This window comes from Alteraurantiacibacter palmitatis, from assembly GCF_037154115.1.
In the GTDB taxonomy this organism is placed as follows: domain Bacteria; phylum Pseudomonadota; class Alphaproteobacteria; order Sphingomonadales; family Sphingomonadaceae; genus Alteraurantiacibacter; species Alteraurantiacibacter palmitatis.
Genome location: NZ_JBANRO010000013.1, coordinates 1 through 54,349, shown reverse-complemented (window position 1 = coordinate 54,349; position 54,349 = coordinate 1). Strand labels below are relative to the sequence as shown.

General features: G+C 63.8%; 63 protein-coding genes. 47 read left to right on the top strand and 16 right to left on the bottom strand.

Features of this window, described 5'->3' with window-relative positions:
• The first annotated feature begins 40 nt into the window (after positions 1–40).
• From WFP44_RS14665 to WFP44_RS14640, 6 genes are all read left to right on the top strand, one after another.
• Complete coding sequence (locus WFP44_RS14665; RefSeq protein WP_336927371.1) at positions 41–595, top strand: TspO/MBR family protein; 555 nt, start codon at positions 41–43, stop codon at positions 593–595.
• 38 nt (positions 596–633) lie between these two features.
• Positions 634–882 carry an accessory factor UbiK family protein gene (locus WFP44_RS14660; protein WP_336927370.1) on the top strand — a complete coding sequence of 83 codons (249 nt, stop codon included), beginning with the start codon at positions 634–636 and terminating at the stop codon, positions 880–882.
• A gap of 48 nt (positions 883–930) precedes the next feature.
• Positions 931–1,533 carry a DNA repair protein RecO gene (gene recO, locus WFP44_RS14655; RefSeq protein WP_336927369.1) on the top strand — a complete coding sequence of 201 codons (603 nt, stop codon included), beginning with the start codon at positions 931–933 and terminating at the stop codon, positions 1,531–1,533.
• Entirely contained in the window at positions 1,530–2,588 is a 1,059-nt protein-coding gene (gene leuB, locus WFP44_RS14650; RefSeq protein WP_336927368.1) for a 3-isopropylmalate dehydrogenase, read from the top strand. Before recO ends, leuB begins: the two co-directional genes overlap by 4 nt.
• A 15-nt stretch (positions 2,589–2,603) precedes the next feature.
• Positions 2,604–3,725 (top strand): glycosyltransferase family 2 protein, encoded by a 1,122-nt coding sequence (locus tag WFP44_RS14645; RefSeq protein ID WP_336927367.1) that lies wholly within the window; start codon positions 2,604–2,606, stop codon positions 3,723–3,725.
• Positions 3,726–3,810: 85 nt separating this feature from the next.
• Complete coding sequence (locus tag WFP44_RS14640) at positions 3,811–3,993, top strand: PLD nuclease N-terminal domain-containing protein (RefSeq protein ID WP_336927366.1); 183 nt, start codon at positions 3,811–3,813, stop codon at positions 3,991–3,993.
• Here WFP44_RS14640 and WFP44_RS14635 read toward each other — a convergent pair.
• A complete protein-coding gene (locus WFP44_RS14635; RefSeq protein ID WP_336927365.1) occupies positions 3,990–5,264 on the bottom strand; it encodes a phospholipid carrier-dependent glycosyltransferase in 1,275 nt (424 codons plus the stop codon). The genes WFP44_RS14640 and WFP44_RS14635 overlap by 4 nt on opposite strands.
• Before the next feature lie 80 nt (positions 5,265–5,344).
• On the opposite strand from WFP44_RS14635, the gene WFP44_RS14630 reads away from it, so the two are divergent.
• The 3 genes from WFP44_RS14630 (at position 5,345) to apaG (ending at position 8,509) form a co-directional block, all read left to right on the top strand.
• A complete protein-coding gene (locus WFP44_RS14630) occupies positions 5,345–6,556 on the top strand; it encodes a trans-sulfuration enzyme family protein (RefSeq protein ID WP_336927364.1) in 1,212 nt (403 codons plus the stop codon).
• A 130-nt stretch (positions 6,557–6,686) separates the two neighbouring features.
• Positions 6,687–8,006 carry a sensor histidine kinase gene (locus WFP44_RS14625; RefSeq protein WP_336927363.1) on the top strand — a complete coding sequence of 440 codons (1,320 nt, stop codon included), beginning with the start codon at positions 6,687–6,689 and terminating at the stop codon, positions 8,004–8,006.
• Between the two features lie 89 nt (positions 8,007–8,095).
• Positions 8,096–8,509: a Co2+/Mg2+ efflux protein ApaG gene (apaG, locus tag WFP44_RS14620; RefSeq protein ID WP_336927362.1), complete on the top strand. Its 414-nt coding sequence runs from the start codon at positions 8,096–8,098 to the stop codon at positions 8,507–8,509.
• A 28-nt stretch (positions 8,510–8,537) separates the two neighbouring features.
• On the opposite strand, the gene WFP44_RS14615 is transcribed toward apaG, so the two are convergent.
• Positions 8,538–11,153, bottom strand: a complete 2,616-nt coding sequence (locus WFP44_RS14615; RefSeq protein ID WP_336927361.1) for a M14 metallopeptidase family protein — start codon at positions 11,151–11,153, stop codon at positions 8,538–8,540.
• A 123-nt stretch (positions 11,154–11,276) separates the two neighbouring features.
• Here WFP44_RS14615 and WFP44_RS14610 point away from each other — a divergent pair, with 123 nt between their 5' ends.
• From WFP44_RS14610 to WFP44_RS14600, 3 genes are all read left to right on the top strand, one after another.
• Positions 11,277–12,068, top strand: coding sequence for a LysR family transcriptional regulator (locus tag WFP44_RS14610; protein WP_336927360.1), 792 nt, complete (start codon positions 11,277–11,279; stop codon positions 12,066–12,068).
• Entirely contained in the window at positions 12,065–12,583 is a 519-nt protein-coding gene (locus tag WFP44_RS14605; RefSeq protein ID WP_336927359.1) for a GNAT family N-acetyltransferase, read from the top strand. Before WFP44_RS14610 ends, WFP44_RS14605 begins: the two co-directional genes overlap by 4 nt.
• 120 nt (positions 12,584–12,703) lie before the next feature.
• A complete protein-coding gene (locus WFP44_RS14600) occupies positions 12,704–13,984 on the top strand; it encodes a PPC domain-containing protein (protein ID WP_336927358.1) in 1,281 nt (426 codons plus the stop codon).
• A gap of 44 nt (positions 13,985–14,028) precedes the next feature.
• On the opposite strand, the gene WFP44_RS14595 is transcribed toward WFP44_RS14600, so the two are convergent.
• The 3 genes from WFP44_RS14595 to WFP44_RS14585 all read right to left on the bottom strand — a co-directional run bounded on the left by WFP44_RS14595 (position 14,029) and on the right by WFP44_RS14585 (position 16,760).
• Positions 14,029–14,796 carry a DUF2189 domain-containing protein gene (locus WFP44_RS14595; RefSeq protein ID WP_336927357.1) on the bottom strand — a complete coding sequence of 256 codons (768 nt, stop codon included), beginning with the start codon at positions 14,794–14,796 and terminating at the stop codon, positions 14,029–14,031.
• Between the two features lie 76 nt (positions 14,797–14,872).
• On the bottom strand, positions 14,873–15,385 hold the full coding sequence (locus tag WFP44_RS14590) for an META domain-containing protein (RefSeq protein WP_336927356.1): 513 nt from the start codon (positions 15,383–15,385) through the stop codon (positions 14,873–14,875).
• Between the two features lie 136 nt (positions 15,386–15,521).
• Positions 15,522–16,760 carry a hypothetical protein gene (locus WFP44_RS14585; RefSeq protein WP_336927355.1) on the bottom strand — a complete coding sequence of 413 codons (1,239 nt, stop codon included), beginning with the start codon at positions 16,758–16,760 and terminating at the stop codon, positions 15,522–15,524.
• Positions 16,761–17,395: 635 nt separating this feature from the next.
• On the opposite strand from WFP44_RS14585, the gene WFP44_RS14580 reads away from it, so the two are divergent.
• Complete coding sequence (locus WFP44_RS14580; protein ID WP_336927354.1) at positions 17,396–17,914, top strand: winged helix DNA-binding protein; 519 nt, start codon at positions 17,396–17,398, stop codon at positions 17,912–17,914.
• On the opposite strand, the gene WFP44_RS14575 is transcribed toward WFP44_RS14580, so the two are convergent.
• Positions 17,911–18,120, bottom strand: coding sequence for a hypothetical protein (locus WFP44_RS14575; RefSeq protein ID WP_336927353.1), 210 nt, complete (start codon positions 18,118–18,120; stop codon positions 17,911–17,913). The genes WFP44_RS14580 and WFP44_RS14575 overlap by 4 nt on opposite strands.
• Before the next feature lie 427 nt (positions 18,121–18,547).
• On the opposite strand from WFP44_RS14575, the gene rpsL reads away from it, so the two are divergent.
• From rpsL to WFP44_RS14405, 34 genes are all read left to right on the top strand, one after another.
• Positions 18,548–18,919, top strand: coding sequence for a 30S ribosomal protein S12 (rpsL, locus tag WFP44_RS14570; protein WP_336927351.1), 372 nt, complete (start codon positions 18,548–18,550; stop codon positions 18,917–18,919).
• Positions 18,920–19,081: 162 nt separating this feature from the next.
• A complete protein-coding gene (rpsG, locus tag WFP44_RS14565; protein WP_336927350.1) occupies positions 19,082–19,552 on the top strand; it encodes a 30S ribosomal protein S7 in 471 nt (156 codons plus the stop codon).
• A 146-nt stretch (positions 19,553–19,698) separates the two neighbouring features.
• Positions 19,699–21,771: an elongation factor G gene (gene fusA, locus WFP44_RS14560; RefSeq protein WP_336927348.1), complete on the top strand. Its 2,073-nt coding sequence runs from the start codon at positions 19,699–19,701 to the stop codon at positions 21,769–21,771.
• A 105-nt stretch (positions 21,772–21,876) separates the two neighbouring features.
• On the top strand, positions 21,877–23,067 hold the full coding sequence (tuf, locus tag WFP44_RS14555) for an elongation factor Tu (RefSeq protein ID WP_336927347.1): 1,191 nt from the start codon (positions 21,877–21,879) through the stop codon (positions 23,065–23,067).
• Between the two features lie 147 nt (positions 23,068–23,214).
• A complete protein-coding gene (rpsJ, locus tag WFP44_RS14550; RefSeq protein WP_017665146.1) occupies positions 23,215–23,526 on the top strand; it encodes a 30S ribosomal protein S10 in 312 nt (103 codons plus the stop codon).
• Positions 23,527–23,784: 258 nt separating this feature from the next.
• Positions 23,785–24,588, top strand: a complete 804-nt coding sequence (gene rplC / locus WFP44_RS14545; protein WP_336927346.1) for a 50S ribosomal protein L3 — start codon at positions 23,785–23,787, stop codon at positions 24,586–24,588.
• Between the two features lie 3 nt (positions 24,589–24,591).
• A complete protein-coding gene (rplD, locus tag WFP44_RS14540) occupies positions 24,592–25,230 on the top strand; it encodes a 50S ribosomal protein L4 (protein ID WP_336927345.1) in 639 nt (212 codons plus the stop codon).
• The gene (locus WFP44_RS14535; protein WP_336927344.1) at positions 25,230–25,541 is read left to right on the top strand and encodes a 50S ribosomal protein L23; all 312 of its coding nucleotides are present in this window, start codon (positions 25,230–25,232) and stop codon (positions 25,539–25,541) included. The genes rplD and WFP44_RS14535 overlap by 1 nt, the downstream gene beginning before the upstream one ends.
• Before the next feature lie 4 nt (positions 25,542–25,545).
• Positions 25,546–26,382, top strand: a complete 837-nt coding sequence (gene rplB, locus WFP44_RS14530; protein WP_336920566.1) for a 50S ribosomal protein L2 — start codon at positions 25,546–25,548, stop codon at positions 26,380–26,382.
• A 6-nt stretch (positions 26,383–26,388) separates the two neighbouring features.
• Positions 26,389–26,664: a 30S ribosomal protein S19 gene (rpsS, locus tag WFP44_RS14525; protein ID WP_336927342.1), complete on the top strand. Its 276-nt coding sequence runs from the start codon at positions 26,389–26,391 to the stop codon at positions 26,662–26,664.
• Positions 26,664–27,044, top strand: coding sequence for a 50S ribosomal protein L22 (gene rplV / locus WFP44_RS14520; RefSeq protein WP_336927341.1), 381 nt, complete (start codon positions 26,664–26,666; stop codon positions 27,042–27,044). The genes rpsS and rplV overlap by 1 nt, the downstream gene beginning before the upstream one ends.
• A gap of 3 nt (positions 27,045–27,047) precedes the next feature.
• Positions 27,048–27,743, top strand: coding sequence for a 30S ribosomal protein S3 (gene rpsC / locus WFP44_RS14515; protein ID WP_336920563.1), 696 nt, complete (start codon positions 27,048–27,050; stop codon positions 27,741–27,743).
• A gap of 15 nt (positions 27,744–27,758) precedes the next feature.
• A complete protein-coding gene (rplP, locus tag WFP44_RS14510; protein ID WP_336920562.1) occupies positions 27,759–28,193 on the top strand; it encodes a 50S ribosomal protein L16 in 435 nt (144 codons plus the stop codon).
• Positions 28,190–28,408, top strand: a complete 219-nt coding sequence (rpmC, locus tag WFP44_RS14505; RefSeq protein ID WP_377922641.1) for a 50S ribosomal protein L29 — start codon at positions 28,190–28,192, stop codon at positions 28,406–28,408. Before rplP ends, rpmC begins: the two co-directional genes overlap by 4 nt.
• A 10-nt stretch (positions 28,409–28,418) precedes the next feature.
• Positions 28,419–28,709, top strand: a complete 291-nt coding sequence (gene rpsQ / locus WFP44_RS14500; protein WP_336927340.1) for a 30S ribosomal protein S17 — start codon at positions 28,419–28,421, stop codon at positions 28,707–28,709.
• A gap of 97 nt (positions 28,710–28,806) precedes the next feature.
• Positions 28,807–29,175 (top strand): 50S ribosomal protein L14, encoded by a 369-nt coding sequence (rplN, locus tag WFP44_RS14495; protein WP_120324291.1) that lies wholly within the window; start codon positions 28,807–28,809, stop codon positions 29,173–29,175.
• Entirely contained in the window at positions 29,175–29,495 is a 321-nt protein-coding gene (gene rplX, locus WFP44_RS14490) for a 50S ribosomal protein L24 (RefSeq protein WP_336927338.1), read from the top strand. The genes rplN and rplX overlap by 1 nt, the downstream gene beginning before the upstream one ends.
• Complete coding sequence (gene rplE, locus WFP44_RS14485) at positions 29,488–30,069, top strand: 50S ribosomal protein L5 (RefSeq protein WP_336920559.1); 582 nt, start codon at positions 29,488–29,490, stop codon at positions 30,067–30,069. Before rplX ends, rplE begins: the two co-directional genes overlap by 8 nt.
• 55 nt (positions 30,070–30,124) lie before the next feature.
• Positions 30,125–30,430 (top strand): 30S ribosomal protein S14, encoded by a 306-nt coding sequence (rpsN, locus tag WFP44_RS14480; protein ID WP_336927336.1) that lies wholly within the window; start codon positions 30,125–30,127, stop codon positions 30,428–30,430.
• An 11-nt stretch (positions 30,431–30,441) separates the two neighbouring features.
• Positions 30,442–30,837 (top strand): 30S ribosomal protein S8, encoded by a 396-nt coding sequence (gene rpsH, locus WFP44_RS14475; RefSeq protein ID WP_336927335.1) that lies wholly within the window; start codon positions 30,442–30,444, stop codon positions 30,835–30,837.
• On the top strand, positions 30,837–31,370 hold the full coding sequence (gene rplF, locus WFP44_RS14470) for a 50S ribosomal protein L6 (RefSeq protein WP_336927334.1): 534 nt from the start codon (positions 30,837–30,839) through the stop codon (positions 31,368–31,370). Before rpsH ends, rplF begins: the two co-directional genes overlap by 1 nt.
• Position 31,371: 1 nt before the next feature.
• Positions 31,372–31,716, top strand: coding sequence for a 50S ribosomal protein L18 (gene rplR, locus WFP44_RS14465; protein ID WP_336927333.1), 345 nt, complete (start codon positions 31,372–31,374; stop codon positions 31,714–31,716).
• A 2-nt stretch (positions 31,717–31,718) separates the two neighbouring features.
• The gene (gene rpsE, locus WFP44_RS14460; protein WP_336927332.1) at positions 31,719–32,438 is read left to right on the top strand and encodes a 30S ribosomal protein S5; all 720 of its coding nucleotides are present in this window, start codon (positions 31,719–31,721) and stop codon (positions 32,436–32,438) included.
• Between the two features lie 6 nt (positions 32,439–32,444).
• On the top strand, positions 32,445–32,621 hold the full coding sequence (rpmD, locus tag WFP44_RS14455; RefSeq protein ID WP_336927331.1) for a 50S ribosomal protein L30: 177 nt from the start codon (positions 32,445–32,447) through the stop codon (positions 32,619–32,621).
• A 111-nt stretch (positions 32,622–32,732) separates the two neighbouring features.
• Positions 32,733–33,254 (top strand): 50S ribosomal protein L15, encoded by a 522-nt coding sequence (gene rplO, locus WFP44_RS14450; RefSeq protein ID WP_336927330.1) that lies wholly within the window; start codon positions 32,733–32,735, stop codon positions 33,252–33,254.
• Positions 33,255–33,372: 118 nt separating this feature from the next.
• Positions 33,373–34,737, top strand: coding sequence for a preprotein translocase subunit SecY (gene secY / locus WFP44_RS14445; RefSeq protein WP_336927329.1), 1,365 nt, complete (start codon positions 33,373–33,375; stop codon positions 34,735–34,737).
• 62 nt (positions 34,738–34,799) lie between these two features.
• Positions 34,800–35,456 carry an adenylate kinase gene (locus WFP44_RS14440; RefSeq protein WP_336927328.1) on the top strand — a complete coding sequence of 219 codons (657 nt, stop codon included), beginning with the start codon at positions 34,800–34,802 and terminating at the stop codon, positions 35,454–35,456.
• Positions 35,457–35,800: 344 nt separating this feature from the next.
• Positions 35,801–36,169 carry a 30S ribosomal protein S13 gene (gene rpsM / locus WFP44_RS14435; RefSeq protein ID WP_336920549.1) on the top strand — a complete coding sequence of 123 codons (369 nt, stop codon included), beginning with the start codon at positions 35,801–35,803 and terminating at the stop codon, positions 36,167–36,169.
• A gap of 60 nt (positions 36,170–36,229) precedes the next feature.
• Positions 36,230–36,619, top strand: a complete 390-nt coding sequence (gene rpsK / locus WFP44_RS14430; RefSeq protein ID WP_047003266.1) for a 30S ribosomal protein S11 — start codon at positions 36,230–36,232, stop codon at positions 36,617–36,619.
• Between the two features lie 122 nt (positions 36,620–36,741).
• Positions 36,742–37,797: a DNA-directed RNA polymerase subunit alpha gene (locus WFP44_RS14425; RefSeq protein ID WP_336927327.1), complete on the top strand. Its 1,056-nt coding sequence runs from the start codon at positions 36,742–36,744 to the stop codon at positions 37,795–37,797.
• A gap of 217 nt (positions 37,798–38,014) precedes the next feature.
• Complete coding sequence (gene rplQ, locus WFP44_RS14420; RefSeq protein ID WP_336927326.1) at positions 38,015–38,434, top strand: 50S ribosomal protein L17; 420 nt, start codon at positions 38,015–38,017, stop codon at positions 38,432–38,434.
• A 77-nt stretch (positions 38,435–38,511) separates the two neighbouring features.
• Positions 38,512–40,665 (top strand): prolyl oligopeptidase family serine peptidase, encoded by a 2,154-nt coding sequence (locus tag WFP44_RS14415; protein WP_377922647.1) that lies wholly within the window; start codon positions 38,512–38,514, stop codon positions 40,663–40,665.
• Positions 40,666–40,794: 129 nt separating this feature from the next.
• Positions 40,795–41,379, top strand: coding sequence for a hypothetical protein (locus WFP44_RS14410; RefSeq protein WP_336927322.1), 585 nt, complete (start codon positions 40,795–40,797; stop codon positions 41,377–41,379).
• 114 nt (positions 41,380–41,493) lie between these two features.
• Entirely contained in the window at positions 41,494–42,240 is a 747-nt protein-coding gene (locus tag WFP44_RS14405) for a hypothetical protein (protein ID WP_336927321.1), read from the top strand.
• Positions 42,241–42,243: 3 nt separating this feature from the next.
• Here WFP44_RS14405 and WFP44_RS14400 read toward each other — a convergent pair whose 3' ends face one another.
• The 10 genes from WFP44_RS14400 to WFP44_RS14355 all read right to left on the bottom strand — a co-directional run bounded on the left by WFP44_RS14400 (position 42,244) and on the right by WFP44_RS14355 (position 54,182).
• Positions 42,244–42,867, bottom strand: a complete 624-nt coding sequence (locus WFP44_RS14400; protein WP_336927320.1) for a trimeric intracellular cation channel family protein — start codon at positions 42,865–42,867, stop codon at positions 42,244–42,246.
• Entirely contained in the window at positions 42,867–43,295 is a 429-nt protein-coding gene (locus WFP44_RS14395; RefSeq protein WP_336927319.1) for a VOC family protein, read from the bottom strand. Before WFP44_RS14395 ends, WFP44_RS14400 begins: the two co-directional genes overlap by 1 nt.
• Entirely contained in the window at positions 43,292–44,116 is an 825-nt protein-coding gene (locus tag WFP44_RS14390) for a hypothetical protein (RefSeq protein WP_336927318.1), read from the bottom strand. The genes WFP44_RS14395 and WFP44_RS14390 overlap by 4 nt, the downstream gene beginning before the upstream one ends.
• Positions 44,113–45,510, bottom strand: a complete 1,398-nt coding sequence (lpdA, locus tag WFP44_RS14385) for a dihydrolipoyl dehydrogenase (protein ID WP_336927317.1) — start codon at positions 45,508–45,510, stop codon at positions 44,113–44,115. The genes WFP44_RS14390 and lpdA overlap by 4 nt, the downstream gene beginning before the upstream one ends.
• Before the next feature lie 112 nt (positions 45,511–45,622).
• A complete protein-coding gene (odhB, locus tag WFP44_RS14380; RefSeq protein ID WP_336927315.1) occupies positions 45,623–46,840 on the bottom strand; it encodes a 2-oxoglutarate dehydrogenase complex dihydrolipoyllysine-residue succinyltransferase in 1,218 nt (405 codons plus the stop codon).
• A 33-nt stretch (positions 46,841–46,873) separates the two neighbouring features.
• Positions 46,874–49,690 carry a 2-oxoglutarate dehydrogenase E1 component gene (locus WFP44_RS14375; RefSeq protein WP_336927314.1) on the bottom strand — a complete coding sequence of 939 codons (2,817 nt, stop codon included), beginning with the start codon at positions 49,688–49,690 and terminating at the stop codon, positions 46,874–46,876.
• Positions 49,691–49,741: 51 nt separating this feature from the next.
• Positions 49,742–50,029, bottom strand: coding sequence for a GIY-YIG nuclease family protein (locus WFP44_RS14370; protein ID WP_336927313.1), 288 nt, complete (start codon positions 50,027–50,029; stop codon positions 49,742–49,744).
• A gap of 49 nt (positions 50,030–50,078) precedes the next feature.
• On the bottom strand, positions 50,079–50,969 hold the full coding sequence (gene sucD, locus WFP44_RS14365; RefSeq protein ID WP_336927312.1) for a succinate--CoA ligase subunit alpha: 891 nt from the start codon (positions 50,967–50,969) through the stop codon (positions 50,079–50,081).
• 97 nt (positions 50,970–51,066) lie between these two features.
• Positions 51,067–52,029: a malate dehydrogenase gene (gene mdh / locus WFP44_RS14360; protein WP_336927311.1), complete on the bottom strand. Its 963-nt coding sequence runs from the start codon at positions 52,027–52,029 to the stop codon at positions 51,067–51,069.
• A gap of 233 nt (positions 52,030–52,262) precedes the next feature.
• Positions 52,263–54,182: a putative bifunctional diguanylate cyclase/phosphodiesterase gene (locus WFP44_RS14355; protein WP_336927310.1), complete on the bottom strand. Its 1,920-nt coding sequence runs from the start codon at positions 54,180–54,182 to the stop codon at positions 52,263–52,265.
• Positions 54,183–54,349 lie beyond the last annotated feature (167 nt).

Genomic DNA, 54,349 nt, shown 5'->3' with positions numbered 1-54,349 from the left:
CGGGGCCAGCCAGCCGGCTTGGCCTTGCAAAGGAGCGAAGATGAACCGCCTTGCCACCCCCGGCCAATTGCGCGCCAGCCTGCTGCGCTGGTCACTGTTCCTGGTGCCCACCGTGCTGTTGCTGGGATTTATGTCGGGCCAGTTCGCCGGCAGCGGGCCGGGCAATCCGTGGTTCGACGCGCTGGAAAAGCCCGCGATCTATCCGCCACCCGCCGCGTTCGGCATCGTCTGGTCGATCCTGTATGTGATGATGGGCGTGGCGCTGGCCATGGTATGCGCGGCGTGGGGGGCACGCTGGCGGCCCTGGGCTATACTCGCCTTCGTCGTGCAATTGGCGCTGAATCTCGCCTGGTCGCCGGTGTTCTTCGCCATGCATGATATTCCGCTGGCGCTGGCGGTTATCCTGACGCTGCTGGCCGCGCTGGTGCTGACGATCTGGCTGTTCGCCAAGGTGCGCCGTGCCGCTGCATGGCTGCTGGTGCCCTATCTGGCGTGGGTGTGCTTTGCCACGGTGCTGACCTGGCAGTTCCTTGAACTGAACCCCAACGCGGCCGAGATTGAGGTAAACAACGCCGTGCAGCGGATCGAATTGTAGGGGTTGAGAATCCCGCCAATCAGGCCCAGATAAGACCTATGCAAAGCGAAAACCCGATCATCGCCGACTTCGTCAAACTGGCCAATGCCGCCGCCGGAACGCTTGCGGGGATGACCCGTGAAGCCCGCGACAGCGCGCGCGAGCGGATGAAGGAAGCCTTGGGCGGCATGGATTTCGTCAGCCGCGAGGAGTTTGACACGGTCAAGCAGATGGCCGCAAATGCCCGCGAAAAGGTGGAAGCTCTGGAAGCCCGCCTCGCCGCACTGGAAGGCAAGTCCAAGGGCTGACGCAGCCGCGCTTGCCCCTCAGGGCGTTACACGGCACACCCCGCGCCCATGCAATTGCGCGCCCCTGCCATTCTGGTTGCCACCCGTCCGCATGGCGAAACCGCCGTGGTGGCGCGGTTCCTGACGGCCGAACACGGCCTTGTCGCTGCCTATGTCGCGGGCGGACGCGGGCGCAATCTGCGGCCTGTGCTGATCGCGGGCAACGGGGTGGAGGTGCAGATTTCGTCCCGTTCGGACAGCCAGCTGCCCTTTGCCAAGGTGGAATTGCAGGCCAGCCGTGCGCCCTTTCTGGCCGAGCCGCTGGCCGCCGCTGCCATCGGCTGGGTCACGGCGCTGACCGCCACCGCGCTGCCCGAACGCCAGCCATACCCCTCGCTCCACGAGGGCTTGGGCGCGCTGCTCGATGCCATATGCCTTGCCCCGTCCGCGCGCGGCTGGGCGGGGGCGCTGGTGGCGTATGAAACGCTGCTGCTGCGCGAACTGGGCTATGGCGGGCAGGGGCAGAGGCCCGCGGGCGATTTGCCGCAAATCCTTGCCGTCATGGACGCGCTAGCAAAGCCGCTTGACCACTACCTTCTTGCCGACCGGCGCGCAGGCGTTATGGCGGCGCGCGAGAGGTTACGCGAACTTTTGCAACGGATGGTGGAATGAAAATCGCTTGTCTTGCCGGGGACGGTATCGGCCCGGAAATCATGGCAGAGGCCAAGAAGGTGCTCGCCGCGCTGGATATCGCCGGAATTGAAACCGCCGATGCCGATGTGGGCGGCGTTGCCTACCGCAATCACGGCCACCCGCTGCCGCCCGAAACGCTGGAGCTGTGCAAGGCGGCAGACGCCGTGCTGTTCGGCGCGGTAGGCGATCCGGCTTGCGACAATCTGGAGCGGCATTTGCGCCCCGAACAGGCAATTCTGGGCCTGCGCCAGGCGCTGACGCTGTTCGCCAATCTGCGCCCCGCCACCATGTTTGCGGGCCTTGAGGATATGTCGGCCCTGCGCCCCGAAGTCGCGCGCCAGATCGACCTTCTGATCGTGCGCGAGCTCAACGGGGATGTCTATTTCGGGGAAAAGGCGATCCGCACGCTGCCCGATGGGCGGCGGCAGGGTTTTGACCTGATGTCCTATGCCGAGGACGAGGTGCGCCGCATTGCCCATGTCGCCTTCCGCGCGGCGCAGGGCCGGGGCAAGCGCCTGTGCAGCGTCGACAAGGCCAATGTGCTGGAAACGAGCCAGTTGTGGCGCGATGTGGTGATCGAGGTGTCCGCCGAATATCCCGATGTCGAACTCAGCCATATGTATGTCGATAATGCCGCGATGCAGCTGGTGCGCAATCCGGGCCAGTTCGATGTGGTCGTCACCGGCAATCTGTTTGGCGATATCCTGTCCGATCAGGCCAGTATGTGTGTTGGCTCGATCGGCCTGCTCGCCAGCGCATCCTTGGGTGAAACACAGACCGCTTTCGGCACCAAGGGGCTGTACGAGCCGATCCACGGCAGCGCGCCCGATATTGCCGGACAGGGCAAGGCCAATCCGATGGCGATGATCCTCTCGCTTGCCATGCTGCTGCGCCATTCGCTGGGGCTGGACGCGCAAGCCGCACGCGTGGAAGCCGCCGTGGCCAAGGCGCTGGCCGATGGCGTCAAGGGTGCCGATCTGGGCGGCAGCGCCAATTGCGCTGAAATCGGCGACGCGGTGGTCGCGCGGCTGTAACGAAGGGGCGGGGCGGTGAGCAATCTCGGCGCTCAACTTGGCCCGCAGCTCGAACTCGCGGTGGTGCTGCCCACGCTGAACGAGGCGGGCAATATCGCGCCGATGGTCGCAAGGCTGGAGGCCGCGCTTGGCCCCGCGGGCTGGGAAGCGCTGTTCGTCGATGACAACAGCCATGACGGCACGGCGGAAGAAGCGCGCCGCATCGCCCGCACAGATCCGCGCATCCGCGTGATCCAGCGCATCGGGCGGCGCGGGCTTGCCAGCGCGGCGATAGAGGGGATGTGCGCCACTGCCGCGCCCTTTGTCGCGGTGATGGATGCCGATCACCAGCATGACCCGGCGCTGCTGCTGGATATGCTGGAGGCAGTGAAAGGGGGCGAGGCGGACCTTGCCTATGCCAGCCGCTTTGCCGCAGGGGCCAGCGCCGAAGGGTTGGCCGATGCGCGGCGCGAGAAGGGCAGCCGCATCGCCAATGCGCTGGCGCGGCGGCTGACGGGCAGCGATCTGTCGGATGCGATGAGCGGCTTTTTCCTGATGCGCAGCGACCAGCTGAGGCGGCAGGCGGGCGATCTTTCGGGCATTGGTTTCAAGATCATGCTCGATATTCTTGCCACCGCTTCCCCGCCCCTGCGGGTGAAGGAACTGCCCATGCAGTTTGGCCCAAGGCTGGCGGGGGAAAGCAAGCTGGATCATGGCGTGGTGCTGGATTTTCTCGCCGGATTGTATGACCGCTATCTGGGGCGGCTCATCCCGGTGCGTTATGCGCTGTTCGGCACGGTCGGCGGGCTGGGGGTGTTGGTGCATATGGCGGTGCTGGCCGCGCTGTTCCGCACGGGCCTGCTACCCTTTGCGCTGGCAACCGGTGCGGCGACACTTGCCGCGATGACCTTCAATTTCTGGCTCAACAACCTCCTCACCTACCGCGACCGGCGCCTGTCAGGCGCGCGGGCCATGCTGGCGGGCTGGGCGGGGTTCTGCGCCACCTGCGCGGTGGGGGCCTTTGCCAATGTGGCGGTGTCGACCTATCTGCAAGGCCATGGCTGGCGCTGGTGGGCGGCGGCGCTGGTGGGCGTGATCCTCGCCTCGGTGTGGAATTACGCGCTGTCGAGCAAGTTTGTCTGGGGTCGGTTCCGGTAACAATCCGGGAACCAAACCGCGCCCCCGGCCATTCCTGTATCATCGGACGGACACGAGACCGTCTCTTAAAAAACAGGAGCAAATCATGGAAATCCTTGGTCTTATCGGCCTGCTGCTGGCGCTGTATGCCATTTACAACGTGCTGACGAGCGGCGCCTCCACCGGTGCAAAGATCGGCTGGACCATCGGCCTCGTGCTGCTGCCCATTCTGGGCTTCATCGTCTGGGCCATTGCTGGCCCGCGTGGCGGCAAGCGCGTAACTGCCTAACGCCAGCCTTCCAGCCAGGCATAGCGGAGAAAGTCCTGATCGCTCTCCAACGGCGCAGCGGTCAGGATGGGGTAGAACCACACAAACAGGGCGGCTGATCCCCCAACCAGCACGGCGGGGACCAGCCGCTCTCCCCTTTGCCACAAGCGCTCGGTCGCCAAGGCCAGCGCCGCCATGCCGAAACAATGCGGCAGGATATAGTGGTAGTAGAACTGCACCGGCTTTGGCGCGACAATCCACATCCCGAAGCTGACCGCGTAAAGCACCGCCAGCGCGAGGCAATCGCGCCGCCCGTCTTTCAGGCCCGCCGACAGGCACCACAGCAAAGCGGGCAGCATGGCGAGCGAGGACAGCGGATTGCCCAGCAGCACCACCCCGCGCTGCGCCCCGTCCGCGACTTCATACAGATACCAGATTGCGCGGGCATTCGTCGCCCATTGCCACCACTGGCTTTGGTAGGGATGCGGCGCGAGCACCTGCATCTGGAGATCGAGCATCTGCCGGTGCAGCTCGATCAGACCGCTCGGTTCCCCCGGCACATAGGCAAACAGCAGGAACGGCCAATAGCTGAGCGCGTAAACCGCCAGCGGCAGCAGCCCCAGCCATATGCCTGCTTCCCACAAGGTCATGCCGCCGATCGGCCAGCCGCGATTGCTGGTGAGGAAGCGCGCGCGCGCCTGCCATGCCCGCGCGACAAGAAAGGCAAGACCCGGCAGCATGGCAAGGGGGATCGCGTTCCACTTTGCCGCCATTGCCGCGCCCAAAGCCGCGCCGGCAATCGCCAGCCGCCAGCGCGCGGTCTCATGTTCGCGCACCGCGCCCGCGCACATCCACAAGGCCAGCATGACGAAACCCAGCATGACGGCATCGAGCATGGCGATGCGCGCCTGCACCAGCAGCGGGAAGCCGGTGATCAGGAACACCCCGGTCAGCAGGCTGGCCGCGCGGCTTTGGCTCGCAAACCACATGGCGCGGCAGGCGGCAAACAGCGCCAGCACGCCGCAGGCGAAGGGCACGCTGCGCCAGCCGAGCGGAGTGTCTCCGAACAGCAGCATACCCAGCGCGATGGCCTGTTTGCCCAATGGCGGATGCTCCAGATTGAGCGCCTGGCTCATATCCAGCAGCGCGCGCGCGGCGGGAAGGTAATGCACCTCGTCAAAAAACGGCTCTGACGGGATCGTCAGCCGCACGGCGCACAGCACGGCAAACACCGCCGCCAGCAGCAGATGCCAGCGGATCGGATCGGCAGGGCGGGCAGGGGGCAGGCTCATGCGGATGCCAGCGATAAAGCAGCAGCACGGCATTTCGCAACACTTGCAGGCGGTGGGTCACACTCCTAAACGCTTGCCCCATGAAAAGGACTTCCGGAACCGACCGCGCGCTGACTTCCAAATGGCGCCCCGCCACCCGAGCCGTGCGCGCAGGCACCACGCGCAGCGAACATGGCGAAACGAGCGAGGCGCTGTTCCTCACCAGCGGCTATACCTATGACAGCGCCGCCACCGTGGCCGCCCGCTTTGCCGGCGAAGCCACCGGGATGCAGTATTCCCGCTTCCAGAACCCCACCGTCGCCATGCTGGAAGAACGCGTGGCCGCGATGGAAGGGGCCGAGGCGTGCAAGGTGCAGGCGAGCGGTATGGCGGCGATGACATCGGCGCTGCTGTGTATGCTTTCGGCAGGCGATCACGTGGTCGCGGGCCGCGCGGCGTTCGGCTCGTGCCGGTGGATTCTGGCCAATGTGCTCAACCGCTTTGGCATCACGCATACGGTGGTGGACGGGCGCGACAATGCGCAGTGGGAAGCTGCAATCCAGCCAAACACCAAGGTCTTTTTCTTCGAAACGCCGGCGAACCCCACGCTCGATATCGTCGATCTGGCGTTCGTGTGCGGGCTGGCGAAGTCGCGCGGGATCACCACGATTGTCGACAACGCCTTTGCCACCGCCGCGCTGCAACGCCCGATGGAATTCGGCGCGGATGTCGTCGCCTATTCCGCCACCAAGCTGATGGACGGGCAGGGCCGTGTGCTGGCGGGCGCGATCTGCGGCAGCGCGCAGTGGATCAACGAAGTTCTGTCGCCGTTCCAGCGCAACACCGGCCCTGTCCTGTCGCCGTTCAATGCCTGGGTGGTGCTGAAGGGGCTGGAAACGCTGCCCCTGCGCGCCCACAAGCAGAGCGAGAACGCGCTGGCCGTAGGCCGGTTTGTCGAGGAGCGGCTCGGCAAGCCGATCCTGCATCCGGGCCTGCCTTCGTTTCACCAGCACGAACTGGCGGCAAAGCAGATGGATGCCTTTGGCCCGATTTTCAGCTTTGTGGTGGATGGCGGGCGCGAGGCGGCCTTTGCCGTGCTCGACGCGCTGGAACTGGTCGATATCTCCAACAATATCGGCGACAGCAAGAGCCTCGCCTGCCACCCGGCCAGCACCACGCACCACAATATGGGCGCCGAAGGCCGCGCCGAAATGGGCGTGGAGGAAGGCATGATCCGCATCAATATCGGGCTGGAAGATCCGCTCGACGTGATCGAGGATCTGGATCAGGCCTTCGCCAAGGCCGGTTTCTGACAGCCGCCATCTGACAGCCCCCGCTTCGGTTCGTCGCAAATCGGTCGCAATTCATCGTTCGCCTTTGTAACGATTAGGCGCTCCCGCGAAATTTTCGTGCGAGATGTGGATGGATCGCGCCTTGCCAGAAGTGACTGATTTGTACGCGGCGCTTGTCGCATCCTGCGATGATGCCATCGTGGCAAAGGACACCGATGGCATCGTGCTGTCGTGGAATCCGGCGGCGGAACGCCTGTTCGGCTGGTCTGCGGCGGAGATGGCGGGGCAATCGATCCGCCGCCTTCTCCCCGAGGATCGCCAGCACGAAGAGGACGAGATCCTGGCCATGATCCGCAGCGGGGTGAAGGTGGGCCAGCGCCTGACGCGCCGCCGCCACCGGGACGGGCATCTGATCGATGTCTGGGTCAGCGTATCGCCGGTCCATAATGCCGCAGGCGAGATCGTCGGTGCCAGCAAGATCGCGCGCGATGCGGGCAGTTACCTGCGCAACCAGGTCGAATTGCGCGAGGCGAAGGAACGCTTTGAAACGCTGGCGAACAATATCGCCCCGCTGTGCTGGATGGCAAACCCGGACGGCCACCTGTTCTGGTATTCGCAGCGCTGGTACGATTACACCGGCACCACCTTTGCCGAAATGGACGGCTGGGGCTGGGAAAGGGTGCAGCATCCCGACCACCTCCCCCGCGTCAAGCAGCGGTGGATCGAAGCGCTGGCGAGCGGGGACGAATGGGAAGATATCTTCCCCCTGCGCCGGCACGATGGCGCATGGCGCTGGTTCCTCAGCCGGGCCAAACCGATCCGGGATGACCAAGGCCAGATCATTCGCTGGTTCGGCACCAATTCGGACATCACCGAACAGCGCGAACAGGCCGAACAGATCCGCCTGCTGCTGCTGGAGGTCAATCACCGGTCCAAGAATATGCTCACCACGATCCAGGCGCTGCTGCGCCGCAGCGTGGAGGGGGACGAGGAATTCGTGCGCCGGTTCCAGCAGCGGATTCAGTGCATGGCGGTGAACCAGGATATTCTGGTGCGCCGTGAATGGCGCGAAGTGCCCTTGGCCGAACTGGTGCAGTTGCAACTGGCCTTTGCTGCCGATGCGGCGGGCACGGTCGCGGCGGAAGGGCCGGACATTGCGATCAATCCGCGCGCCGCCGAAACCATTGGCATGGCGCTGCACGAACTGGCGACCAATTCGCTGAAATACGGCGCGCTGTCGGCAGAAGGAGGCGAGGTCGATGTGCGCTGGCACGTGGAGGGTGGCACCTTCCTGCTGCGCTGGAGCGAAAGCGGTGGCCCGCCGGTAGAGCCGCCCACGCGCAAAGGTTTTGGCACAAGGCTGATCTGCGAAGTGCCGCAACGCGCGCTCGGCGGATCGGCGGCAATTGCTTATGCTGCGCAAGGCATTGTCTGGGAACTGGCGGTGCCGCTTGCTGCGGTGGCCGGGTAATCGCGTCGGGGCTTCGCGCAAAATCGGCAGCCCCTGACCCAAAGCCCTCTTGCCGCCGGGGCGTTTGCCGTTACCTTGTGCAAATTGTGATGACCCGCGATGCTCTCAACGCGCTGTTTCAGTATGTCGCCACCACGGCGGGCGTAACGGTGCGCGTGTCGGTCAACTTCATGCCCGAACAATCGCGGGTGGAAGCGGGGCGGTGGTTCTGGGTCTACCACATCCGCATGGAAAACCACCGCGAGGATGTGGTCCGCCTGCGCACCCGCCACTGGCGCATCAGCGATGCGCGCGGCATGATCAATGTGGTCGATGGCGAAGGTGTGGTTGGCGAAACCCCGATCCTCGCGCCGGGCGAAAGCTTTGACTATGTGTCAGGCTGCGAACTGACCACCAGCGAAGGCGCGATGCAGGGCCATTACAGCTTCACCGATGAGGCCGGGCAGAGCTTCCTTGTGGCCATCCCGCATTTCCGGCTGGTGATGCCTGACCCGGTGGAGTGAGGGGCGACGATAGCGCTGCGGCCTGACCCTACCGCACCCGCGCCGGGGCGATTACCACGGCATTGGCCAGCAGCAGATCCAGCCCGTCGAGATAGCCGCGTGTGGCCGGATCATAGGCGAAGCCTACCGCCAGACCGCGCCGCGCAGGCTGCGCCACCATGAAAGGTTTGAACGCCATCTGCCGCCGGTTCTCGTCCCACAGATAGCCGCTGGCGAGCAAGGCATCAGCCGCGGCAAAGCGCACCACATTGACGCCATTGGCCCGCGCCATCGGGGCAAAGACCAGATCGCCGCTGGCAAACACCACCGGCGCTGAGCGGTCATATCCGGCGGACAGGAAGCTGTCGGCGTCGATCGCGGTGTTCAGCAGCGCGCCCGGCATCGTATCGGGCCGCCGCGTGCCATCGGCAATAGCCGCGCGGTAATCGGCCTCGGTGGCAATCGCGCTGCCCGCGACTTGCTCTTCCACCTCCTCCGCTTCGGGATCGCCGCCCAGCACCGTCTCGCGCGACAGGGCGAACAGCGTGTTGTCGCCGGTGCTGAATTCGGCCATCGCCTCGCCCACCACCACCACCACGCCGCCGCCATTGGCAAAGGCGGCAATCGCCGCGCGGCCAGCGCTGCCGAGCGCGCGGGCATAGCTGCCATCGGGCACCACCAGCACATTGTAACGGCCCAGCTGCGCGCGGGCCACCGTGCGGGTGCGGATGGGGGCCACCGCCACGCCCAGCCTTTGTTCCAGCGTATAGCGCAAGGCTCCGGCCGAAAGCGGATCGACCCCGTCATCCCACAGCATCGCCACGCGCGGCGCGGTCAGGCGCACAAAGCGCTCGCTGCCGAGATTGGGGCCGCTGTCGACCCAGCCGCTTTCCAGCGCCAGCGCTTCTGCGCCGATCTCGCGGGCAAGGGCAGCCAGTTCGTCGAGGCGTTCGGGATTGTCGGCGCGGGAAAAGACCACGCTGCCGCGCCCGAAATCGCGCCCGCCAATGGCAAAGGCCGTGTCGGTTGCCCGGCCCACAAGGCCGCGCGACAAAGCGAGCGCGACCAGCCGCGCCTGCCCGCTGTCAGTCCACGGCACGACCATGCCAAACGCGCCGGGCTGATCCACGCGGGAGATGAGCGCCTCGTCCGCCGAAACCGCTGCACCCGCCGCCACCGCGCCGCTGCACAGCGCCACATCCACGCCCGACATCAGCCCCACCGACCAGGCGGTTGTGTCATACAGCTCGTGCGCCAGATCGCGGGCCCGGCGCGCTTCCTGCGCGGCTACAAACTCGCCTGGCAGCGCGGTGTTGGTATCGAGCAGGCTGCGGATCAGGCGCGCGGCGGGCTGGCTGCGGCTGATGGTAAGGTATCCCGCCGGATAGCTGCGCCCGCAGGCCGTGGCGGGGCCGTTCACGCGGCCAATGGCAATGCCCTGCGCCACCAGACGGCGGGCGAGGTGTTCGGCGTTCCAGCGCCGCTGCGCAAGGTCGATGACATAGGTGCCGATGCCTGCTTGCCCCGCCGCCGCGCTGCGCCGGTATTCGGCATAATCGCCCAGAAACAGCGCGGCGTTGTCGGCCACGGTCTGCGCGGTGGCGAGGCTGGCGAGGAAGTGGTTGCGCACCCCCTCCTCATACGTCAGCAGCGTGCCGTCCTTGCGTTCCCACAACAGGCCGCGCGCGCTGCCTTGCTCGAATGTCATCGCGATGGCGCCGTTCAGCGTCGGCCAGGTGTCGCCATAGCCGGGGTAGAAGGCATCGAACACTTCGCGGGTGAAATAGGGCTGGCCCGCTCGGTCGAGGCTGGCGGCGATATTGCGGCCCAGCAGCACCTGCTTGTCGCGCTGGCCGCCGGTGATGTGCGGGTTGAACGGATCGGCAGAGGGCGGGAAGAAATAGCTTTCATCGCCCCCCATCTCGTGCGCGTCGACCAGCACGACCGGCTGCCATTGCTGGATGGCGGCCACACGCCCGCGCGTTTCGGGCTGGGTCAGCGCGAACCAGTCGCGGTTGAGGTCGAACAGATAATGGTTGAACCGCCCGCCGGGCCAGGGCTGGTCGGCGGCGGCGGAGTAACGGTCAGCCGAGGGGGCAAGGCCTGCCTGCGAACGGAAGGAATGGACAAAGCGCGCGCGTCCATCCGGGTTCTGGCTGGGGTCGATGATGACCACGCTGCCGCCCATGATCCGGTCAACCTGCGCATCGCCTTCAGCCGCCAGCAGGTGATAGGCCATGGCAAGGGCGGCATCGGTGGAGGAAATCTCGTCCCCGTGCACGCCGTAGGAAAGCCATGTCACCGGCAGGAGGTTGGGGAGGGCTGACGGCGCGGTGCCGCCCGCCAGCCGCGCCAGATCGGCGCGCACCGCCGCGATCCGCGCCATGTTGGGTGCAGAGGTAATGACGGCATAGACCAGCGGGCGCCCCTGCCAGCTGCGCGCATATTCCACCAATCGCACCCGGTCGGGCGCGGCGCGTTCCAGCGCCTGCATATAGGCGAGTGCTTCTTCGGGCGAGGTAATCTGCGCCCCCAGACGGTGCCCCACCACCTGTTCCAGCGTGGGAATATCGGCGCGGAAACGGCCATCGACCATGCTTTGCGCCAGCGCGGAAGAAGGAACGGCAATCAGCAACATGACGAAGGCGGCAAGACGGCGCAGCATGGGCGGGAAAGACTCCGACAAGGATTTGCCAAGTCCTGTGGTTTCATCTGCAAGCGGTCAAGCGATATTGCGCGCACCCGCTTGCCGCCTTCGCGCCGCCCGCTTACATGGCGCAGCACAACCATGAAACGCACCCATCTGCCCTTGAACGCCTTGCGCGTATTCGATGCCGCCGCGCGGCATCTCAGCTTCACCCGCGCGGCGGATGAGCTGGCGGTGACGCCCGCCGCCGTGGGCCAGCAGATTCGCGCGCTGGAAGATGTGCTGGGCGTGGTTCTGTTCCGCCGCACCTCCAAGGGGTTGGAGTTGACGGACGAGGCGGTGGCAGGCCTTGACCCCTTGCGTGACGGGTTCCTGAAGTTTGAAGAAGCGGTGCAGGCGATGCAGGCAGGGCAGGCAAGCAGCGCCTATGCCATTGCCGTGCCGCGCGAATTCTACGCCCAGTGGCTTGCGCCCCGGCTGGCGGCTTTTCGCGCCGCCCATCCCGATGCGCGCTTTCAGCTGATCGCGGACGAGGATGCCGATTTTACCGAGGCCAATCTCGATCTCGCCATCCGCCTTGTCGAAGGGCCGGGGGAACTGGAAGGCGTGCAGCTGGCCGATGGGGCGCAGGCCGTGGTTGCCGCGCCGGGCGCGCCCGATGGCTGGATAAGCTGGCCGGGCTTTCCCGCCCCCGATGGCGCAGATGTGGTGTTGCAGGTAGGCAATGCGGGGCAGGCGCTGTCATCCGCGCTTGCCGGCTTTGGCCGCGCGGCCATGCCGCTGCCGCTGGTGGCCGAAGCGCTGGCGGACGGGCGGCTGGTGGCAGCGGACGCGCCGGTGGAGTGCCGCCGCGCCTATTGGCTGGTCGCCCCGCGCCCGCAATGGCGGCAAAAGAAGGTGCAGGCGCTGGTCGCCCATCTGGCCGGGTCGTGATTCCGCGGATCGAAACGCCGCGCTTCACCCTGCGCGGGGTGGAGGAAGGCGATGTGGATGCGCTGCTGCCCGCTTTCCGCGATTCTGACGTGATGCGCTATTGGAGCCGCGGCCCCTTTGAAAGCCGTGAGGAGTTCGCCGCATGGCTGCTCGACCGGGAGTGGGGCGGGAGGACATGGGTAGCGGTGCCGCGCGCTGGAGGCGATCCGGTGGCGCGGCTCGTGGCATCGGAACAGCGGCCCGGCGTTGCCGAAATCGGCTATCTCGTCCTGCCCGCCCATGCGCGGCGGGGCATTGGCGGCGAATGTGTGGGCGCGCTGGTGACGCATCTGTTCCGGGCCGAAGGCTATCGCCGCGTCTTTGCCGATACCGACCCGCGCAACACGCCTTCCAACCGCCTGCTGCAAAGGCTGGGCTTCACGCGCGAGGCGCATCTGCGCAGCGCGATGGAAACGCATATTGGCTGGTGCGACACCTGGCTGTGGGGCGTGCTGGCCGATGAATGGCCGCATTGAGCCCTTTGAATTGCCGCGCAGCTTCCATTAATCTTTGACGAATTATCCGCTTTGTGGTGCCAATGCTCCGGTATCAAGGGGCGCCATTCTGGCGGCAAAGGGGGTTTCATGATTCGGCATATGACACGCGGGTTCCGGGCGGTTCTGCTGGCCGGGGTTGCGGCCGGGCTGGTTCCGGCGATGTTGCCGGTGGCGGCAACGGCCCAATCGGCCCGCAATCTCGACAATGCGCGCAGCGACGTGCTGATCTTTGACGGCGCGGTGACCAGTGCGCCGGCGGTGTTTCGTTACACCATGCAGCCCAATACCACGCTGCAGGTCGATGTGATCCCCAAGGAAGGTTCGGATCTCGATCCCGTCCTGACCATCACCGATGCGCGCACCGGCGAAGTGCTGGCCGAGGATGACGACAGCGGCGGCAATCTCGCCAGCCGTGCGCGCATTGTCACCGAAGCGCGCCGCCAGGTGGAAATCACCGTCTCGGCCTTCGCCTTCTTTTCGGGTGAGGAAACCAGCGGGCCGTTCGAACTGCAATTGCGTCCTACCGCCTTCGTGCCCGAACCCACCACCGCAGTGGAATTCGGATCGGAAATGCGCGGGCGGCTGACCGGGGGCAATCCGCGCCTCTACACGATCCGCGGCGAGGCGGGGCAATTGCTGGAGGTTGCGCTCACCGCACGGGGCGATGATCTCGACCCGCTGCTGATCCTGTATCGCGGCCATGGCACGATGGGCGAGGAGGTCGCGCGCGACGATGACGGGGGCGAAGGGCTCAATTCGCTGCTGCGCGTTCGGCTGCCCGAAAGCGGCACCTACACCATCGCGGCCTCGGCCTATAACAGCAGCGAAGGCCAGTTTTCCCTGCGTGTCGCTCCCTTGCGCGAACTGGCGGCGGCTACGAGCGAGCAGGTGCTGGGCTTTGGCGAGGCATTGGAAGGCTATATCACGCAGGCCAATTATGGCGATTATGACGGGGAAGACAGCTACGTCACCTTCCGCCTTGGCGCAGAAGCGATTGCCGCAATCCGCGCGGGTGCGGGCGAAGTCACGATCAACATGACCACGCCGGTGATCGAGGACAGCGATTTTCCCAGCGGTATCGACGCCTTCCTTGAACTCGGTTTCGAAACGCCGCTCGGCTATTCCAGTGTGCTGAGCAATGACGACGGTGGCGAAGGGCTGAATGCCCGCATAGCCGTGGATCTTCGCACGCTTGTCGTGGAAGGCGGCGACTGGCTGGAACGGCTGCGCATCCGCGCCAGCAGCATCAGCGGTGGCGGCGGGTTCGCGTTGGCGCTGGTGCAGGGATTGCAGGAGGTGGCCGAGGAAGTGGACTTCTCCACCGAGGAGGAGGTGGGCGCGGATTCCGTCCCGACAATGCCGCCTCCTGCCGCTGAGTAGCGCGGGCAAAGGGTGGGGCAGGTGAGGGCCTGCCCCTGTCGGTTTCAAGCGGCGGCTCGGCGGTAGAGGTGCCAGCTTGCATGGGCGAATAACGGCAACGCCAGCAGCAGGCCCAGCAGGGCGGGCAGCATCGCGGCAAACAGCGCCACGGCGATCAGCGCGGCCCAGCCCAGCATGACCGCGCGGTTGCTGCGCACGGCCGCCACACTGGCGACCATTGCGGTGATGCAATCCATGTCGCGGTCGACCAGCATGGGCAGGCTGATTGCGGTCAGCGCAAAGATCAGCAGGGCAAACCCTGCGCCCACAGCGGTGCCAAAGGCCAGCATCGCCACGCCCGCCGGAGTGGCGAAGAAGGCCATGCTTTCGCTCGTCATCCCCGCTTGCGCCATGAAGATGTAGAAGATGCCGTGGCCGATGATGACCCAGAAGCAGAAGATCACGAAGGCCACCACGCCCACGCCCAGCACCTGCCCATCGCCGCGCCCGCGCACCGCGTTCAGCACGGCGCGCCAATCGGGCGGCAGACCGGCCTCGCGGCGACGGCTTGCCTCATACATCCCCACCGCCGTGAAAGGGGCGATCAGCGGAAATCCGGCGGCGGGCACCAGCCAGACCCATTGGCCCCGCTGAACCAGCACGAACCAGAGCGCCCAGCCTGCCACCACATAAAAGGCGGCAAAGAACAGGCCGAATGCGGGAAAACTGCGGAAGTCGGCCCATCCGGCGGCCAATGCCCGTCCCAGATCGGCAAAGGTCAGATCATTCGCCACGCGCAGTTTCGCGCTTGTGCCATCGGCGGTTGCCGTCATTCCAGCCCCCTCATCCCAAAGGGCGATCCTCCGCCAGCAAAGCTGCAACAGCTTGGGGGCGATGGCAAGAGGGGGGCTATTGCGCGGGTGCAGGGGTCCACCGGTAAATGCCGCCATCGGCCACCAGCGCCAGATACAAATCACCATCGGCAATCACCCAGGATCGCAGATTGGGCAGATCGGCCGCGATGCGCGAATCCATCGCTGCATCTCCGCAATAGGCCCGCGTCATCGCGCCCGGTGCAAAAGTGATGGAACCGCTGCGTCCCACGACCGGGTCGGCCGACCAGCGCGAACTGGCGCGGTTGCAATCCAGTTGCAGGTTGGCCGTGCCATCGGCGTCCAAGGTGAGCGTGTAGCCTTCGCGGTTGGGCGGAACCAGCGTGCCGATATCATCGTCCGACGACTGGAAATTGACCAGCTGCCAGCTTGTGCCGCGCAGATCGACCAGCGGTTCCTGAATTTGCGGGCGCTGGGCGGATGGCGGGGCTGCGTCATTGCCATCAGGGGCGGCAGCGCATCCGGCAAGCGCGGCAGCCAGCAAAGCGGACACAGATGTGCGGGGTGTCAGGGCAAGTGCCAGTTTCATCGGCCATCTCCTCGTCGGGGCAGCGTAGGACATCCCAGAGTATAATCTGCAATCTGCTTCAGGCCGAAACGAAAAAGGCTCCGGCTGCGCTCCGGAGCCTCTTTCCTGTCAGGCCGGATGCCGACCTTTCCGGCGATCAGCCGCCGCGTCCGGCGCCCGGCGCGTTGCGCGGGCCGGTGCCCGGATCCCAGTCAAACGGGCGGGCAAAGCGGCTGCGGTCGTCCTCCTCGGCGGAGATCGCGGCTTCCTCTCCGGCGGCGATGCGCGCCTGCTGCGCACGGCTGGCGTTGATATAGTCGCGCGGCATATAATTGCCTTCGTGGCAGGCATATTCGAAGAACACGTAATCATCGTCACGCGTCCATTCGATGCGGGTGGTCCACGGCGCGGTGTAGATCAGCGGATCGGAATAGGTCAGTTCGTGCACGATGGCGTTGGGGCCGGTCATGGTCAGGCGTTCCACCGTCATCGCCTGCGTGCTCATCGGAACGGTGTTGAAGGCGGGGACATCCAGCGTGCCGGTGAACTGCGTTGCCATGTTGAGCGGCGAAGCGGCGCGGCGGAAGGTATCCTCGGTCACGCTGTCGCCGGAGACGATATTGGTCGTCTCGATCACCAGCGTCTTGCCTTCCCACCAGCCGCGCGAATTGCCCATCCACGCTTCCACGCCTTCGGGCCACTTGGCGGCCTGTGCGGCTTCCTTGCTGTCGTAGATCTTCACCACGCGCGTGCCGAGCATTTCGAGCACGATGGTGATGTAGCCGGGGCTTTGGAATACGCGGATGCCGTTGTTGTAGCGGAACGGATACATCGATGCGGGAAAGCCGCGTGACACGCAGCGGTCCCAGCTGTCGAAATCGCTCACCCAGTTATAGGCCTGGCCCGGCACCCAGCCCGACCGGCCCGCCCGGAACAGGCGCATCCCTTCTTCGGTCAGAGGGGGCAGTTGCCCGTTGGCGGGGGAGACAAGCATCGACGTGCGGTGGCCGAAATCGGTTTCCTCGAACCATTCGGCCAGCCCTTCGGTGCCCGATGTGCCGATGCCGTTCTCGGTGGCGGCGGCAAAGCGGCCGTCATTGCCGCGGGCAGCGTCAAGGCGGCGCTGGAACTCCTCGTCGGTCACCCAGAACCGCATCCCGTACTGCTCGGGGCGCTGGAACAGGATGCGGCCTTCGTTCAGCCGTTCGATCGGCCAGGTGCCGGTGAAGTCGTAATCGCCCCAGGGCAGGCGCGCCGGTTCGTAATCGGTCGGCACCGGGGGCAGAGTGTAGAGATCGGCCGGGCGGCTTTGCGCGGCGGCGGGGGCGGCGGCGAAAGCCAGGCCGCACGAGGCGACGGCGATGGCGACAAGCGAGGTGAGACCTTTGCGGGTCATAATGATCGGGCTCCCTTCCCAATTGACCGTGTCGACCGGCGCCCTGCCATGCGCAGAGGCCCGGTTTTGCGCCTCAGATTAGGCATGAAAACGCGCCGGCGCCAGTGGCGAGATTGATAAAGTCTGTAACACTTTGTCGCGTGCAGACCTGCGCCCTGAACGGCGGGTGGCCCACGCCCGGCAGAGCACGCGCCGGCCCTTACGCACGCGTAGGAAAAATACCATTTTGAGATTGGAGATTCGGAAGGATACAGCATTCTCAGCGATTCAGTGGAGGAAAAATACATCGATCAGGTGCAAATGAGAGCCAGAATCGGCAAGTGCGGGTCGCAAACGGTGCCGGCCTGCCGGCAAACAGGTGTGGCCGCAGCGATAAGGGGTTTCCCCTATTTGCAGCGAAAGGCAGGGTAAGGCATCATCGCCTCGGAAACCGACAACGCCGAAATTAACGGGCGTTATCAATTTTATACCGACTTATTTTTTATGGTAGCGATAACATAAAAAAGAATAATGATCTGATCTTTGCTTAATTTCGCAATATCGGCTTCCTGATCGCCGCCCATCTGCCACATGGCGCAAGGCGGGGGCGGGGAGCAGGTCAAATAGAATTCCCCAACGGGGCAAGCAGGGGACATATGGGCGAGACGACTGCACTGAAGCGCCAGGAGCTCATCAACCTCCTGGCGGAGGACTGGAAGGCCAGCGACATCCGCGAACTAGGCGCCACGCTGCTGCGGCTGGCGGATTCGCTCGATCAGGCGTGGAATGGCTCCAATGTGAAGGCCATTTTCCGCTGGCCGACCGAACTGGCGCGGATCGAGAAGAATGCGCTCAACCTCGCGATGAAGGCGCGCGTCATCTACGAACAGCGCGGCAAGCGCTGGGATCATATTCCCGGCGAACTGCTGGGCGAGCCGGCATGGGATATGCTGCTGGACCTGTTCATGCAGTTTGCGGGCGGGGCGAAAGTGTCCACCACCAGCCTGTGCATGGCCAGCCGCGTGCCCGGCACAACGGCGCTGCGCTATATCAACGCGCTGGAAGAGGCGGGGCTGGTGACGCGCAGCACATCCGAATTCGACAAGCGCGTGACCTTTGTCGAGCTGACCGATCAGGGCGTGCTGGCGGTGGGGCGCTATCTGGAACAGGCCTAGGCCGGATCGCGCCCCTCCACCTGCGCCCATGGCCCCATCTCTGCCTCGCGCTCGCGCATCTGTTCGAGGCGCAGGCACAGTTCGGCCAGCACGCTCTCCTCATCCTCCGCATTGCGCAGGGCCAGATCGGCCAGCACCTCGGCGCGGATGCGTTCATAGAGCGGATGGCCGGGGCGGAAGCAGGTGCTGGCGTGTAACAGCCCCACCCTTGACCCCACCCCATCCCGGCGCTAAGGGCGCATCCATCCGAAGCGGGGCTTGTGCTCCACATCGGGCATAGAGCTGAACATTGCCGGCGTTGGTTCCGGGGCCTTGCGGGGAGACTCGTCGGGGCCTTTTTTGTTTTGCTTTTCCTGCCGTCATGCGGTGATCCGCATGATTTCCCGGCCCTCGCCGGGAAGCCGTGGTGGGAAAGGCAAACAGCGGGGCGGCCGTCAAAGTAACCCGGTGCACGAAGATTTGTGCGGGGGTGGAGCGTTTCAGACTCGTGCGGGGAAGGGCGCCGATGGCGGCTCTCCTGTTTTGCTGGACCCGGCTCCAAGTCCGGGGTGACGCCAGCGGAGGTGGCACGGTCTTACTCTCTCCATTTCTGGCAGATCAGGTGGCACCTTTAATCAAGGTGAAGAGAACCTAATGCCTACGATCAACCAGCTTGTCCGCAAGCCGCGCCAGCCTGTGAAGGCCAAGAGCAAGGTGCCGGCGATGGAAAAGAACCCGCAGAAGCGCGGCGTGTGCACCCGCGTCTACACCACCACGCCGAAGAAGCCGAACTCGGCGCTGCGCAAGGTGGCCAAGATCCGCCTGACCAACCAGCGCGAAGTGATCGCCTATATTCCGGGCGAAGGCCACAATTTGCAGGAGCACTCCGTTGTGCTGATCCGCGGCGGCCGTGTGCGCGACCTTCCCGGTGTGCGTTACCACGTGCTGCGCGGCGTTCTCGACACGCAGGGCGTGAAGGACCGCAAGCAGAGCCGCTCGAAGTACGGCGCCAAGCGTCCGAAGTGACGGCCCCCTCAGGCCGTCATCCCGGCGCAGGCCGGGATCTGGCGCGGTCTGGTTCTGGCCTCATGAGGTTTACGCAACGCTAGAAGTTTCGCTCCCTGCCGCCAACAGGTCCCAGCCTTCGCTGGGACGCAGGCAAGGGGCCGCAAGAAAAGGAATACGAGAATGTCTCGTCGTCGTCGTCCCGAGAAGCGGGAAATCCTGCCCGATCCCCGTTTTGGTGATGTGGTGCTGTCCAAGTTCATGAACAACCTCATGCTGGACGGGAAGAAGGCCGTGGCCGAAAAGATCGTCTATGGCGCGCTGGAAACCGTGGAAGCGCGGGCCAAGACCAATCCGGTGGACGTGTTCCACACCGCGCTCGACAACATCAAGCCGGCCGTGGAAGTGCGCAGCCGCCGTGTGGGTGGTGCCACCTACCAGGTGCCGGTGGAAGTGCGTCCCGAGCGTGCGCAGGCGCTGGCCATTCGCTGGCTGATCAACGCCGCGCGCGGCCGTGCGGAAACCACCATGGCTGCCCGCCTGTCGGGTGAGCTGATGGATGCCGCCAACAACCGCGGTTCGGCCGTGAAGAAGCGCGAAGACACGCACCGCATGGCGGACGCGAACCGCGCTTTCAGCCACTACCGCTGGTAAGGGCTTGCTGCTTGGGGGCCGTTTCCTCGCTCCGCTCATCCTGAGCGTGTCGAAGGGACGGTCTTCAAGCGGTCATATCTTCCATTATATGGGGCGCGCCGGCGTGTGAATTTCCGGCAAGCTTCTGAACCTTTGAGGAAACAGTCATGGCCCGCAGCCATCCGATCGAACGCTACCGCAATTTCGGTATCATGGCGCATATCGACGCCGGCAAGACCACTACGACCGAGCGGATTCTTTACTACACCGGCAAGTCCTACAAGATCGGCGAAGTGCACGATGGCGCGGCGACGATGGACTGGATGGAGCAGGAGCAGGAGCGGGGGATCACGATCACCTCGGCCGCGACGACCTGTTTCTGGCGCGACCACCGCCTGAATATCATCGACACGCCGGGTCACGTGGACTTCACCATCGAAGTCGAGCGCTCTCTGCGCGTGCTCGACGGCGCAGTCGCCGCCTTTGACGGCGTGGCGGGTGTCGAGCCGCAGTCGGAAACAGTATGGCGCCAGGCAGACAAGTATGGCGTGCCAAGAATGTGCTTCATCAATAAATTGGATCGCACGGGCGCTGACTTTTATTACTGCGTTCAGACCATCATTGATCGTCTTGGCGCAGTCCCGGCTGTTCTTTATTTGCCGATTGGTGCGGAAGGCGACTTCAAGGGCTTGGTTGACCTTATCAATCAGCGCGCGATCATCTGGAAGGACGAGAGCCTTGGTGCGGAATTCTTCTACGAGGAAATCCCCGCCGATATGGCAGACAAGGCTGCCGAATATCGCGAAAAGCTGATCGAACTCGCTGTCGAGCAGGACGACGAGGCGATGGAAGCCTATCTGGAAGGGAACGAGCCTTCGGTCGAAAAGCTCATGGCGTTGATCCGCAAGGGCACGCTGGCGCAGGCTTTCGTCCCGGTGCTGTGTGGCTCGGCGTTCAAGAACAAGGGCGTGCAGACCCTGCTCGACGCGGTGGTGGATTTCATGCCCAGCCCGCTCGACATTGAAGACGTGAAGGGCGTGAACCCTGAAACGGACGCGGAAGACAGCCGCGCGACTTCGGACGATGCGCCGTTCTCGGGTCTCGCCTTCAAGATCATGAACGATCCCTTTGTCGGCTCGCTCACCTTTACCCGCATCTATTCGGGCCGGCTGTCGAAGGGCACCGTCCTCAATTCGGTGAAGGACAAGAAGGAAAAGATCGGCCGTATGTTGCTGATGCATTCCAACAACCGCGAAGACATCGATGAAGCCTTTGCCGGCGACATCGTGGCGATTGCGGGCCTGAAGGAAACCACCACCGGCGACACGCTGTGCGCCGAACGCGCGCCGATCATTCTGGAGCGCATGGAGTTTCCGGAGCCGGTTATCGAATTGTCGGTGGAGCCCAAGACCAAGGCTGACCAGGAAAAGATGGGTGTTGCGCTCAACCGCCTGGCTGCCGAAGACCCCAGCTTCCGCGTGTCGACCGATCATGAATCGGGCCAGACGATCATCAAAGGCATGGGTGAACTTCACCTCGAAATCCTGGTTGACCGTATGCGCCGCGAATTCAAGGTGGAGGCCAATGTCGGTGCACCGCAGGTGGCTTACCGCGAATACCTCGCCAAGCCGGTGGAACTGACCTACACGCACAAGAAGCAGTCGGGTGGTTCGGGCCAGTTCGGTGAAGTGAAGGTCAAGCTGACTCCCGGCGAACGCGGTTCGGGCTTCACCTTCATCGATTCGATCAAGGGCGGCAATATTCCGCGTGAATATATCCCCGCGATCGAAAAGGGCATGAAGGAAACCGCCGAAACCGGTTCGCTGATCGGCTTCCCGATCATCGACTTCTCGGTGGAGCTGCTGGACGGCAAGTACCACGATGTCGACTCCTCGGCGCTGGCATTCGAAATTGCCGGCCGTGGTGCGATGCGTGAGGGGGCGCAGAAGGCAGGCATCAAGCTGCTCGAACCGATCATGAAGGTCGAGGTGGTGACGCCGGAAGAATATATGGGCGACGTGATCGGCGATCTGAACAGCCGCCGCGGCATGATCCAGGGCACCGACACGCGCGGCAACGCCCAGGTTGTCGAGGCGCACGTGCCACTGGCGAATATGTTCGGCTATGTGAATGAACTGCGTTCGTTCACCCAGGGCCGCGCGCAGTACACCATGCAGTTCTCGCACTATGACGAGGTCCCGGCGAATGTCGCGGCCGAGGTCAAGGAGAAGCTTGCGTAACCCCCACGCAACGTCTAGGGGCGGGCGCCTGATTCAGCGCCAAGTCGGTGAGACGCCCGCCTGAACACCACGCATTCCAATTTCGAACTTGAGAAGGTTACAAAAATGGCAAAGGCAAAATTCGAGCGGAACAAGCCGCACTGCAACATCGGCACCATCGGTCACGTTGACCACGGCAAGACCACGCTCACCGCTGCGATCACCAAGGTGATGGCTGAAACCTATGGCGGCACCGCCGTTGACTTCGCCAACATCGACAAGGCGCCGGAAGAGCGCGAGCGCGGCATCACCATTTCGACCGCGCACGTGGAATATGAATCGGACAAGCGCCACTATGCGCACGTCGATTGCCCCGGCCACGCCGACTATGTGAAGAACATGATCACCGGTGCCGCCCAGATGGACGGCGCGATCCTGGTGGTGAACGCTGCTGACGGCCCCATGCCGCAGACCCGCGAGCACATCCTGCTGGCCCGTCAGGTCGGTGTGCCGGCACTGGTCGTGTACATGAACAAGGTCGATCAGGTTGACGACGAGGAAATCCTCGAACTGGTCGAACTGGAAGTGCGTGAACTGCTCTCCAGCTACGATTTCGACGGCGACAACATTCCGATCATCAAGGGTTCGGCCCTTGCTGCTCTGGAAGGCCGCGACGACAATATCGGCAAGGATTCGGTCATCGCCCTCATCAAGGCCGTTGACGAATACATTCCGCAGCCCGACCGTCCGATCGACAAGCCCTTCCTGATGCCGATCGAAGACGTGTTCTCGATCTCCGGCCGCGGCACCGTGGTGACCGGCCGTATCGAAACCGGCATCGTGAATGTGGGTGACGAAGTCGAAATCGTCGGCATCAGGGACACCAAGAAGACCACCGTGACCGGCGTGGAAATGTTCCGCAAGCTGCTCGATCGCGGCGAAGCTGGCGACAATATCGGCGCCCTGATCCGCGGTATCGCGCGTGACGAAGTGGAGCGTGGTCAGGTTCTGGCCAAGCCGGGCTCGGTCACTCCGCACACCGAGTTCAGCGCCGAAGTCTACGTGCTGTCGAAGGACGAAGGCGGCCGTCACACGCCGTTCTTCGCCAACTACCGTCCGCAGTTCTACTTCCGCACGACCGACGTGACCGGCGAAGTGATCCTGCCCGAAGGCACCGAAATGGTGATGCCGGGCGACAACGTGACCATCGGCGTCAAGCTGATCGCTCCGATCGCGATGGACGAAGGTCTGCGCTTCGCAATCCGCGAAGGTGGCCGCACCGTCGGTTCGGGGGTTGTCAGCAAGATCACGAAGTAATATAGGCGCGCCACCGGCGGGGGATTCGTCCCTCGCCGGCCGCTTTTTCCGAGGGCCGCCCCTCACCGGAAATCCGGTTAGGTGGGGCGGTTCTTTGTTTTGGGGGTCAGTGATGGCCTCCGTGGCTCTTTCGCATCGGTACAGGACATGGAAGCTCAGAATATTCGCATTCGCCTCAAGGCGTTCGACCATCGCGTTCTCGACCAGGCAACTGGTGAAATCGCAGATACCGCACGTCGCACGGGTGCTCTTATTCGTGGCCCCATTCCACTGCCGACGCGTATCGAGAAGTTCACCGTGAACCGCGGCCCGCACGTCGACAAGAAGTCGCGCGAGCAGTTCGAGGTGCGCACCTACAAGCGGCTGCTCGACATCGTGCAGCCCAACGCCCAGACTGTCGACGCACTGATGAAGCTCGACCTGGCTGCTGGCGTGAATGTCGAGATCAAGTTGGCCTGAGCCGCTGATTTCCGGTCTTCGGTGCGGACCTTAAACGCGCCGGAAGTTTCAGGGGCTTCTGATGGCCCCGCATTGCTGCAAGGCAATGCAAGACATCGGGATACCGCCGGATCTGATCCGGGCTGCGTCCCCCGTCTCGCTTCCGAACCCGATCCACGGGGAAGGGGGCATCTCAGCCCGGACGGGGCGATGCATGACAATTCGGGCTGACCAAGCACGCGGGATGGTCCCGTGTGCCTCTGTTGAGGAGTATGGATCATGCGCACTGGCGTGATCGCGAAGAAAGTCGGGATGACCCGCCTGTTCCAGGAGGATGGCCGGCACGTGCCCGTCACCGTTCTGGCGCTGGAAGGCTGCCAGGTTACCGCTCACCGTACCGCCGATCGTGACGGTTATTACTCGGTGCAAGTCGGTGCTGGTGAAGCCAAGCAGAAGAATGTCAACAAGCCGCAGCGCGAAGCTTTCGCCAAGGCGGAAGTGGGCCTGAAGCAGAAAGTTGCCGAGTTCCGCGTGGCGGACGAAAGCGGCCTGCTGCCCGTGGGTGCCACCATTTCGGCCGAGCATTTCATTGCCGGCCAGATGGTTGATGTCACCGGCCACACGCAGGGCAAGGGCTTTGCCGGCGCCATGAAGCGCTGGGGCTTCGGTGGTCTGCGCGCCTCGCACGGCGTGTCGGTCAGCCACCGTTCGCACGGTTCGACCGGTAACCGCCAGGATCCGGGCAAGGTCTTCAAGAACAAGAAGATGGCCGGCCATATGGGCGATCGCCAGCGCACCCAGCAGAACCTGGAAGTTGTGCGTACCGATGCCGACCGCGGTCTGATCTTCGTGAAGGGCTCGGTGCCCGGTTCGAAGAATGGCTGGCTGCTGGTTCGTGATGCCGTGAAGGTTCCGGCCCCGGAAGGTCTGCCTTTCCCCGGTGCGATCCTCGACAAGAGCGCCGCCAAGCCCGCGCAGGACGAGCCCAAGCTGGCCGATCAGGTCGAAGGCGAAGCCGTCGCTGAAGAAACCACCCCCGTCGAAGCGGCCGCTGTCGCTGACGACGCGAACAAGGAGGGCTGATCCGTGAAGGTGAAGGTCCAAAACATTGACGGCAAGGCGTCGGGCGACATCGAACTGAGCGATGCCGTTTTCGGTGTCGAGCCGCGGGCAGACATCCTGCACCGCGTCGTCACCTGGCAGCTCGAAAACCGCCGTGGCATTGCCCGTGCAACGCGCGAGCGTTCGGACGTGGCCCGTTCGGGCATCAAGTTCGGTCGCCAGAAGGGTGGCGGCCGGGCCCGTCACGGTGACCGTGCCGCCCCGATCTTCATTGGCGGTGGCAAGGCTCACGGCGCACGTCGCCGCGAGTTCGGCCAGTCGCTGAACAAGAAGGTGCGTGCTCTTGGTCTGAAGATGGCCCTGTCGAGCAAGGCCAAGTCGGGTCTGGTGGTCGTGGACAGCCTGGAGCTGACCGATGCCAAGACGAAGGCGATTGCGGCGACGTTCGGCAAGAACGGCTGGGCCGGCAAGGTGCTGGTGATCGACGGCGACGCCGTTGACGCCGGTTTCGCGCTGGCAGCGCGCAACCTGCCGGGCGTGAATGTCCTGCCGGCGGTGGGCGCAAACGTCTACGACATCCTGAAGCATGACACGCTGGTCCTTACCAAGGCGGCTGTCGAGAAGCTGGAGGCGCGTTTCGCCCTCCCGGGAGGGGCTAAGTGATGGCTAAGAAGAGCGCAATTGACGCGCGTCACTATGACGTGATCGTTGCTCCGCATATCACCGAGAAGGCGACGCTTCTCTCGGAGAACAATGCGGTCGTGTTCAAGGTGGCAACCACTGCGTCCAAGCCGCAGATCAAGGAAGCCGTGGAAGCCCTGTATGACGTCAAGGTCACGGGCGTGAACACGATTGTCCAGAAGGGCAAGAGCAAGCGCTGGAAGGGCAAGCCCTACAAGCGTTCGGACATCAAGAAGGCGGTTGTCACGCTGGCTGAAGGCCAGATGATCGACATCACCGAAGGCGTGAGCTGATCCGATGGCACTGAAGAACTATAACCCGACCAGCCCGGCGCGCCGCGCCCTGGTCCTCGTCGACAAGTCGGCGCTGTACAAGGGCAAGCCCGTCAAGGCGCTGACCGAAGGCAAGCGCAAGACCGGTGGCCGCAACAATAAGGGGCATGTCACTTCGCGTGGCATGGCTGGCGGGCACAAGCAGAAGTACCGCTATATCGACTTCAAGCGTCGCAAGTGGGATATGTCTGCCGTGGTTGAGCGGATCGAATACGATCCCAACCGCACCGCGTTCATCGCGCTCATCAAGTATGAGGACGGCGAACTGGCTTACATCCTGGCTCCCAACCGTCTGGCGGTGGGTGACAGCGTGGTGGCTGGCGAAAAGGTCGACACCAAGGTCGGCAATGCGATGCTGCTGGGCCAGATGCCGGTCGGCACCATCTGCCACAATGTGGAGATGAAGCCGGGCAAGGGCGGGCAGATCGCGCGTTCGGCAGGCACCTATGTGCAGCTGGTGGGCCGTGACCGCGGCATGGTGATCGTGCGCCTCAACAGCGGTGAGCAGCGTTACCTGCGTGCCGATTGCATGGGCACGGTTGGCGCGGTGTCGAACCCCGACAACCAGAACCAGAACTTCGGCAAGGCCGGGCGCAAGCGCTGGATGGGCGTGAAGCCGCTGACCCGCGGTGTCGCCAAGAACCCGGTCGACCACCCGCATGGCGGTGGTGAAGGCCGGACTTCGGGCGGCCGCCACCCGGTTACCCCGTGGGGCAAGCCCACCAAGGGCGCCCGCACCCGCAACAACAAGCAGACGGACAAGCTGATTATCCGTTCGCGTCACGCCAAGAAGAAGAGGTAAGCAGCGATGGCACGTTCCGTCTGGAAGGGTCCGTTCGTCGATCTTCACCTGCTGAAGAAGGCGCAGGAAGCCCAGGAAGCCAACAGTTCCAAGCCGATCAAGACCTGGTCGCGCCGTTCCACCGTGCTTCCCGATTTCGTTGGCCTGACGTTCAACGTCTATAACGGCCAGAAGTTCATTCCGGTGTCCGTCAACGAGGACATGGTCGGTCACAAGCTCGGTGAATTCGCGCCCACGCGCAATTTCCCCGGCCACGCTGCCGACAAGAAGGGTAAGCGATAATGGGCAAGCAGAAAGCTCCCCGCCGCGTCGCCGATAACGAGGCGCTGGCCGTTGGCACAACCATTCGGGGTTCGGCGCAGAAGCTGAACCTTGTCGCTGCGCTGATCCGCGGGAAGAAGGCCGAGGATGCGCTGAACATCCTCACCTTTTCCAAGCGGGCGATGGCGCGCGATGCGAAAAAGGTGCTGGCCTCGGCCATTGCCAATGCGGAAAACAACCACAATCTGGATGTGGACGCGCTCGTCGTGGCCGAAGCCAGCGTGGGCAAGTCCGTCACCATGAAGCGCTTTGCGACCCGCGGCCGTGGCAAGTCCACCCGCATCCTGAAGCCGTTCAGCCGTCTGCGCATCGTTGTGCGCGAAATGTCCGAGGAGGCCTGATCGATGGGACAGAAGAGCAATCCGATCGGTCTGCGCCTGCAGATCAACCGCACCTGGGACAGCCGCTGGTATGCCGAAGGCGCGGATTACCGTCAGCTTCTCAAGGAAGACCTGGCGATCCGCAAGTTCGTGTTCGACACGCTGCCGCAGGCCGCGATTTCCAAGGTGGTGATCGAGCGTCCGGCCAAGCTGTGCCGCGTGTCGATCTATGCTGCGCGTCCGGGCGTGATCATCGGCAAGAAGGGCGCCGACATCGAAAAGCTGCGCAAGCAGCTTTCGGCGCTGACCCCCAGCGAAGTGAAGCTGAACATCGTGGAAATCCGCAAGCCGGAAATCGATGCCAAGCTCGTTGCGCAGGGCATTGCCGATCAGCTGGTGCGCCGTGTGGCGTTCCGCCGGGCGATGAAGCGTGCGGTGCAGTCGGCGCTGCGTCTGGGTGCCGAAGGCATCAAGATCGTGTGCGGCGGCCGTCTGGGCGGTGCGGAAATCGCCCGCGTCGAATGGTACCGCGAAGGCCGTGTGCCGCTGCACACGCTGCGCGCCAATGTTGATTACGCTGAGGCCGAGGCGCTGACCGCCTATGGCATCATCGGCATCAAGTGCTGGATCTTCAAGGGCGAGATTTTCGCTCACGATCCGATGGCTCAGGACCGGCTGATGATGGAAGCGCAGACTTCCGGCGTCCGTCCGGCACGCTGAGGGTAGGGTAGAGCAATGCTGCAACCGAAAAAGACCAAGTTCCGCAAGGCCTTCAAGGGCCGGATCAAGGGCGACGCCAAGGGCGGCTCGGCGCTGAATTTCGGCTCCTATGGTCTGAAGGCCATGGAACCGGAGCGCATCACCGCGCGCCAGATCGAGGCGGCTCGCCGCGCGATCACGCGCCACATCCGCCGTCAGGGTCGCCTGTGGATCCGCGTGTTCCCCGATGTGCCGGTGTCCAAGAAGCCTGCCGAAGTCCGTCAGGGCAAGGGCAAGGGTTCGGTGGAATACTGGGCCGCGCGCGTGAAGCCGGGCCGTATCCTGTTCGAACTGGACGGCGTTCCGGGCCCGCTGGCTGCCGAGGCGTTTGAACGCGCCGCGATGAAGCTGCCGATCAAGACCAAGGTTGTTGCCCGTCTGGGTGACACATCGCACCTGGGAGGCGAATGATGGCCAAGAAGAACATCATGGAAGATCTGCGGACCAAGTCCGACGATCAGCTCACCGAAGCTCTCGTCAGCCTCAAGCGTGAGGCGTATAATCTGCGCTTCCAGGCAGCCACCAACCAGCTCGAGCGTCCTGCCCGGGTGAAGGAAGTGCGCCGCGAGATCGCCCGCATCAAGACGCTTCAGGGCCAGCGCGCCGCCGAAGCCGTGAAGGCCTGAGGAGAAACCCATGCCCAAGCGTATCCTTATCGGCACTGTCACTTCCGACAAGACCGACAAGACCGTGACCGTGAAGGTCGAACGCAAGGTGAAGCACCCGCTCTACGGGAAGATCATCCGCCGTTCGAAGAAGTATCACGCGCACGATGAAGACAATGCCTTTACCGTGGGCGATACCGTCCGCATCGAGGAGACCCGGCCCTATTCCAAGACCAAGACCTGGAAGGTTCTTGATCGCGTGGCGGCCAGCAAGGGTGTCGCGGTGGAAGCCGATCTCGATGTCGAGGCGGCCGGCAACTGAGTATTTCGTGCCCCTGCAAGGGGGACAGGCGTTTTAGGAACTCCCGGGCTGGTGAAGGCCAAAGTCCCGGAAAGCCAATGAGAAGGAAGACGGATCAATGATCCAGATGCAATCCAATCTCGACGTCGCGGACAACAGCGGCGCCAAGCGCGTCCAGTGCATCAAGGTGCTGGGTGGCTCGAAGCGTCGTACCGCGTCGGTCGGGGATGTCATCGTCGTCTCCGTGAAGGAGGCGCAGCCGCGCGCCCGCGTGAAGAAGGGTGATGTGCACCGTGCCGTGATCGTGCGCACCCGCAAGGATGTGCGCCGTCCCGATGGCAGCGTGATCCGCTTCGACAGCAATGCCGCGGTGCTCGTGAACAAGAACGAGGAGCCGATCGGCACCCGTATCTTTGGCCCGGTGGTGCGCGAACTGCGCTCCAAGGGGTTCATGAAGATCATCAGCCTTGCTCCGGAGGTGCTGTGATGGCTGCTGCAAAGATCAAGAAGGGCGACCAGGTCGTCGTGCTTTCGGGCAAGGACAAGGGCCGCACCGGCACGGTTGCGCGCGTTCTGCCTTCCGAAGGCAAGGTCGTGGTTGAAGGCGTGAATGTGGCCGCTCGCCACCGCAAGCCGACGCAGTCCAATCCGCAGGGCGGCATTGACCGCGCGCCCGCCCCGATGGCGATTTCCAAGGTCGCCATTGCCGATCCCAAGGACGGCAAGCCCACCCGCGTGCGCTTTGAAGAGCGTGACGGCAAGAAGGTGCGCATCGCCGTCAAGTCCGGGGAGAAGATCGATGGCTGATTACACCCCTCGCATGAAGGCGGCGTATAACGACCGCATCGTCAAGGCGATGACCGAGAAATTCGGTTACAAGAACCACATGGAAGTGCCCCGTCTGGAAAAGATCACGCTCAATATGGGCGTGGGCGAAGCCAGCCAGGACAAGAAGAAGGTTCAGATCGCCGCCGAGGAAATGGAACTGATCGCAGGCCAAAAGCCGGTGATCACCAAGGCCAAGAAGTCCATCGCCCAGTTCAAGCTGCGCGAAGGTATGCCCATTGGCTGCAAGGTGACTCTGCGCCGCGACCGGATGTACGAGTTCCTCGACCGTCTGGTGACCATCGCAATGCCGCGCATCCGCGACTTCCGTGGGCTGAATCCGAAGAGCTTCGATGGCAATGGCAATTACGCCATGGGCCTGAAGGAGCAGATCATCTTCCCCGAGATCAGCTACGACAAGATCGAGAAGGTGCGGGGCATGGATATCATTGTCACCACCACCGCCAAGACCGACGAGGAAGCGCGCGAACTGCTGCGTCTTTTCGGTTTCCCGTTCCCGGCTGAAGAAGCCGAAGAAGAAAAGGCTGCCGCGTAAGCGGCGCCCAGGTCGAGAAATTGATCTCGAGAAGAGAGAAGAGAGCTTAAGTCCAATGGCGAAACTGAGTTCCATCAACAAGAACGAGCGGCGCAAGAAGCTCGTGAAGAAGTATGCGGGCAAATACGCGAAGCTGAAGGCGATTGCCGATGATGAATCGCTCGACGAGAGCGAGCGTCTGATCGCGCGCCTGAAGCTGGCCGAGATTCCGCGCAACGCGAATCCGACCCGCGTGCGCAACCGCTGCGCCACCACCGGCCGCCCCCGCGGCTATTACCGCAAGTTCGGCCTGTGCCGCATCGAGCTGCGCGATCTGGCCAATCACGGCCTGATCCCGGGCGTGACCAAGTCGAGCTGGTGAGGATCTGAACGATGGCTATGACCGATCCCCTGGGTGATATGCTCACCCGCATCCGCAACGGCCAGCAGGCGAAGAAGGATTCTGTCCTTTCCCCCGCTTCCAAGCTGCGCGCGAACGTTCTCGAAGTGCTCCAGCGCGAAGGCTATATCCGCGGTTACACCGAAGATAACACCGGCCCGCACAAGGCGCTGCGCATCGAGCTGAAGTATTTCGAAGGCGAGCCCGCGATCAAGTATGTCGCGCGCGTGTCGAAGCCCGGCCGCCGCGTCTATTCGGGCAGCAAGGATCTTGCTCCCGTGCGCAACGGCCTGGGTATCTCGATCGTCTCCACGCCCCGCGGCGTGCTGTCCGATGCGGAAGCGCGGCAGCAGAATGTCGGCGGCGAAGTGCTGGCGGAGGTGTTCTGATGAGCCGCATCGGCAAGAAGCCGGTTGCCATTACCAGTGGCGTGACCGCGCAGATCGAAAACGGTCAGCTGACCGTCAAGGGGCCCAAGGGCACGTTGACGATGGGACTGTCCGACCATGTGGAATATGCGGTGGATGGTGATGCGATCACCATCAAGCCGGCCAACACCTCGAAGGTTGCTCGCAGCCATTGGGGTATGCAGCGCACGCTGGTCGCGAACCTGGTCGAAGGCGTGTCGAACGGCTTCACCAAGATTCTCGACATCAAGGGTGTGGGCTATCGCGCCTCGGCGCAGGGCAAGACGATCAAGCTGCAGCTTGGCTACAGTCACGATGTCGATCTGGCCGTGCCCGAAGGTCTGGAGGTGAAGACCCCGGACCAGACCACGATCGAGATCACCGGTATCGACAAGCAGAAGGTCGGGCAGTTCGCTGCCGAGATCCGTGAATGGCGCAAGCCTGAGCCCTACAAGGGCAAGGGTGTGGCGTATCGCGGCGAATATATCTTCCGCAAGGAAGGGAAGAAGAAGTAAGATGGCAAAGCTCTCTCTCTTTGAACGCCGCCGCCGCCGTGTCCGCACCGCGCTGCGCGCCCGTGCCGGTGGCAAGCCGCGCCTTTCGGTGCACCGTACCGGCAAGCACATCTACGCGCAGATCATTGACGACAAGGATGGCCGCACCCTGGCCGCCGCCTCTACGCTGGGTGGCAAGTCCTCGGGCGCCAATGTCGATGCTGCCGCGCAGGTGGGCAAGGACATCGCCGCTGCTGCCGTCAAGGCTGGCGTGAAGACTGTCGTGTTCGATCGCGGCGGTTTCCTGTTCCATGGCCGCGTCAAGGCGCTGGCCGATGCCGCCCGTGAAGGCGGGCTGGAGTTCTGATTATGGCTGATGAAATCATCGAAAACACCGAAGTTGCCGCAGCCGAAGCGCCTGCCGAGGGCACCGATCAGCCGCGCCGTGGCCGTGGCCGCGGTGGTGAGCGTGGCGGCAACGACCGTGGCGGTGAGCGCGGTGGCCGTGGGCGCCGTGACCGGGACGACCGTCGCGGTGGCGCGGAAGATGGCGGCGAGGAGCTGATTGAAAAGCTCGTCCACATCAACCGCGTGTCCAAGACGGTGAAGGGCGGCAAGCGCTTCGGTTTTGCTGCGCTGGTCGTGGTGGGCGATGGCAAGGGCCGCGTCGGCTTTGGCCATGGCAAGGCACGCGAAGTGCCCGAAGCCATCAACAAGGCGACTTCGGCTGCCAAGAAGAAGATGATCCGCGTTCCGCTGAAGGAAGGCCGCACGCTGCACCACGATGGCAAGGGCCATTTCGGTGCGGGCAAGGTGAATGTGCGTTCGGCCCCTCCGGGCACGGGCATCATCGCCGGCGGCCCGATGCGCGCGGTGTTCGAAAGCCTGGGCGTTGCCGACGTGGTGACCAAGTCGATCGGCACCAGCAACCCCTATAACATGATCCGCGCCACGTTTGACGCGCTGAGCGAGCAGACTTCGCCGAAGTCGGTTGCGCAGCGCCGGGGCAAGAAGGTTGCCGACCTGCTGGGTCGCGGCGGCGCGAGCGAAGCAGAGGCCGAAGCCGCTGCCGAAGCGATTGCGGAGTAAACGATCATGGCGAAAATCAAGATCAAGCAGATCGGTTCGCCGATCCGTCGCCCGGCCATTCAGCGCCAGATCCTGATCGGTCTGGGCCTGAACAAGATGCACAAGGTGGTGGAACTGGAAGACACCCCCGAAGTGCGCGGCGCGCTGCGCAAGCTGCCGCACATGGTGACGATCGTCGAATAATCGGCGCGCCGCCCGGTTCCGGGTGGCAAGCTGGATTGACATGAGGTGGCCCGGCGCATTACCGGGCCACTTCCGTTTTTAGCGCGAATAAAGCGAAAGCGAGTGCAAGACATGAAACTGAATGACATCCGCGACAATCCCGGTGCCCGCAAGTCCCGCATTCGCGTGGGCCGTGGTATCGGTTCAGGCAAGGGCAAGACCTCAGGGCGCGGCCAGAAGGGCCAGAAGAGCCGTTCGGGCGTGGCCATCAAGGGCTTTGAAGGCGGCCAGATGCCGCTGCATATGCGCCTGCCGAAGCGCGGCTTCAACAATCCGTTCGGCAAGGATTTTGCCGAAGTGAACGTGGGCATGATCCAGAAGCTGGTCGATGCCGGCAAGCTCGATCCCAAGGCCGTGATCGATCACGCCGCACTCAAGGCAGCCGGCGTTGCGCGCGGTGGCAAGGATGGCGTGCGTCTGCTGGGCAAGGGTGAAATCACCGCCAAGCTGACCTTCAAGGTCGATGGCGTGTCGGCCGGCGCCCGCGCGGCGGTGGAAAAGGCCGGTGGTTCGGTTGAACTGCCTGCTGCGCAACCCACTGAGCATGAAAAGAAGACGGCCCGCCGCGAGGCGAACAAGGCCGCCGCCAAGTAAGGATTGTCGGGGGCAAGGACAAAAATGTCCTTTACCGGGTTCGACAAGCGGCCCGGTGCCCCCTACATGACCGTGACTGCCGGGCGACCGGCGTCCATTTCAGGGCGAAACAGAGACAATGGCATCACGCGCCGATAACATCGCCAGCTCGCTGAGCTTCTCCAATTTCGGCAAGGCGACCGAGCTGCGCCAGCGCATCTGGTTCACGATCGGGGCACTGGTCGTGTTCCGTTTCCTCAGCTTTGTGCCGCTGCCCGGCGTCAATCCGCTGATCCTGGAAACGCTGTACGATCAGACGCGTGGCGGCATTCTCGATCTGTTCAATACGTTCTCTGGCGGGTCGCTGGAGCGGATGAGCCTGATCGCGATGGGCGTGATGCCTTATATTACGGCCTCGATCGTCATCCAGTTGGCTGCCTCGCTCCATCCGGCGCTGATGGCGATCAAGAAGGAAGGCGAGGCAGGGCGCAAGAAGCTGAACCAGTATACCCGCTATGGCACGGTGCTGCTGTGCGCGATCCAGGGCTGGTTCCTCGCGTCGGGCCTTGAAGCCTATGCCGCGCAAAGCGGGCTTCATGCCGTGGTCGCGCCGGGCCTCATGTTCAAGATCGGCGCGGTGATCAGCCTGATCGGCGGGACGATGTTCCTGCTGTGGCTGGGTGAACAGATCACCAGCCGCGGCATCGGCAACGGCGTGTCGCTGATCATCATGGCCGGGATCGTGGCGCAGTTCCCGACATTCACCTCGAACCTGTTCAGCGGTTATTCCGAAGGTTCGATCGGTAATGCGACCGTGCTGGGCATCATCGCGATGGTTGTCATCCTGATCCTGTTCATCTGTTTCATGGAGCGCGCCCAGCGCCGCCTGCTGATCCAGTATCCCAAGCGCGCGACGCAGAATGGCGGGATGCAGGCGGATCGTTCGCACCTGCCGCTGAAAATCAACACGGCCGGCGTGATCCCGCCGATCTTTGCCAGCTCGCTTTTGCTGCTGCCGCTGACCATCAGCCAGTTCGCCGGCAATTCGGTGAGCACCGACAGTATGTTCTATTCGGTTGTGCAGACGCTCAACCTCTATCTTGCGCCGGGTCAGCCGATTTACCTGACGCTCTATGCCATCGGCATCATCTTCTTCTGCTTCTTCTACACGGCCGTGGTGTTCAACCCGGAAGACACGGCGGAAAACCTGAAGAAGAACGGCGGCTTCATTCCAGGCATTCGTCCGGGCAAGCGGACCGCGGACTACCTTGATTATGTGCTGACGCGCATCACGGTGGTGGGGGCGATCTATCTGACGATCGTCTGCGTCGCGCCCGAATATCTGCTGCGCAATACCGGCTTCTCGATCTTCCTGGGCGGGACCAGCCTGCTGATTGTGGTCAACGTGACTGTGGATACGATCAGCCAGATTCAGGGCCACCTGCTTGCGCACCAGTATGGTGACCTTATCAAGAAGGCCAAGCTGAAGGGCCGGATGCGCTAAGCGCCGGCTATTTCGGGCAAATTGCGGCGGGTAGCGGGGGCTGCCTGTCTGGGGAGGGTTTCATGGCACTCAACATCATCCTGCTTGGCCCTCCCGGAGCGGGCAAGGGCACGCAATCGTCCTTGCTGGTCGAGCGGCACGGTATGCGGCAGCTCTCGACCGGGGATATGCTGCGCGCGGCGGTGAAGGCGGGCACGCCCGTGGGCCTGCGGGCCAAGGCGGTGATGGATGCGGGGCAGCTCGTATCGGACGAGATCGTGTCCGACCTGATCGACGCCGAACTGGCGGCCATGGGGCCGGAAGCCGGGGCGATCTTCGACGGCTATCCGCGCACCGAGGCGCAGGCGGTGGCTCTCGACGCGCTGCTCGCCAAGCACGGACGCAGCCTCGACCATGTGATCGAACTGGCGGTGAACGAAGACGCGCTGGTCGAACGCATCACCGGCCGGTTCACCTGTGGTTCGTGCGGGGCAGGGTATCACGATGTGTTCAAGCAACCCGTGACGCCCGGTGTGTGCGACAAATGCGGCGGCACCGAATTCAAGCGCCGCCCCGACGACAACGAGCAGACCGTACGCACGCGGATGGCCGAATACCGCGCCAAGACTGCGCCTATCCTGCCCTATTACGAAGCCCGCGGCCTTGTGTCCCGCGTGGACGGGATGGGCGCGATCGATACGGTAACCGCGCAGATTGCCGCAATCCTCGACGGTAAGTGAAAGGCAGGCCGGGGCTTGTCCATTGCTCCAGCATCGGCTTTGACGCCGTGCATTCTTGATGGCATAAGGGGTTTGGCGGATAAGCTCATGCGCTGGTGCAGGAATTTTCTTGCACCTGCTTTGCGTGCTTGACGCATTGGCCGAATCACCTTACGGCCTCCAAACTCGTTTCATCGGTATTGGGTCCGGCAGGCCGCAGCCAACTTTGCGCGCCAACCGGGCTTTTGCTGTTTTGGCTTCGGCCTTGGCGCAGTGCGATGCCGTTGGTGCGAATATGTCTATCGCGATGAGATAGGGGCGCGTTCCGGCAGGATCTGCCAACCCCTGTGGAGCAGGAGAATCAAGTGGCTCGTATTGCCGGGGTCAATATCCCCACCAACAAGCGCGTTATCGTGGCGCTTACCTATATTCACGGTATCGGCCCCACAACGGCCAAGGCGATTGCCGACAAGCTGGGCATTGATCATTCGCGCCGGGTGCAGGACCTGTCGGATGCCGAAGTGCTGCAGATCCGCGAAACCATTGATGCCGATTACACGGTGGAAGGCGATCTTCGCCGCGACACCGCGATGAACATCAAGCGCCTGATGGATCTGGCCTGCTATCGCGGTCTGCGTCACCGCAAGGGCCTGCCCGTTCGCGGTCAGCGCACCCACACCAACGCCCGCACCCGCAAGGGCAAGGCCAAGCCGATCGCCGGCAAGAAGAAGTAAGCTGCACTGCCGCAAGGCAGCCAGGCTTTTCCCTTCTCGCAAGTTCAAAGGATACCAGACATGGCACGCGAACCCGGCCGCATCAGGCGGCGCGACAAGAAGAATATTTCAAGCGGTGTGGCCCACGTCAACGCCAGCTTCAACAACACGATGATCACCATCACCGATGCGCAAGGCAATGCGATCAGCTGGTCCAGCGCGGGGATGATGGGCTTCAAGGGCAGCCGCAAGTCCACCCCCTATGCCGCTCAGGTGGCGGCGGACGATGCCGGCAAGAAGGCCGCCGAACATGGCGTGCGCACCCTGGAAGTGGAAATCAAGGGTCCGGGTTCGGGCCGTGAAAGCGCGCTGCGTGCCCTGCAGGCAGTGGGTTTCACCATTACGTCGATCCGCGATGTGACGCCGATCCCGCACAATGGTGTGCGGCCGTCCAAGCGTCGCCGCGTCTGATCGAATATCTGCGCGGCGCCGGGCGGCATTCGTCCGGCCCGCAACACAGTCATTCGCATCGGCCGCGGCACCTTCCGGTGCTTGCGGCCGTTGCCGCCCAAACAAACCTTTAGGGGAAGTCCATGTCCGTCAACATGAAGAACTGGCAGGAACTCAAGAAGCCCAGCAATCTGGAAATCAAGGAAGGCGGCGATCGCAAGCGCAAGGCGACCTTCGTGGCCGAACCGCTGGAGCGTGGCTACGGCCTTACTCTGGGCAATGCGCTGCGCCGTGTTCTCCTGTCCAGCCTTCAGGGCGCCGCGATCACCTCGATCAAGATCGAAAACGTGCTGCATGAATTCTCCAGCCTCGCCGGTGTGCGCGAGGATGTGACCGACATCGTGCTGAACGTGAAGCAGATCGCCCTGAAGATGGAAGGCGAAGGCCCCAAGCGTCTGCAGCTTTCCGCAACCGGCCCGGCTGCGGTGAAGGCCGGCGACATTGCCGTGTCGGGCGATATCGAGGTGCTGAACCCCGAACTCGTCATCTGCCATCTGGACGAAGGCGCGACGCTGAACATGGAACTGACGGCGGATACCGGCAAGGGCTATGTCCCCGCCGTGTCGAACCGTCCGGTCGATGCGCCCATCGGCCTGATCCCGGTCGACTCGCTCTATTCGCCGATCAAGCAGGTGAGCTACAAGGTCGAGAACGCCCGCGTCGGCCAGGAGCTGGATTTCGACAAGCTGAGCCTGACGGTCGAGACCGATGGCACGGTGACCCCGGAAGACGCGGTGGCCTATGCCGCGCGCATCCTTCAGGATCAGCTCTCGCTGTTCGTCCACTTCGACGATGGTATGCCGCAGACTGTGGGCACCATGATCGGCCTTGCTGCCGAGCCGCAGGAAAGCGACACCAACCAGCTCAACCGCTACCTCCTCAAGAAGGTGGACGAACTGGAACTGTCGGTGCGTTCGGCCAACTGCCTCAAGAACGACAACATCATCTATATCGGCGATCTGGTGCAAAAGACCGAAGCCGAGATGCTGCGCACGCCGAATTTCGGCCGCAAGTCGCTCAACGAGATCAAGGAAGTGCTGTCTTCCATGGGCCTGCGTCTGGGCATGGACATCCCCGGATGGCCGCCGGAGAATATCGAGGAAATGGCCAAGAAGCTCGAACAGGAACTTCTGGGCTGATTGATGCGAGAAGCCCCGGCGCAGGCCGGGGCCTCCCTCGTCGCAGCGCGACATTGCCTGAGGTTCCTGCCTTCGCAGGGTCTCCTGAATGGGATGGGCAGACCCTTTCTGCCTGCACTGGGGTACCTGGAACGGCCCCTTTTCGAACGTCCGATCCCATCAGGGAAAGTGGGAACCGGTTTCCCGCCCGGATGGGTCGGCAAATGGAGTAAAGAATATGCGTCATGGTATTTCGGGCCGCAAGCTGAGCCGCAAATCGGGCCATCGCACCGCGATGTTCCGCAACATGGCTGCCGCGCTGATCAAGCACGAGCAGATCACCACCACGGTGGCCAAGGCGAAGGAACTGCGCCCCTATGTCGAAAAGCTGATCACGCTGGCCAAGCGTGGCGGCCTGTCGAACCGCCGTCTGGCGCACGCTCGCCTGCTCGATGATGCGCAATTGGCGAAGCTGTTTGATGTGCTGGCCACCCGCTATGCCAACCGCGAAGGCGGCTATACCCGCATCATCAAGGCGGGCTACCGCGCATCGGACGCTGCGCCGATTGCGGTGATCGAACTGGTTGACCGCGACGAGAGCGCCAAGGGCCAGGACAGCGGCCCGATGAAGAACGCGGACGAATACGAAGACGCGTAATTCGCCGCTTCACAAGGCTTTTCAAAGGGCGGTTGCGATTGTAACGATCGCAGCCGCTTTTTGTTTGTGGAGCCCCAATGCGCCTGCGTTTGCTTGCCGTCAGCCTTTTGTCTGTCCCCTTTGCCCTGCTTTCCGCCCCTGCTATCGCGGGAAGCATGACAGCCCCGCAATATCCCGAAACCCGCCGCGGCGATGTGGTCGAAACCCTGTTTGGCGAGGCGATCGCTGATCCCTATCGCTGGCTGGAGGACGATGTCCGGAACAATCCGGAAGTGGCCGATTGGGTTGAACGGCAGAACGCAGTGACCGACGCCTATCTGGCGCAATTGCCGATGCGCGACTGGTTCCGCCAGCGGATTGGCGAGGTGTTCGATTTTGCGCGCTATTCGGTGCCGGTGCGCGCCGGGAACCGGTATTTCTACACGCACAACACCGGCCTGCAGAACCAGAGCCCGCTCTATGTGCGCGAAGGGCTGGCGGGCGAGCCGCGCCTGTTGATCGACCCCAATGGCTGGGCCGCTGACGGGGCGACCGCGCTGGACGCTTGGGCGCCTTCGCCCGACGGCAGCAAGCTGCTCTACAGCGTGCAGGATGGCGGCAGCGACTGGCGAATCCTGCGTGTGCTGGATGTTGCGACGGGCGCGCAGATCGGCGGCGATGTGCGCTGGGCCAAGTTCACCGGCCTTGCCTGGGTGGGGGAGGAGGGCTTCCTCTATTCGCGCTTTCCCGAACCCGAGGCAGGGCAGGATTTTCAGGCACTCAATTTCAACCAGGCCGTGTATTTTCACCGCATCGGCACCGATCAGGCGGCGGACGAGCTGGTCTTTGCCACGCCCGATCACCCGGAACGCAACCACACTGCCGGGGTGACGCACGGGTCGCGCTGGGCGATCATCACATCCTCCATCGGCACCGATGCACGGTACGAGGTGCACGCCATTGACCTTGCCGCGCGCGCGGAACGGGGCTGGCAGGCGCGCCCGCTGGTGACCGGGTTTGATAATATGTGGGGCGTGATCGATGCGGTTGGCGCGCGGCTGTTCGTGATGACGAACAAGGACGCACCGCTCTACCGCGTGCTCACCATCGATCTGGATGCCGCCGATCCGCAGTGGACGCCGCTGGTGGCCGAAATGGATCAGCCGATCGACGGCGCTTCGCTGGTGGGGGACAGGCTGGTGCTGACCTATCTGCGCGACGCGAGCAGTGCGGTGCGGATGTTCGCGCTGGACGGCACGCCTGCGGGCGAAATTGCACTGGCCGGGATTGGCAGCGCGGGGGGCTTTACCGGGGAGCCGGGCAATCCCGAAACCTTCTACAGCTTCACCAGCTACAACCGCCCGCCCACGATCTACCGCCTCGATCTGGCGAGCGGTGAACGCAGTGTCTTTGCCGAGCCGCAGCTGGCGTTCGATCCCGATAGCCTGCTGGTGGAGCAGCGCTTCTATACCAGCAAGGATGGCACCCGCGTGCCGATGTTCATCATGCGGCGGCGTGATCTGGCCGAGGCGGGCGCGGCCCTGCCGACGCTGCTTTACGGTTATGGCGGGTTCGATGTCTCGCTCACCCCCGGCTTTTCCGCCAGCCGCATCGCCTGGGTGGAAGCAGGCGGGGCCTATGTGGTCGCCAATATTCGCGGCGGCGGCGAATATGGCAAGGCATGGCACGATGGCGGCCGCCGCGCGAACAAGCAGAATGTGTTCGACGATTTCATCGCGGCGGGCGAGTTCCTGATTGCCGAGGGCATCACGCCGGCGGGCGGTCTCGCCATTCAGGGAGGCTCCAACGGTGGCCTTCTGGTGGGCGCGGTCATCAACCAGCGGCCCGATCTGTTTGCAGCAGGCAATGCGCAGGTTGGGGTGATGGATATGCTGCGCTTCGACCGCTGGACTGCCGGGCGCTATTGGGTGGACGATTACGGCTATCCCGAGCGCGAGGAGGACTGGCGCATCCTGCGGGCCTATTCCCCGCTGCACAACATATCCCCCGGCGTGGATTATCCCGCGATCCTGGTGACGACGGCCGATACCGATGACCGCGTGGTGCCGGGGCACAGCTTCAAATACACGGCCGCATTGCAGGCAGCGGGACTGGGCGAGCGTCCGCAATTGATCCGCGTCGAAACGCGTGCAGGGCACGGGTCGGGCAAACCGACCGACAAGGCGATTGCCGAGGCGGCGGATGCGATGGCCTTTCTGGGATATTGGGCGGGGTTGAGAATGGGCGAATAATCGTTCATAAAACTACATATGTAGATGAACGAACGCTAACAGCGCAGTTCAGCGCTGCATCACCGCGACTCGCCTAAACCTCCTTTCATGAGGTGGCTATCCCGCCACCGGCAAGAGAGGAGAACCCTCATGAAGACCTTTACCAAGACCCTGATTGGAACGGCCGCCACGCTGGCCTTTGTTGCCGGTTCCGCTGTCCCTGCGCTGGCGCAGGATCGCGGCCGCGACCGTGGGGGCCTCAGCACCGGCGAAGTGGTGGCGGGGGCGCTGATCCTGGGCGGTATCGCTGCGGTGGCCGCATCGGCCAGCAACCGCGACCGCGACCGTGATTACCGGGACGGCGGCTATTATTATGATCGCGATTACCGGGGCGGGAACAGCGGGTGGTACGATTACAATCCGCGCGGCAGCTACCGCAACAACAATGCCGACCGCGCCGTGCAGCAATGCGTGCGGGCAGCCGAACGGCAGGCCGAACGTTGGGGCGGCGGTCGGGCCAATGTGACCCAGATCCGCGATGTGGACCGTGAACGCCACGGCTTCGAAGTGCGCGGCAATATCGCGGTGCGCAGCTACAACAACCGTGGCGGAAGCTGGAACAATTACCGCAGCGGCTACCGCAACAGCGGGTTCGAGGAAGGCCGCTTCACCTGCGATTTCCGCCGCGGCCAGGTGACCGATGTGCGCTTCAGCGGGCTGCGCAGCCTGCGCTGATCCCGCCAGATGACAAGGTAGGCGGTTCAGGTATGTGAAAGCCTGTGCCGCCTACTCCTGCGTCATAGCGGGGCAGTGGGCGCCCCCTTGCCCGTCCACACCAAGGAAATGCAGATGGCCTTTTCCCGCATCCATCCCGGAACCGTTCTTGCCGCGATCAGCGCCGCAGCAATGGCTGCCACGCCGGCATCCGCCGCGCCATTTCCGCTTGGCGTGGGCAGTGGCCCTGCGATCGAGAACGCGCAGGGTTACGGGTATTACCGGCCTTACCGCCGTGACCGGGTGAGCACCGGCGATGTGATCGCAGGAGTCGCGGTTATCGGCCTGATTGCCGCGATTGCCAGCTCCGCATCGAACCGAAGCGATCAGCGCCGCGTGCAGGAACCTTATCGCCAGCCCTATCCCGGCCCCTACCGCGAACCGCCGCGCGACGCGCGCGGGCGGAACGGCAGCGGTCTGGATAATGCCGTGGATATGTGCGTGAGCGAGATCGAGCGCGGGCGTGACCGGGTGCGCGATGTCGATCAGGCAACCCGCGATGCCGGTGGCTGGCGCGTGTCGGGCAGGCTGGAACAGGGTGACCAGTTCGCCTGCCGGATCGACAATGACGGCCGTATTCGCGCCATCGACATTGGACGCGAATTGTCATGGCTGGAAGGCGCCGCCGCTGCCGAGGGTGGCCCGCAATTGAGCGACGAGACCTATGCGCGTGCGCGCGCCGCAACGCGCCAGACGCCCGCGGGTTACGACAGGCGCGGCGTCGATTCCGATCTCGGCGCGGGGCAGGACGATCCGCGCCCGGCCTATCCGGGCGGCCCGCTGCCGGGCGAGGAAGGCTATTCCGACAGCTGGGGCGGCTGAGCGTCAGTTGCCGCGCGAATAGGCGGGCAATTGGATGTTCCAGATCATTGCTGCGCCTCTCAACGCGAAACCGGCCATTCCGGCGACGATCCAGGCAAGCGCACTGGGCACGCTGAGCGCCGCCAGGAGCACGACCAGACCCGCCGTCAGCGCGGCCGCCGTCACATAGATTTCCGGACGCATGATGATGGAGGGCACGCCTGCCACCACATCGCGGATGATCCCGCCCGCGCAGCCGGTTACCACGCCCAGAATGGCGGCGGGCACGGGCGCCACGCCCAGCGCCAGCGCCTTGGTCGTGCCCAGCACGGTGAAGCTGGCCAGACCCGCCGCATCGGCCCATTCGAGCAGGCGCCCCTCCCACCAGCGGTGCGGAGTGAACCAGGCAAGCAGCGCCGTGGCGAGAATGGCGGGTGCAATCCACATATCGTTGAGCCAGAAGGCGGGCACGTTGAGCAGCGCATCGCGCACCGTGCCGCCGCCAACCCCGGTGACGAGGGCAAAGAAGCTGGCGGTCACGAAGGTCTGCTTCAGCCGTGCGGCCAGCAGCGCGCCCGACAGCGCGAACAGCGCGGTGGCGGCAATCTCCACCAAGGGTGGCAGAGTGGCGGGTGGAACGGCGGTCATCAGGTGGTGGCGAACAGTTTGGAGCGGTCGGCAAAGGCCTTCATCTCGATCGCATTGCCCGAGGGATCGCGGAAGAACATCGTCGCCTGCTCGCCCGGCTGCCCCTTGAACCGGATATAGGGCGCAATCGCGAATTGCGTGCCCGCAGCGATGAGCCGGTCGGCCAGCGCCTGCCATTCCTCCATGCTCAGCACGATGCCGAAATGCGGCACGGGCACGCCGTGGCCATCCACCGGATTGCTGGCTTCGTCGCGCCGATCACAGCCGGGGACGAGGTGCGTCACGATCTGGTGGCCGTAGAAATTGAAATCCACCCACTGATCGGATGATCGCCCTTCCGGACAGCCCATCACCCCGCCCCAGAAGGCGCGCGCTGCGGCCAGATCGTGCACCGGGAAGGCGAGGTGGAAGGGGGAGAGCGTCGTCATGTCGCAGCTTTCGTCGATAGACCCAAGGCAAGGCCATAGCCCAGAATTGCCGCCGCGCCATATCCGATCAGCGGCGAGGGGTAATTCGCCATCACCCCCATGATCGAAAAGCCGAACAAGCTGCCCGCCAGAGCAAGCCGAGCAGGACGCTCCACCGGCAGCGCCAGCGCCATCAGGCAGAAACCGCCGACCAGGCTGGCGAACAGGCCCAGCGCCAGCAGCGCATTGGCCGCCGCATATTGCACCAGCACCCGGTCGGCATATTCCACCACAGGCAATTCCCCGCGCACGGCGGCTGCCAGCATCGCAAAGAACCCGGCAATCGCCACCACCCCCATCTTCCAGTCGCGCGTGGCGTGATGTATACCCACGGCAGCGAAGGTCAGGGCAAAGGCCGAAGCGGCATCGGGTTGCAGCAGGCAGGCCAGCAGCGCGGCAAGAAAGACCGGCGCGGCATAATCAGGATCGCGCGCGCCCAGCACGCACAGCGCCGGGATGGCCAGCATCCCGGCGTGCAGCGTGATCGGCCCCAGCTCTATCCAGCGGCTTACCCCGGCAAGGTCAGGCCCGGCAATCCACGGCACGAACAGCAGCGACAGCAGGAACAGGACTAAAAGGCGCCCGCTGCGACCACTCGCCAGCACCGGCAGCGGCAGCAGCAGCAAGACGACACCCGCCACCAGCGCGGCCGCATTTGTCAGCAGATGCCCAAAAGGTGCGCCCAGAAGCGCCATGGCACCCATGCCTGCCAGAACCGGCACGCCCAGCGCCAGCAATGCGGGGAGACGATTGGCGAACCGCGCCCCCACGCGCAGGATCACATATGGATCGGCTTGCCCCGCACCGCCATCGCCGCTTCCTTGATTGCTTCGGAATGGGTGGGGTGCGCGTGGCAGGTATAGGCGATATCTTCGGACAGCGCGCCAAATTCCATCGCCTGTGTCGCCTGCTGGATCATCGTGCCCGCCACGCTGGCAATGCACCATACGCCCAGCACCTTGTCGGTGGCGGCATCGGCGATGATCTTCACAAAGCCATCGGGCTCGTGATTGGTCTTGGCGCGGCTGTTGGCGGCCATGGGGAACTTGCCCACCTTGATCTCGCCCTTTGCCCGCGCGGCTTCCTCGGTCAGGCCCACCCCGGCAATTTCGGGCCAGGTATAGACCACGCCGGGGATCAGATCGTGGTTCACAATGCCAACCTGTCCCGCGATCCATTCGGCCACGGCAATGCCTTCATCCTCGGCCTTGTGCGCCAGCATGGGGCCGGGCACGACATCGCCAATGGCGCGCACGCCGGGAACGCTGGTGCGGAACTGGTGATCGACCTCGATCTGGCCGCGCGCATTGATGGCAAGGCCGATGGCGTCGAGGTTGAGCCCTTCGGTATTGGGCTTGCGGCCAATCGCCACCAACACGCAATCGGCGGTTAGCTCCTCGGCCTCGCCACCTGCCGCAGGTTCAAGCGTCAGCGTCGCCTTCTTGCCCTTGACCGTGCAGCCGGTGACCTTGGTGGACAGCTTCAGTTCCATGCCCTGCTTGGCGAAGATCTTGGCGGCTTCCTTGCGAATGTCACCATCCATGCCGGGCAGCAATTGGTCGAGATATTCGACCACGGTGACTTTCGCCCCCAGACGGCGCCATACGCTGCCCATTTCAAGGCCGATCACGCCGCCGCCGATCACCACCATCGTCTTGGGAACGGCAGCCAATTCCAGCGCGCCGGTGCTGTCCACCACCACGCCCTTGGCATTGTCGATCTCCACGCCGGGAAGCTGGGTAACGCTGGAACCGGTGGCAATCACCACTTCCTTGGCTGAATGGTTCTGCCCTTCCACCGCCACGGTATGCGCATCGACAAAGCTGGCATGGCCTTTCAGCCAGGTGACCTTGTTCTTCTTGAACAGGAATTCGATGCCCTTGGTCAGCCCGCTTACCGCGTCCACGCGCTGCGCGTGCATGGCGGCGAGGTTGAGCCTGGGGGTGACGTCGATCCCCATCTTGGCCATCGCGCCATTGGCGGCGGCATCGAAATATTCGGACGCGTGCAGCATCGCCTTGGACGGGATGCAGCCCACATTGAGGCAGGTGCCGCCCAAAGTCGCGCGGCTTTCCACGCAGGCGACCTTCAGACCCAGCTGCGCCGCGCGGATCGCTGCGACATAGCCGCCGGGGCCAGCGCCAATCACCAGAACGTCGAAATCGTAGTCAGCCATATTCGCCTCCTCGCGCCGGGCCTTCGACAAGCTCAGGCCGAGCGGGGTTGGATCAGTTTTTGCCGCAACACCCGATCATCTGCGAGCCTGTCGAAGGATGCTGCGCGCGCCATCACAAATCAATCAGCAGGCGCATCGGGTCTTCGATCGCTTCCTTGATGATCTTGAGCGCGGTCACCGCCTCGCGCCCGTCAATGATGCGGTGGTCATAGGACAGCGCCAGATACATCATCGGGCGGATCACCACCTGGCCATTGCGGGCAACGGGCCGGTCTTCGATCCGGTGCAGGCCCAGAACCGCGCTTTGCGGCGGGTTGATGATCGGCGTGGACATCAGCGAGCCGAACACGCCGCCATTGGAAATGGTGAAGGTGCCGCCCTTCATATCCTCCATCGAAAGCGTGCCGTCCTTGGCCTTCTGGCCATAGCCGGCAATCGCCTGCTCGATCTCGGCAAAGCTCATCGCATCGACATTGCGTACCACGGGCACCACCAGCCCGTTGGGCGCGCTGACCGCGACCGACAGGTCGACATAGTTGAAATAGACGATCTCATCGCCCTGGATCTGCGCATTGACCGCGGGCACATCCTTCAGTGCCAGCGTTGCCGCCTTGGCGAAGAACGACATGAAGCCCAGCTTGATGCCGTGCTTCTTGGCGAACAGGTCCTTGTATGCCTCGCGCGCCTCGATCACCGCAGTCATGTCGACATCGTTGAAAGTGGTCAGCAGCGCGGCGTCTTCCTGCGCCGACTTGAGCCGCTTGGCGATGGTCTGGCGCAGGCGCGTCATCTTCACGCGCTCCTCGCGCCGTTCGCCCGATGCAGCGGGGGCGGGGGCGGGGGCAGGAGCCGAGGCGGCGGGGGCAGGCGCAGCCTTCTTCGCCTGTGCGGCGGCGATCACGTCCTCCTTGGTCAGACGCCCGTCCTTGCCGGTGCCCTTGATGGTGGAGGGATCGACACCGTATTCCAGCACCGCACGGCGCACCGCCGGAGACAGCGTCTGCGGGTCGCTGCTTTCTTCCTCGGCCGGGGAGGGCGCGGGGGCAACGGCAGGTGCCGGCGCAGCAGCAGGCTTGGCCGCGGCGGCAGAACCGCCTTCTTCCACCGTGGCGATCACCGCGCCTACCTGCACCGTGTCACCCACGGCGACCAGTTGGTCGGACAGGATACCGGCCACGGGGCTGGGCACTTCCACCGCCACCTTGTCGGTTTCCAGGCTCGCAATGGGTTCGTCCCGCGCGACCGCTTCGCCCGGCTTCTTCAGCCATTCGCCAAGAGTGGCTTCGGTAACGGATTCGCCCAGAGCGGGAACTTTGACTTCACTGGCCATGATCGGTGTCCTTCAAACCCCTGTTTTTGGGCCTTAATTCTTGGATGGTGTAATGCCCAGCGCATCGGCGACCAGCGCCTCCTGCTGGGCGAGGTGGCGGGCGGCAAAGCCGGTGGCGGGAGAGGCGGCCGCCTCGCGCCCGGCATAGCGGGGACGCATCCCCTTGTGCCCGGCGGCGATCAGCGCGTCCTCGATCCGGCTTTCGACAAAGAACCAGGCGCCGTTGTTCTTCGGCTCCTCCTGACACCAGACCACTTCTTGCAGATTGGTCATCCGCTTCAGGCGCACGGCCAGCGGTTCGCCGGGGAAGGGATACAGCTGTTCCAGCCGCACGATCGAGACATCGCCCAGCTTTGCCGCATCGCGCTTCTCCATCAGGTCATAGGCGACCTTGCCACTGCACAGCACAAGGCGGCGCACCTTGGTGTCGGCAATCTCGGTCTTGTCCGAAAGGATGCGCTTGAAATGGCTTTCATCGGAGAAGCGGATCGCGTCGCTCTTCGCCATCGGGTGCCGCAGCAGACTTTTCGGCGTCATGATGATGAGCGGCTTGCGGAATGGGCGCAGCATCTGCCGGCGCAGCACGTGGAAGTAATTCGCCGGGCTGGTGATGTTGCAGACCTGGATATTGTCATTGGCGCACAGCTGCAGGAACCGTTCCAGCCGCGCGCTGGAATGTTCCGGCCCCTGTCCTTCGAAACCGTGCGGCAGCAGCATGACAAGGCCGTTGGCGCGCAGCCACTTCGCCTCGCCACTGGCGATGAACTGATCGATCATGATCTGCGCGCCATTCGCGAAATCGCCAAACTGCGCTTCCCATATCACCAGCGTCTTGGGATCGGCCAGGGCAAAGCCGTATTCGAAGCCGAGCACGCCGAATTCGGACAGCACGCTGTCATACACTTCGAATTTGCCGTGGGGCAGGGTGGTGAGCGGGATATATTTGCGCTCGGTCTTCTGGTCGACCCAGATCGCGTGGCGCTGGCTGAAGGTGCCGCGCCCCGAATCCTGGCCCGACAGGCGCACGCCGAACCCTTCGGTCACCAGACTGCCAAAGGCGAGCGCTTCGGCGGTGGCCCAGTCAAAGCCGGTGCCGCTGGCGAACATTTCCTTTCTGGCGTCGAGCACGCGTTGCAGCGTCTTGTGCACGGTCAGCCCCTCGGGAACCGTGGTCAGCGTGCGGCCCAGACTTTCCATCAGCTTGGGGCTGATCGCGGTATCGACATTGCGGCGCGCGGTTTCGGGGTCCGCCGGCTTGTGCAGCCCGCTCCACCGCCCGGCGAACCAGTCGGCCTCGTTCGCCTTGTAGCTCTTGCCCGCTTCGAATTCCTGTTCCAGCAGGCCGACGAAATCGGTGCGCATATGGTTGGCCGCATCGCCGTCAATCACGCCTTCGGCTTCGAGTCGCTTCGCGTAGATCTCGCTGACGCGCGGATGGGCGCGGATCTTTTCGTACATCAGCGGCTGGGTGAAGCTCGGCTCGTCGCCTTCGTTGTGGCCGAAACGGCGGTAGCACCACATATCGATCACGATGTCGCGCTTGAATTTCTGGCGGTATTCGATCGCCAGCTTGCAGGCGAAGGTCACCGCTTCGGGATCATCGCCATTCACGTGCAGGATGGGCGCCTGCACCCCCTTGGCCACATCGCTGGGGTAGGGGGACGATCGGGCGAATTGCGGGCTGGTTGTAAAACCGATCTGGTTATTGATCACGAAATGCAGGCAGCCGCCGGTATTGTATCCGCGCACGCCCGACAGGCCGAGGCATTCCCACACCACGCCTTGCCCGGCAAAGGCGGCGTCGCCGTGCAGCAGCACGGGCAGCACCTTCTCGTGCTTCGACAGATCGTCGTGCATGGCCTGCTGCGCGCGCACCTTGCCCAGCACCACGGGGTTCACCGCTTCCAGATGGCTGGGATTGGGCACAAGGCTCATATGCACCTTGATCCCGTCAAACTCGCGGTCGGTGCTGGTGCCCAGGTGGTATTTCACATCGCCCGATCCGCCGACATCTTCCGGGTTGGCGCTGCCGCCCGAAAATTCGTGGAAGATCACGCGATAGGGTTTGGCCATCACATTGGCGAGCACGTTCAGACGGCCGCGATGCGCCATGCCGTAGACAATCTCGCGCACGCCCAGCGATCCGCCATATTTGATCACGGCTTCGAGCGCGGGGATCATGGATTCGCCGCCATCGAGGCCGAACCGCTTGGTGCCGACATATTTGCGGCCCAGGAACTTCTCGTATTCCTCGCCCCGGATCACGGCGGCCAGGATCGCCTTCTTGCCTTCGGGGGTGAAGGTGATGACCTTGTCCTTGCCCTCGATCCGCTCCTGCAGGAAGCGGCGCTCCTCCACATCGGCGATGTGCATATATTCAAGGCCGACATTGCCGCAGTAATTGGCCCGCAGCGTCGCCACCAGTTCGCGCACGCTGGCCCATTCAAAGCCCAGCGTGCCGCCCAGATAAACCGGCTTGTCCAGCGCTGCGCCGGTGAATCCGTGATATTCGGGCGTGAGGTCGGCGGGAATGTCCTGCTTGTGCAGGCCCAGCGGATCGAGATTGGCGGCGAGGTGCCCGCGCACGCGGTAGGTGCGCACCAGCATCATCGCGCGGATGGAATCGTTGGCAGCTTCGGCAATCGAGGCCTGATCCACCGGCTTGCCCGCCTTGGCCCCCGCACCCGCCACCGCCTGCTCCACCGCCAGCTTCATGGCGGTAGGGTCCATCGCGCCCGAAGGATCCGCGCCATCGACCAGCGGCCAGCGTGGATTGGCCCAGCTGGGGCCGGGTTGGGGGCCATCCTGTCCTTCGATCTCGGGGAGGAAATGCTGCGGTTCGTTACCCATAATATCTGAGTCCCAGCTCAGGCTGGGACCTCCCTCGGTTTAGGTGAGCTGTCAGGTCAGGTGCGCGGAAAGGTCGTCCCCTGCGGGGTTTACTTCCTCGATTACCCTTATCTTCCAAGCTCGCTGCCATGCCTTCATCCGTCGTTCCACCACGCGCGCATCGTGCAGGTTGTCATGCCGTTGAAACCAGACGAAACGGTGGCAATTGTATTTCTTCGTAAATCCCAGAACCGCGCCTGAACGGTGCTGCATGACGCGGTTCGCCAGATCACTTGTAACTCCGATATAGAGAACACCGCCCTTCCTGTTGGTCAGGATGTAAACGAAGCCCTCTGGCAACCTTTTCTCCTCGTGGCACAAGGCCCCGGCCTGCGCTGGGGCGCAAGCGTCAGGCCAGTTCTTTCAGCAAAGCATCGAGCGTGGTGCCCAGTTCCGAAGGCGAGGGAGACACGCGGATGCCCGCGGCTTCCATCGCGGCGATCTTGTCTTCCGCGCCGCCTTGCCCGCCCGACACGATCGCGCCGGCATGGCCCATGCGGCGGCCCGGAGGGGCGGTGCGCCCGGCGATGAAGCCGACCATCGGCTTCTTGCGGCCCTTCTTCGCCTGATGGATCAGAAACTCGGCCGCTTCCTCCTCGGCGCTGCCGCCGATTTCGCCGATCATGATGATCGACTTGGTGTCATCATCCGAAAGGAACAGGTCGAGCACGTCGATGAAATTGGTGCCGTTCACCGGATCGCCGCCAATGCCCACCGCGGTCGTCTGGCCCAGGCCCACGGCGGTGGTCTGGTGCACGGCTTCATAAGTGAGCGTGCCCGAACGGGAAACCACGCCCACGCTGCCCTTCATGAAGATGGAGCCGGGCATGATGCCGATCTTGCATTCGCCCGGCGTCAGCACGCCGGGGCAGTTGGGGCCGATCAGGCGCGACTTGGAACCGGACAGCGCGCGCTTCACCTTCACCATGTCCAGCACGGGCACGCCTTCGGTGATCGCCACGATCAGCTCGATCTCGGCATCAATGGCCTCGAGGATCGAATCCGCGGCAAAGGGCGGGGGCACGTAGATCACCGATGCGGTCGCGCCGGTGGCGTGCTTGGCTTCGGCCACGGTGTCGAACACGGGCAGGCCGATATGCGTCGTCCCGCCCTTGCCGGGGGTCACGCCCGCGACCATCTGCGTGCCGTAAGCCAGCGCCTGCTCGGTATGGAAAGTGCCGGTGGCACCGGTCATGCCTTGCGTGATGACCTTGGTGTCTTTGTTGACGAGGATGGACATAGTTCTTCCCTAAAGGTGAGTCCCTGTGCTGGCAGGGACCTCTGGCAAAGCGGCGCCGAGCCGCAGGAGGTCCCGGCCTTCGCTGGGACTCACGAAATCAAGCGAGCGAGCCGTCAATCGCCTTGCACGCCACCAGCAGCTCCTTCACCGCATCGACGCTGATCTGGAAATTGGCCTTGGCTTCGGCGTCGAGGTTGATTTCCACCACCTCTTCCGCGCCGCCTGCGCCGATCACCACCGGCACGCCGACATAGAGGCCATCGAGGCCATACTTGCCGTCAACATAGACCGCGCAGGGCAGGATGCGCTTCTGGTCGCCCAGATAGGCCTCCGCCATGGCGATTGCACTGGTGGCAGGCGCGTAATAGGCGCTGCCGGTCTTGAGCAGGCCAACGATCTCGCCGCCGCCGCTGCGCGTGCGGGCAACGATTTCGTCGAGGCGTTCCTTGGTGGACTTGCCCATCTTGACCAGATCGGTGACGGGGATGCCGCTGACGGTCGAATATTCCAGCACCGGCACCATGGTATCGCCATGGCCGCCCAGCACGAAGGCGTTCACGTCCTTCACCGACACGCCAAACTCCCACGCGAGGAAAGTGGCGAAACGCGCCGAATCCAGCACGCCCGCCATGCCGACCACCTTGTTGTGCGGCAGGCCGGAAAATTCGCGCAGCGCCCACACCATCGCGTCGAGCGGGTTGGTGATGCAGATAACGAAAGCGTCGGGCGCGTGGGCCTTGATGCCTTCGCCCACGGCCTTCATCACCGACAGGTTGATGCCCAGCAGGTCGTCGCGGCTCATCCCCGGCTTGCGCGGCACGCCGGCGGTGACGATCACCACATCCGCGCCGGCAATATCGGCATAGTCATTGGTGCCCTTGATGGTGGCGTCGAACCCTTCGATGGGGCCGCACTGCGCCAGATCGAGCGCCTTGCCCTGCGGCATACCTTCCGCAATGTCGAACAGGACGATGTCGCCCATTTCCTTCTTGGCGGCGAGGTGGGCGAGCGTGCCGCCGATCATGCCTGCGCCGATAAGGGCAATTTTCTTGCGTGCCATGCGTGTCAGACCAATCTTTTCAAATGTGCGGGCGCGTGTCGGCAGCAATAACAAGGCCTAATCCGCGCGCCGCATGGGACACAGGCCTTGGTAAATATGGCTCTGCCCTACGCCTGCGACTTTTTCATTGCAACCGTGAATGGCGCGTCGGCATCAACTATTTGTGATAACAGTTCGCAATAGCATTAAGGGGGAGTTTTCGTTGATTTTGTCCGCCATTTCAGCGCGGCATATCAGCCCGCCAGCAGGCGTCCCGCCAGCCCGCGTTCTTCCTCCAGCAGCCGCAGCGCCAGATGTTCGGGCACCGGGCGGCTGAAGTAATAGCCTTGGCCCAGCGTACAGCCCGCCGCGCGCACACCGGCCACCTGGTCGGCGGTTTCCAGCCCTTCCGCCACGATTTCCATGCCCAGCGTCGCCCCCATTTCGGCCACCGCGCGGATGATCGCTTCGGTTCTCAGGCCCGTCGCGGGGCCGGAGACGAAGCTGCGATCCACCTTGATCGTGCTGAAGGGGTATTTGTTGATGTAATGCAGCGAGGAATAGCCGGTGCCGAAGTCATCGAGCGAGAAGCGCACGCCAATTGCGGCCAGGTGTTCCATGAACACGGTGGTTTCGTGGCATTCTTCCACAAACAGGCTTTCGGTGACTTCGAATTCCAGGCGCGCCGGATCAAGGCCCGTATCGCGCAAGGCAGCCGAAATGCCCAGCGCCGCGCCGGGTGCGCGCAATTGGGCGGGGGAAAGGTTCACCGCCAGATGCACATCGCCCGGCCAGCTGGCGCAGGCGCGCGCGGCGGTGCGGGTGATCCAGTTGCCCAGCGTGATGATGAGGCCGGTATCCTCGGCCACGGGGATGAATTCATCGGGCGTCAGTTCCCCCTTTTCGGGGTGGAACCAGCGCACCAAGGCTTCAAAGGCGCGGATGCGGCCGGTGGCAAGGTCGATGATCGGCTGGAAATACAGCGCCAGCTCGTCACGCTGGATTGCGCCGCGCAATTCGCTTTCGATTTCCTTGCGGCGCGCCAGTTCGCGCGTCATCGCGGGGTTGAAGAAGGCGATCTGGTTTCGCCCCGCCAGCTTGGCGTGATACAGCGCCAGCGCGCCGTGCTGCATCAGCTTTTCCAGATCGCGACTGCCCGGGCCGGCAAAGGCGATGCCGATGGCGACGCCGGCTTCCAGGCGGTCCGTGCCGATCCGGATCGGGTTCTTGATCTGCTGGCCCAGCTGCGCGGCCAGTTCCTCCACCCCCCGGTGCGACGGAACCGGAGCGAGGATCACGAATTCATCGCTGCCGAAGCGCGCGGCCACCGCCCCTTCGGGCAACAGCGTGCGGATCCGCCGTGCGACTTCGGCCAGCACCAGGTCGCCCTTGTGATGGCCAAACAGGTCGTTGATTTCCTGAAACCGGCTGATGTCGAGCCATAGCAGCGCCTTCATCTGCCGTGTTTCGTCGTGCAGGAGCAGCGCCTGCGCCGCGGTTTCAAAGCCATAGCGGTTGGCAAGCCCGGTGACCGTGTCGCGCCGTGCCTGCTCCTGCATCTGCGCGGCGAGGCGTTGCTCTTCCTGTGCAGCGCGCACCTGTTGGGCAAGGCCATCATACGCGGTGAAGGTGACAAAGGTGAGGCCTGCGGCGAGCGCAGGAAGGATCAGCCCCATCGTCAACATGGGCAGCGTGCCGAGCACTAGGCAGGCGAGCGAAATGGGGAGAAAAGTTAGCGCCATCTGGCCCAGCGCAATCACGGGTCGGGCAGCATTGCCCACGGCAATGCCCGCGCCCAGCGTCATCGCAAAGCCGACAAGCAGAATCTTGAGGTCGTTCTGTGTTTCCAGCAGCAGCGCGGTCGCCGCAGCAAGGCCGATCGTTCCGGCATATAACAGGGCGCCTGCGGGATAGGCGCGGCGCGCCCAGTCACCTGCCGATCCGCCGCTCTCGCTGGCGACATAGGCCAGCACCACCCGCAGGGCGGCCACCACGGCAAGCAGGCTGCCCGCCATGCGCAGCAGCGGGACGGTGGACAGCGCGGCGACAACGCAGCCCGTGGCAAGGCCGCAGACCACGCCGGTGAAAAGCCCGATCGGTCGGCGGTGCATACGCTGCGCCAGCGTGGCGCGGATCTGCGCGTCCTGCGCTTCGGCTCCGAAGGCCCGTGCCATAATGTGATCCAGGGGTGCGATGATCCGGTTCCTTCCCCAAGGAACTGTAAGGGCGCCGGATAACCGGCAGGTTAAGAATGCTTCTGGTTGCTAGGGCGTAGACTCATTAGCGGCGATCCATAGGCGTGTGCAGAAGAGCTTGATGGCAGCGAGGAAGTTATCGCTTC

Bases quoted from the DNA above. Each gene is read 5' to 3' on its own strand.
- WFP44_RS14665 (WP_336927371.1), top strand. From the start codon at position 41: ATGAACCGCCTTGCCACCCCCGGCCAATTGCGCGCCAGCCTGCTGCGC.
- WFP44_RS14660 (WP_336927370.1), top strand. From the start codon at position 634: ATGCAAAGCGAAAACCCGATCATCGCCGACTTCGTCAAACTGGCCAAT.
- recO (WP_336927369.1), top strand. From the start codon at position 931: ATGCAATTGCGCGCCCCTGCCATTCTGGTTGCCACCCGTCCGCATGGC.
- leuB (WP_336927368.1), top strand. From the start codon at position 1,530: ATGAAAATCGCTTGTCTTGCCGGGGACGGTATCGGCCCGGAAATCATG.
- WFP44_RS14640 (WP_336927366.1), top strand. From the start codon at position 3,811: ATGGAAATCCTTGGTCTTATCGGCCTGCTGCTGGCGCTGTATGCCATT.
- WFP44_RS14635 (WP_336927365.1), bottom strand. From the start codon at position 5,264: ATGAGCCTGCCCCCTGCCCGCCCTGCCGATCCGATCCGCTGGCATCTG.
- WFP44_RS14630 (WP_336927364.1), top strand. From the start codon at position 5,345: ATGAAAAGGACTTCCGGAACCGACCGCGCGCTGACTTCCAAATGGCGC.
- apaG (WP_336927362.1), top strand. From the start codon at position 8,096: ATGACCCGCGATGCTCTCAACGCGCTGTTTCAGTATGTCGCCACCACG.
- WFP44_RS14615 (WP_336927361.1), bottom strand. From the start codon at position 11,153: ATGCTGCGCCGTCTTGCCGCCTTCGTCATGTTGCTGATTGCCGTTCCT.
- WFP44_RS14610 (WP_336927360.1), top strand. From the start codon at position 11,277: ATGAAACGCACCCATCTGCCCTTGAACGCCTTGCGCGTATTCGATGCC.
- WFP44_RS14600 (WP_336927358.1), top strand. From the start codon at position 12,704: ATGACACGCGGGTTCCGGGCGGTTCTGCTGGCCGGGGTTGCGGCCGGG.
- WFP44_RS14595 (WP_336927357.1), bottom strand. From the start codon at position 14,796: ATGACGGCAACCGCCGATGGCACAAGCGCGAAACTGCGCGTGGCGAAT.
- WFP44_RS14590 (WP_336927356.1), bottom strand. From the start codon at position 15,385: ATGAAACTGGCACTTGCCCTGACACCCCGCACATCTGTGTCCGCTTTG.
- WFP44_RS14585 (WP_336927355.1), bottom strand. From the start codon at position 16,760: ATGACCCGCAAAGGTCTCACCTCGCTTGTCGCCATCGCCGTCGCCTCG.
- WFP44_RS14580 (WP_336927354.1), top strand. From the start codon at position 17,396: ATGGGCGAGACGACTGCACTGAAGCGCCAGGAGCTCATCAACCTCCTG.
- rpsL (WP_336927351.1), top strand. From the start codon at position 18,548: ATGCCTACGATCAACCAGCTTGTCCGCAAGCCGCGCCAGCCTGTGAAG.
- rpsG (WP_336927350.1), top strand. From the start codon at position 19,082: ATGTCTCGTCGTCGTCGTCCCGAGAAGCGGGAAATCCTGCCCGATCCC.
- fusA (WP_336927348.1), top strand. From the start codon at position 19,699: ATGGCCCGCAGCCATCCGATCGAACGCTACCGCAATTTCGGTATCATG.
- tuf (WP_336927347.1), top strand. From the start codon at position 21,877: ATGGCAAAGGCAAAATTCGAGCGGAACAAGCCGCACTGCAACATCGGC.
- rpsJ (WP_017665146.1), top strand. From the start codon at position 23,215: ATGGAAGCTCAGAATATTCGCATTCGCCTCAAGGCGTTCGACCATCGC.
- rplC (WP_336927346.1), top strand. From the start codon at position 23,785: ATGCGCACTGGCGTGATCGCGAAGAAAGTCGGGATGACCCGCCTGTTC.
- WFP44_RS14535 (WP_336927344.1), top strand. From the start codon at position 25,230: ATGGCTAAGAAGAGCGCAATTGACGCGCGTCACTATGACGTGATCGTT.
- rplB (WP_336920566.1), top strand. From the start codon at position 25,546: ATGGCACTGAAGAACTATAACCCGACCAGCCCGGCGCGCCGCGCCCTG.
- rpsS (WP_336927342.1), top strand. From the start codon at position 26,389: ATGGCACGTTCCGTCTGGAAGGGTCCGTTCGTCGATCTTCACCTGCTG.
- rplV (WP_336927341.1), top strand. From the start codon at position 26,664: ATGGGCAAGCAGAAAGCTCCCCGCCGCGTCGCCGATAACGAGGCGCTG.
- rpsC (WP_336920563.1), top strand. From the start codon at position 27,048: ATGGGACAGAAGAGCAATCCGATCGGTCTGCGCCTGCAGATCAACCGC.
- rplP (WP_336920562.1), top strand. From the start codon at position 27,759: ATGCTGCAACCGAAAAAGACCAAGTTCCGCAAGGCCTTCAAGGGCCGG.
- rpmC (WP_377922641.1), top strand. From the start codon at position 28,190: ATGATGGCCAAGAAGAACATCATGGAAGATCTGCGGACCAAGTCCGAC.
- rpsQ (WP_336927340.1), top strand. From the start codon at position 28,419: ATGCCCAAGCGTATCCTTATCGGCACTGTCACTTCCGACAAGACCGAC.
- rplN (WP_120324291.1), top strand. From the start codon at position 28,807: ATGATCCAGATGCAATCCAATCTCGACGTCGCGGACAACAGCGGCGCC.
- rplX (WP_336927338.1), top strand. From the start codon at position 29,175: ATGGCTGCTGCAAAGATCAAGAAGGGCGACCAGGTCGTCGTGCTTTCG.
- rplE (WP_336920559.1), top strand. From the start codon at position 29,488: ATGGCTGATTACACCCCTCGCATGAAGGCGGCGTATAACGACCGCATC.
- rpsN (WP_336927336.1), top strand. From the start codon at position 30,125: ATGGCGAAACTGAGTTCCATCAACAAGAACGAGCGGCGCAAGAAGCTC.
- rpsH (WP_336927335.1), top strand. From the start codon at position 30,442: ATGGCTATGACCGATCCCCTGGGTGATATGCTCACCCGCATCCGCAAC.
- rplF (WP_336927334.1), top strand. From the start codon at position 30,837: ATGAGCCGCATCGGCAAGAAGCCGGTTGCCATTACCAGTGGCGTGACC.
- rplR (WP_336927333.1), top strand. From the start codon at position 31,372: ATGGCAAAGCTCTCTCTCTTTGAACGCCGCCGCCGCCGTGTCCGCACC.
- rpsE (WP_336927332.1), top strand. From the start codon at position 31,719: ATGGCTGATGAAATCATCGAAAACACCGAAGTTGCCGCAGCCGAAGCG.
- rpmD (WP_336927331.1), top strand. From the start codon at position 32,445: ATGGCGAAAATCAAGATCAAGCAGATCGGTTCGCCGATCCGTCGCCCG.
- rplO (WP_336927330.1), top strand. From the start codon at position 32,733: ATGAAACTGAATGACATCCGCGACAATCCCGGTGCCCGCAAGTCCCGC.
- secY (WP_336927329.1), top strand. From the start codon at position 33,373: ATGGCATCACGCGCCGATAACATCGCCAGCTCGCTGAGCTTCTCCAAT.
- WFP44_RS14440 (WP_336927328.1), top strand. From the start codon at position 34,800: ATGGCACTCAACATCATCCTGCTTGGCCCTCCCGGAGCGGGCAAGGGC.
- rpsK (WP_047003266.1), top strand. From the start codon at position 36,230: ATGGCACGCGAACCCGGCCGCATCAGGCGGCGCGACAAGAAGAATATT.
- WFP44_RS14425 (WP_336927327.1), top strand. From the start codon at position 36,742: ATGTCCGTCAACATGAAGAACTGGCAGGAACTCAAGAAGCCCAGCAAT.
- rplQ (WP_336927326.1), top strand. From the start codon at position 38,015: ATGCGTCATGGTATTTCGGGCCGCAAGCTGAGCCGCAAATCGGGCCAT.
- WFP44_RS14415 (WP_377922647.1), top strand. From the start codon at position 38,512: ATGCGCCTGCGTTTGCTTGCCGTCAGCCTTTTGTCTGTCCCCTTTGCC.
- WFP44_RS14410 (WP_336927322.1), top strand. From the start codon at position 40,795: ATGAAGACCTTTACCAAGACCCTGATTGGAACGGCCGCCACGCTGGCC.
- WFP44_RS14405 (WP_336927321.1), top strand. From the start codon at position 41,494: ATGGCCTTTTCCCGCATCCATCCCGGAACCGTTCTTGCCGCGATCAGC.
- WFP44_RS14400 (WP_336927320.1), bottom strand. From the start codon at position 42,867: ATGACCGCCGTTCCACCCGCCACTCTGCCACCCTTGGTGGAGATTGCC.
- WFP44_RS14395 (WP_336927319.1), bottom strand. From the start codon at position 43,295: ATGACGACGCTCTCCCCCTTCCACCTCGCCTTCCCGGTGCACGATCTG.
- lpdA (WP_336927317.1), bottom strand. From the start codon at position 45,510: ATGGCTGACTACGATTTCGACGTTCTGGTGATTGGCGCTGGCCCCGGC.
- odhB (WP_336927315.1), bottom strand. From the start codon at position 46,840: ATGGCCAGTGAAGTCAAAGTTCCCGCTCTGGGCGAATCCGTTACCGAA.
- WFP44_RS14375 (WP_336927314.1), bottom strand. From the start codon at position 49,690: ATGGGTAACGAACCGCAGCATTTCCTCCCCGAGATCGAAGGACAGGAT.
- sucD (WP_336927312.1), bottom strand. From the start codon at position 50,969: ATGTCCATCCTCGTCAACAAAGACACCAAGGTCATCACGCAAGGCATG.
- mdh (WP_336927311.1), bottom strand. From the start codon at position 52,029: ATGGCACGCAAGAAAATTGCCCTTATCGGCGCAGGCATGATCGGCGGC.
- WFP44_RS14355 (WP_336927310.1), bottom strand. From the start codon at position 54,182: ATGGCACGGGCCTTCGGAGCCGAAGCGCAGGACGCGCAGATCCGCGCC.